Annotated in this window: 49 protein-coding genes (2 of these 49 only partly in view); 8 read left to right on the top strand and 41 right to left on the bottom strand. The window is 68.3% G+C overall.

Going from position 1 to position 57,671, the window contains the following annotated elements:
• Positions 1–258 carry the beginning of a TetR/AcrR family transcriptional regulator gene (locus JOE46_RS24615; RefSeq protein ID WP_209928736.1) on the bottom strand. The gene continues 333 nt to the left of window position 1, outside the view, so only the first 258 of its 591 coding nucleotides appear in the window; it begins with the start codon at positions 256–258; the stop codon falls past the left edge of the window.
• A 55-nt stretch (positions 259–313) separates the two neighbouring features.
• On the opposite strand from JOE46_RS24615, the gene JOE46_RS24610 reads away from it, so the two are divergent.
• The 3 genes from JOE46_RS24610 to JOE46_RS24600 all read left to right on the top strand — a co-directional run bounded on the left by JOE46_RS24610 (position 314) and on the right by JOE46_RS24600 (position 3,215).
• Positions 314–1,456: an acyl-CoA dehydrogenase family protein gene (locus JOE46_RS24610; protein ID WP_209928735.1), complete on the top strand. Its 1,143-nt coding sequence runs from the start codon at positions 314–316 to the stop codon at positions 1,454–1,456.
• Positions 1,457–1,603: 147 nt separating this feature from the next.
• Positions 1,604–1,984 (top strand): PAS domain S-box protein, encoded by a 381-nt coding sequence (locus JOE46_RS24605; RefSeq protein WP_209928734.1) that lies wholly within the window; start codon positions 1,604–1,606, stop codon positions 1,982–1,984.
• A 217-nt stretch (positions 1,985–2,201) separates the two neighbouring features.
• Positions 2,202–3,215, top strand: a complete 1,014-nt coding sequence (locus JOE46_RS24600) for a DMT family transporter (RefSeq protein WP_209928733.1) — start codon at positions 2,202–2,204, stop codon at positions 3,213–3,215.
• A 15-nt stretch (positions 3,216–3,230) separates the two neighbouring features.
• On the opposite strand, the gene truA is transcribed toward JOE46_RS24600, so the two are convergent.
• The 8 genes from truA to infA form a co-directional block, all read right to left on the bottom strand.
• The gene (gene truA, locus JOE46_RS24595; protein ID WP_097211082.1) at positions 3,231–4,100 is read right to left on the bottom strand and encodes a tRNA pseudouridine(38-40) synthase TruA; all 870 of its coding nucleotides are present in this window, start codon (positions 4,098–4,100) and stop codon (positions 3,231–3,233) included.
• 2 nt (positions 4,101–4,102) lie between these two features.
• Positions 4,103–4,648, bottom strand: coding sequence for a 50S ribosomal protein L17 (gene rplQ / locus JOE46_RS24590; RefSeq protein ID WP_077040854.1), 546 nt, complete (start codon positions 4,646–4,648; stop codon positions 4,103–4,105).
• Between the two features lie 33 nt (positions 4,649–4,681).
• Positions 4,682–5,746 carry a DNA-directed RNA polymerase subunit alpha gene (locus JOE46_RS24585; RefSeq protein ID WP_077040853.1) on the bottom strand — a complete coding sequence of 355 codons (1,065 nt, stop codon included), beginning with the start codon at positions 5,744–5,746 and terminating at the stop codon, positions 4,682–4,684.
• A 117-nt stretch (positions 5,747–5,863) separates the two neighbouring features.
• Positions 5,864–6,469 (bottom strand): 30S ribosomal protein S4, encoded by a 606-nt coding sequence (gene rpsD, locus JOE46_RS24580; RefSeq protein WP_077040852.1) that lies wholly within the window; start codon positions 6,467–6,469, stop codon positions 5,864–5,866.
• A 21-nt stretch (positions 6,470–6,490) separates the two neighbouring features.
• Positions 6,491–6,901 carry a 30S ribosomal protein S11 gene (rpsK, locus tag JOE46_RS24575; RefSeq protein ID WP_077040851.1) on the bottom strand — a complete coding sequence of 137 codons (411 nt, stop codon included), beginning with the start codon at positions 6,899–6,901 and terminating at the stop codon, positions 6,491–6,493.
• On the bottom strand, positions 6,901–7,275 hold the full coding sequence (rpsM, locus tag JOE46_RS24570; protein WP_027503171.1) for a 30S ribosomal protein S13: 375 nt from the start codon (positions 7,273–7,275) through the stop codon (positions 6,901–6,903). The genes rpsK and rpsM overlap by 1 nt, the downstream gene beginning before the upstream one ends.
• Before the next feature lie 227 nt (positions 7,276–7,502).
• On the bottom strand, positions 7,503–7,616 hold the full coding sequence (rpmJ, locus tag JOE46_RS24565) for a 50S ribosomal protein L36 (protein ID WP_025347279.1): 114 nt from the start codon (positions 7,614–7,616) through the stop codon (positions 7,503–7,505).
• Between the two features lie 81 nt (positions 7,617–7,697).
• Positions 7,698–7,919, bottom strand: a complete 222-nt coding sequence (infA, locus tag JOE46_RS24560; RefSeq protein WP_003418601.1) for a translation initiation factor IF-1 — start codon at positions 7,917–7,919, stop codon at positions 7,698–7,700.
• A gap of 189 nt (positions 7,920–8,108) precedes the next feature.
• On the opposite strand from infA, the gene dtd reads away from it, so the two are divergent.
• Positions 8,109–8,540 (top strand): D-aminoacyl-tRNA deacylase, encoded by a 432-nt coding sequence (dtd, locus tag JOE46_RS24555; protein WP_209928731.1) that lies wholly within the window; start codon positions 8,109–8,111, stop codon positions 8,538–8,540.
• Positions 8,541–8,558: 18 nt separating this feature from the next.
• On the opposite strand, the gene JOE46_RS24550 is transcribed toward dtd, so the two are convergent.
• The 29 genes from JOE46_RS24550 to rpsJ all read right to left on the bottom strand — a co-directional run bounded on the left by JOE46_RS24550 (position 8,559) and on the right by rpsJ (position 25,860).
• Positions 8,559–9,473, bottom strand: coding sequence for a TAXI family TRAP transporter solute-binding subunit (locus JOE46_RS24550; protein WP_097211080.1), 915 nt, complete (start codon positions 9,471–9,473; stop codon positions 8,559–8,561).
• The gene (locus tag JOE46_RS27035) at positions 9,470–9,976 is read right to left on the bottom strand and encodes a HAMP domain-containing sensor histidine kinase (protein WP_307861334.1); all 507 of its coding nucleotides are present in this window, start codon (positions 9,974–9,976) and stop codon (positions 9,470–9,472) included. Before JOE46_RS27035 ends, JOE46_RS24550 begins: the two co-directional genes overlap by 4 nt.
• Positions 9,969–10,937: a histidine kinase dimerization/phospho-acceptor domain-containing protein gene (locus tag JOE46_RS24545; RefSeq protein WP_307861333.1), complete on the bottom strand. Its 969-nt coding sequence runs from the start codon at positions 10,935–10,937 to the stop codon at positions 9,969–9,971. The genes JOE46_RS27035 and JOE46_RS24545 overlap by 8 nt, the downstream gene beginning before the upstream one ends.
• Positions 10,938–10,956: 19 nt before the next feature.
• Positions 10,957–11,622 (bottom strand): response regulator transcription factor, encoded by a 666-nt coding sequence (locus JOE46_RS24540; RefSeq protein ID WP_097211078.1) that lies wholly within the window; start codon positions 11,620–11,622, stop codon positions 10,957–10,959.
• A gap of 51 nt (positions 11,623–11,673) precedes the next feature.
• Positions 11,674–13,035, bottom strand: coding sequence for an MFS transporter (locus JOE46_RS24535; protein WP_209928730.1), 1,362 nt, complete (start codon positions 13,033–13,035; stop codon positions 11,674–11,676).
• Positions 13,036–13,231: 196 nt separating this feature from the next.
• On the bottom strand, positions 13,232–14,026 hold the full coding sequence (gene map, locus JOE46_RS24530) for a type I methionyl aminopeptidase (RefSeq protein WP_209928728.1): 795 nt from the start codon (positions 14,024–14,026) through the stop codon (positions 13,232–13,234).
• A 9-nt stretch (positions 14,027–14,035) separates the two neighbouring features.
• Positions 14,036–14,581, bottom strand: a complete 546-nt coding sequence (locus tag JOE46_RS24525; protein WP_027503168.1) for an adenylate kinase — start codon at positions 14,579–14,581, stop codon at positions 14,036–14,038.
• Positions 14,578–15,888, bottom strand: a complete 1,311-nt coding sequence (secY, locus tag JOE46_RS24520; RefSeq protein WP_097211075.1) for a preprotein translocase subunit SecY — start codon at positions 15,886–15,888, stop codon at positions 14,578–14,580. The genes JOE46_RS24525 and secY overlap by 4 nt, the downstream gene beginning before the upstream one ends.
• Before the next feature lie 182 nt (positions 15,889–16,070).
• The gene (gene rplO, locus JOE46_RS24515) at positions 16,071–16,514 is read right to left on the bottom strand and encodes a 50S ribosomal protein L15 (RefSeq protein ID WP_077040845.1); all 444 of its coding nucleotides are present in this window, start codon (positions 16,512–16,514) and stop codon (positions 16,071–16,073) included.
• Positions 16,515–16,516: 2 nt separating this feature from the next.
• Positions 16,517–16,696: a 50S ribosomal protein L30 gene (rpmD, locus tag JOE46_RS24510; protein ID WP_027503165.1), complete on the bottom strand. Its 180-nt coding sequence runs from the start codon at positions 16,694–16,696 to the stop codon at positions 16,517–16,519.
• Between the two features lies 1 nt (position 16,697).
• Positions 16,698–17,348 (bottom strand): 30S ribosomal protein S5, encoded by a 651-nt coding sequence (gene rpsE / locus JOE46_RS24505; RefSeq protein WP_097211074.1) that lies wholly within the window; start codon positions 17,346–17,348, stop codon positions 16,698–16,700.
• 31 nt (positions 17,349–17,379) lie between these two features.
• The gene (rplR, locus tag JOE46_RS24500; protein WP_077040843.1) at positions 17,380–17,787 is read right to left on the bottom strand and encodes a 50S ribosomal protein L18; all 408 of its coding nucleotides are present in this window, start codon (positions 17,785–17,787) and stop codon (positions 17,380–17,382) included.
• A 1-nt stretch (position 17,788) separates the two neighbouring features.
• Complete coding sequence (gene rplF / locus JOE46_RS24495) at positions 17,789–18,328, bottom strand: 50S ribosomal protein L6 (protein ID WP_097211073.1); 540 nt, start codon at positions 18,326–18,328, stop codon at positions 17,789–17,791.
• Positions 18,329–18,342: 14 nt separating this feature from the next.
• Positions 18,343–18,741: a 30S ribosomal protein S8 gene (gene rpsH / locus JOE46_RS24490; protein WP_050063876.1), complete on the bottom strand. Its 399-nt coding sequence runs from the start codon at positions 18,739–18,741 to the stop codon at positions 18,343–18,345.
• A 142-nt stretch (positions 18,742–18,883) separates the two neighbouring features.
• Complete coding sequence (locus JOE46_RS24485; RefSeq protein WP_005239644.1) at positions 18,884–19,069, bottom strand: type Z 30S ribosomal protein S14; 186 nt, start codon at positions 19,067–19,069, stop codon at positions 18,884–18,886.
• Between the two features lie 3 nt (positions 19,070–19,072).
• Complete coding sequence (gene rplE / locus JOE46_RS24480; RefSeq protein WP_077040842.1) at positions 19,073–19,639, bottom strand: 50S ribosomal protein L5; 567 nt, start codon at positions 19,637–19,639, stop codon at positions 19,073–19,075.
• A gap of 1 nt (position 19,640) precedes the next feature.
• Positions 19,641–19,955 carry a 50S ribosomal protein L24 gene (gene rplX, locus JOE46_RS24475; RefSeq protein WP_027503160.1) on the bottom strand — a complete coding sequence of 105 codons (315 nt, stop codon included), beginning with the start codon at positions 19,953–19,955 and terminating at the stop codon, positions 19,641–19,643.
• Entirely contained in the window at positions 19,955–20,323 is a 369-nt protein-coding gene (rplN, locus tag JOE46_RS24470) for a 50S ribosomal protein L14 (protein WP_027503159.1), read from the bottom strand. The genes rplX and rplN overlap by 1 nt, the downstream gene beginning before the upstream one ends.
• Before the next feature lie 250 nt (positions 20,324–20,573).
• Complete coding sequence (gene rpsQ / locus JOE46_RS24465; RefSeq protein ID WP_077040841.1) at positions 20,574–20,861, bottom strand: 30S ribosomal protein S17; 288 nt, start codon at positions 20,859–20,861, stop codon at positions 20,574–20,576.
• Positions 20,858–21,094 (bottom strand): 50S ribosomal protein L29, encoded by a 237-nt coding sequence (gene rpmC, locus JOE46_RS24460; protein WP_077040840.1) that lies wholly within the window; start codon positions 21,092–21,094, stop codon positions 20,858–20,860. The genes rpsQ and rpmC overlap by 4 nt, the downstream gene beginning before the upstream one ends.
• A complete protein-coding gene (rplP, locus tag JOE46_RS24455; RefSeq protein WP_027503156.1) occupies positions 21,094–21,510 on the bottom strand; it encodes a 50S ribosomal protein L16 in 417 nt (138 codons plus the stop codon). Before rplP ends, rpmC begins: the two co-directional genes overlap by 1 nt.
• Before the next feature lie 3 nt (positions 21,511–21,513).
• On the bottom strand, positions 21,514–22,323 hold the full coding sequence (gene rpsC / locus JOE46_RS24450; protein ID WP_097211072.1) for a 30S ribosomal protein S3: 810 nt from the start codon (positions 22,321–22,323) through the stop codon (positions 21,514–21,516).
• Positions 22,323–22,727: a 50S ribosomal protein L22 gene (gene rplV, locus JOE46_RS24445; RefSeq protein ID WP_027503154.1), complete on the bottom strand. Its 405-nt coding sequence runs from the start codon at positions 22,725–22,727 to the stop codon at positions 22,323–22,325. The genes rpsC and rplV overlap by 1 nt, the downstream gene beginning before the upstream one ends.
• Positions 22,724–23,005: a 30S ribosomal protein S19 gene (gene rpsS / locus JOE46_RS24440; protein WP_003940820.1), complete on the bottom strand. Its 282-nt coding sequence runs from the start codon at positions 23,003–23,005 to the stop codon at positions 22,724–22,726. The genes rplV and rpsS overlap by 4 nt, the downstream gene beginning before the upstream one ends.
• A gap of 13 nt (positions 23,006–23,018) precedes the next feature.
• Positions 23,019–23,858 carry a 50S ribosomal protein L2 gene (rplB, locus tag JOE46_RS24435; protein WP_077040838.1) on the bottom strand — a complete coding sequence of 280 codons (840 nt, stop codon included), beginning with the start codon at positions 23,856–23,858 and terminating at the stop codon, positions 23,019–23,021.
• A gap of 40 nt (positions 23,859–23,898) precedes the next feature.
• Positions 23,899–24,204: a 50S ribosomal protein L23 gene (rplW, locus tag JOE46_RS24430; protein WP_056818486.1), complete on the bottom strand. Its 306-nt coding sequence runs from the start codon at positions 24,202–24,204 to the stop codon at positions 23,899–23,901.
• Positions 24,201–24,881, bottom strand: coding sequence for a 50S ribosomal protein L4 (rplD, locus tag JOE46_RS24425; protein WP_077040837.1), 681 nt, complete (start codon positions 24,879–24,881; stop codon positions 24,201–24,203). The genes rplW and rplD overlap by 4 nt, the downstream gene beginning before the upstream one ends.
• Positions 24,878–25,534: a 50S ribosomal protein L3 gene (gene rplC / locus JOE46_RS24420; protein WP_097211071.1), complete on the bottom strand. Its 657-nt coding sequence runs from the start codon at positions 25,532–25,534 to the stop codon at positions 24,878–24,880. The genes rplD and rplC overlap by 4 nt, the downstream gene beginning before the upstream one ends.
• Before the next feature lie 20 nt (positions 25,535–25,554).
• Positions 25,555–25,860 (bottom strand): 30S ribosomal protein S10, encoded by a 306-nt coding sequence (rpsJ, locus tag JOE46_RS24415; RefSeq protein ID WP_003938093.1) that lies wholly within the window; start codon positions 25,858–25,860, stop codon positions 25,555–25,557.
• A gap of 480 nt (positions 25,861–26,340) precedes the next feature.
• Here rpsJ and JOE46_RS24410 point away from each other — a divergent pair, with 480 nt between their 5' ends.
• A complete protein-coding gene (locus tag JOE46_RS24410) occupies positions 26,341–26,817 on the top strand; it encodes a hotdog fold domain-containing protein (protein ID WP_097211110.1) in 477 nt (158 codons plus the stop codon).
• 19 nt (positions 26,818–26,836) lie between these two features.
• Here JOE46_RS24410 and JOE46_RS24405 read toward each other — a convergent pair whose 3' ends face one another.
• Positions 26,837–27,640 carry an oxygenase MpaB family protein gene (locus JOE46_RS24405; RefSeq protein ID WP_245221163.1) on the bottom strand — a complete coding sequence of 268 codons (804 nt, stop codon included), beginning with the start codon at positions 27,638–27,640 and terminating at the stop codon, positions 26,837–26,839.
• Between the two features lie 271 nt (positions 27,641–27,911).
• On the opposite strand from JOE46_RS24405, the gene JOE46_RS24400 reads away from it, so the two are divergent.
• The 3 genes from JOE46_RS24400 to JOE46_RS24390 are packed head-to-tail and all read left to right on the top strand — an operon-like array spanning position 27,912 to position 30,558.
• Positions 27,912–28,895, top strand: a complete 984-nt coding sequence (locus JOE46_RS24400) for an ATP-binding cassette domain-containing protein (protein WP_077040835.1) — start codon at positions 27,912–27,914, stop codon at positions 28,893–28,895.
• Entirely contained in the window at positions 28,892–29,707 is an 816-nt protein-coding gene (locus JOE46_RS24395; RefSeq protein WP_257017292.1) for an ABC transporter permease, read from the top strand. The genes JOE46_RS24400 and JOE46_RS24395 overlap by 4 nt, the downstream gene beginning before the upstream one ends.
• Positions 29,704–30,558, top strand: a complete 855-nt coding sequence (locus tag JOE46_RS24390; protein ID WP_097211070.1) for an ABC transporter permease — start codon at positions 29,704–29,706, stop codon at positions 30,556–30,558. Before JOE46_RS24395 ends, JOE46_RS24390 begins: the two co-directional genes overlap by 4 nt.
• Before the next feature lie 76 nt (positions 30,559–30,634).
• On the opposite strand, the gene JOE46_RS24385 is transcribed toward JOE46_RS24390, so the two are convergent.
• Both JOE46_RS24385 and JOE46_RS24380 read right to left on the bottom strand, forming a co-directional pair.
• Entirely contained in the window at positions 30,635–57,013 is a 26,379-nt protein-coding gene (locus tag JOE46_RS24385; RefSeq protein ID WP_209928727.1) for a non-ribosomal peptide synthase/polyketide synthase, read from the bottom strand.
• A gap of 212 nt (positions 57,014–57,225) precedes the next feature.
• Positions 57,226–57,671 carry the final stretch of a non-ribosomal peptide synthetase gene (locus JOE46_RS24380; protein ID WP_209928726.1) on the bottom strand. 9,085 nt of this gene lie beyond the right edge of the window, so 446 of the gene's 9,531 nt are visible here — the last part of the coding sequence; its start codon lies beyond the right edge, outside the window; the stop codon is at positions 57,226–57,228.

The raw sequence follows: 57,671 nt of genomic DNA, 5'->3' as shown, positions 1-57,671 counted from the left end.
GCCGACGACACCGTCGAGCCGGGACTCCACGCGCTCGGTGGCACCCCGAAAGAAGTGCACCGTCGCGGCGCGGACCAGCTGTTCCTTGCTGTCCGCGAGCGCGTACAGCGTCGACTTCGAACACCGCAACCTGCCCGCGATGTCGTCGAGCGTCAGGTGGGCGAAGCCCTCCTCCAGGAGCAGGTCGACGAGCTGATCAAGCAGCTGCGCTCGGCGCGCGGCGCCACGCACGGCCGGAGCACTGGAGCGGGTTGCCATACCGCTAACTGTACTGCAGTATCTTTTCTAGTACTACTCACCGGAGGAGACCGCCGTGCCCGTCGAACGCCTGCTGCCCAGCCAGGAAGCCCGCGACCTGATCGAACTGACCCGCGACGTCGCGGACAAGGTGCTGGCACCGAAGGTGAACGAGCACGAGAAGTCGGAGACCTTCCCCGAGGGCGTCTTCCCGGCCCTCGGCCAGGCCGGGCTGCTGAGCCTGCCGTATCCCGAGGAGTTCGGCGGCGGCAACCAGCCGTACGAGGTGTACCTGCAGGTGCTCGAGGAACTCGCCGCGCGTTGGGCCGCCGTCGCCGTGGCGACCAGCGTGCACAGCCTCTCCTGCTTCGCACTTGCCACCCACGGCACCGACGAGCAGAAGTCCCGGTGGCTCCCGGACATGCTGGGCGGCAACACCATCGGCGCATACAGCCTCTCCGAGCCGCAGGCCGGCTCCGACGCCGCCGCGCTGAGCTGCAAGGCGACGCCCGTCGAAGGCGGTTTCCGGATCAACGGATCCAAGGCCTGGATCACCAACGGCGGCCGGGCCGACTTCTACACCCTGTTCGCGCGCACCAGCGACGACGGTCCGCGCGGCATCTCCTGCCTGCTTGTGGACTCCGGCACCGAGGGTTTGAGCTTCGGCAAGCCCGAGGAGAAGATGGGGCTGCGCGCCGTCCCCACCACGTCCGCCCACTACGACGATGCCTTCGTCCCGCAGGAGCGACTGATCGGAGCGCAGGGACAGGGCCTGCCGATCGCCTTCAGCGCGCTCGACTCGGGCCGCCTCGGCATCGCCGCGGTCGCGGTGGGGCTCGCCCAGGGCGCGCTCGACGACGCCGTCGCATACGCCAAGGAACGCAAGGCCTTCGGCAAGCGGATCATCGACCACCAGGGTCTCGGATTCCTGCTCGCGGACATGGCCGCCGCGGTCGACTCGGCCCGCGCGACCTACCTGGACGCGGCGCGCAGGCGCGACGCCGGCGTGCCTTACTCGCGCAACGCCAGCGTGGCGAAACTGGTCGCCACCGACGCCGCGATGAAGGTCACGACCGATGCCGTCCAGGTGTTCGGCGGGTACGGCTACACCCAGGATTTCCCGGTGGAGCGGTACATGCGCGAGGCCAAGATCACCCAGATCTTCGAGGGCACCAATCAGATTCAGCGCCTCGTGATCGCCCGATCACTGGCTGGCTGACCGGAGCAGGACCACTTCGGTGCTCTGTACACGAAAACCCGATGTGTCGCCCATCACGTTGCACTTACACTTCCCCCGCTGTCACATTGGTTGAACGATCCACAAAGTTGGATCGAGTGCGTGCGCAGACCAGTCGGGAGGTCGCGGGTGTCTTCGAATTCCGTGAGTGCGATCAGTGGTGCCCACTATCGGTCACTCATCCACAACGTCAACATGCCGGTGATCGTGCACAAGAGCGACGATGACGTTGTCGACGTCAACCGGGCCTTCGCAGACCTCCTCGGGTATTCACTACCCGAGGCGCGCACCCTGGGCCCTCGCCAATTCGTCCATCCGAGCCTCATCGAAGAACACGATCGCGGACACACCCAGTTGATCAACGGCGAGCAGCTCGGCCTGTCAGCCGACGTCGATCTGGTGCGCAAGGACGGCGGCGTCATCCGGGTCAAGGTCAACAAATCGGTCGCCCGGCACAACGCCGAAACCGTGGTGATGACCGTGATCGAGGGCGTCGCGCAGCTGGGCTGACCGCCGCCTGTTCGCCCGGTTCCCACTATTTCCCGTGCCGCAATACGCCGGGACCTGTTGCGGGACAGGTCGATCGGCAACCGATCACGCTCGGTTGCCGCGCAGTGATGTGCCGGTCGAGGTCGCGCCTTCGCCTCCCGGTGCACCAGCGTTCGCGATCTGCGCCGCGTCGCGGTCGCTGCCCGACTGCGACAATTGTGCTGATCATCATTCACCCATGACAGGAGGCGCCGACGTGCACAGCAGCGCGGCCGTGGCCATCAGGACCGGTACCGCCCTGAGCGTGCTCTCCGCCTTCACCTTCGGGATGTCGGGCCCGTTCGCCAAGTCGCTGATGGGTGTCGGCTGGTCCCCCGGCGGCACGGTGCTCGCACGGATCGCCGGGGCCGCCGTCGTGATGCTGGTCATCGCCGCGATCGCCGACCCGTCCGGACTGCGCACCGCACACCGGCACGCCAAGACGATCGTGCTGTACGGCCTGATGGCGGTGGCGGGCGTCCAGGCCAGCTTCTTCCTGGCGCTGCAGTACCTCTCGGTCGGCGTCGCCCTGATGATCCAGTTCCTCGCGCCGCTACTGGTCATCGGCTGGGCGTGGGCGACCCGGGGCGAGCGCCCCGGCCCGGTGACCCTGCTCGGCACTGCTCTGGCGCTGGCGGGCGCGGTTGGCGTGCTCGACCTGTTCGGGTCCGTCGAGGTCAGCCTCGCGGGCGTCGCGTGGTCGACCATCTCGATGGTCTGCCTGGCCTGCTTCTTCGTCATCTCGGACCGGACCTCCGACACGTTCAGCCCGCTGGTGCTGACCGCGACCGGGATGAGCGTCGGCGCCGTCGCGATCGGCTGCGTCGGACTGATCGGAGTGCTGCCGCTGAGCGCGACGGCCGCGGACACCACGCTGGGGTCGGTCGAGTTGGCCTGGTTCGTCCCGCTCGCCCTGCTGATCCTCGTGAGCACCGTCGTCGCCTACCTGTCGGGCAGTGCCGCGGTCGCCCGGATCGGGCCGACGTTGACCTCGCTGATCCTGCTGACCGAGGTGCTGTTCGCCGTCATCGCCTCGTGGATCCTGCTCGGCGAATCGATGACGCCCGTCCAGATCATCGGTGGTGCGGGGATGCTCGGCGGCATCGCGCTCGCCCGGCTCGGCGGCGCCGGCGGCCGACGACCACCGTTGCCCGCGCCGCAGCCCGCCGAGTGTGCAGTTACCGACCTGCCCTCTCGGCCGATGCCTCGGTAGCTGCACACTCGGCGATCAGTCGCCGCAGCAGCCGCCCGGCACCGCCCGCACCTCACGGGTGACGGCGTTGCGCTCGGCGAGATCCTCGTCGGCCGGGTAGTCCACCCGCACCAGGCTCAGCCCGTGCGCGGGCGCGACCAGCACCGAACTCGACCGCTCGCGCTGCTCCAACAGCCCGACCGTCCACTCGACGCTGCGGCGGCCCTCACCCACCGCCAGCATCGCGCCGACCAGGCTGCGGACCATCGACCAGCAGAAGGCGTCCGCGCTGACGTGCGCGATGACGATGTCGCCGTCGCGCACCCAGTCGAAGCGCTGCAACTCGCGGACCGTCGTCGCGTTCTCCTTGCGCCTGCAGAACGCGGCGAAGTCGTGCAGACCCAGCAGCCCGGCCGACGCCCGGCTCATCGCGTCGAGGTCCAGGTCCTTCGGCACCGAGACGGTGTCGCGGGCCCGCAACGGCTCTACGCCGTACTTCGCGGTGCTGATGCGGTATTCGTAATGCCTGCGGATCGCCGAGAACCGGGCGTCGAATTCGGCTGGCACCGCGGTGACCGCCTTGATCCGGACGTCCGGCGGCAGGAACCGCGCGAATCGGCGAACCAGCCGGCTGGGGTCGTCCAACGGCGCCGCGAGGTCCATGTGCGCGACCTGCCCGGCCGCGTGCACGCCCGCGTCGGTCCGTCCGGCGACGGTCAGTTCGACCGGTTCGCGGAACACGGTCGACAGTGCCTGCTCGAGCACCCCACACACCGTCCGGAGCCCGGGCTGGCGCGCCCAGCCGGAGAAGTCGGTGCCGTCATAGGTCACATCGAGGCGATAGCGAACGAACCCGCCACCCCCGGAGGGGGCGACGGGTTCGTTGCGAGGTTCTGACGCGTTCAGCGTTAGTCCTTCTTGGCCTCGTCCGCGTCGGCGGCGGTGGCGGTCTCGTCCTCGAGAGCCTCCACGACTGCGTCCGCGTTCTCGACCTCGGCCTCGGTCGCCTCGGCCTCGACGGCCTCCACGACGTTCTCGGCCGGGGCCTCCTGCGAAGCCTTCACGCGACGCGCGCGATCGGCCTCGGAGGTGACGGTCTGCTCCTTGACGAGCTCGATGATCGCCATCGGAGCGTTGTCACCCTTGCGGGGGACGGTCTTGATGATGCGGGTGTAGCCGCCATCGCGCTCCGCGTAGAACGGACCGATCTCCGCGAACAGGGTGTGCACGACATCCTTGTTGCGGATGACCTTGAGCACCTCACGACGGTGAGCCAGCGTACCGGCCTTCGCGTGCGTGATGAGCTTCTCGGCGTAGGGCCGCACGGCCTTGGCCTTGGCCTCGGTGGTGGTGATGCGACCGTGCTCGAAGAGCGCGGTGGCCAGATTGGCGTAGATCGCCTTCTGGTGCGAAGCCGACCCGCCGAAGCGAGCACCCTTCTTGGGCTTGGGCATGATGAATCTCCTAGTAAGGAACCGGTGAGCTGACTACAGCTGTTCGGTCTCGGCGTAGTCCTGGTCGTTGCCCTCGGCGTCGCTGAAGGCTCCGGCGTCCGTGTCGCTCCAGGTTCCGGTGGCGGCGTCGTAGCCGGCAACGGTGGTCGGATCGAAGGAGGCCGGGCTGTCCTTGAGGGCAAGGCCGAGCGAATGCAGCTTGACCTTCACCTCGTCGATGGACTTCTGACCGAAGTTGCGGATGTCCAGCAGATCGGACTCGGTGCGACCAACCAGCTCGCCGACGGTGTGAACACCCTCGCGCTTGAGGCAGTTGTAGGAACGGACGGTGAGGTCCAGGTCCTCGATTGGCAGTCCGAAGGAAGCGATGTGATCGGCCTCGGCGGGCGAGGGTCCGATCTCGATGCCTTCTGCTTCGACGTTCAGCTCACGGGCCAGGCCGAAGAGCTCAACCAGGGTCTTGCCCGCCGAGGCGAGCGCGTCCCGAGCAGTGATGGAGTTCTTGGTCTCCACGTCCAGCACGAGCCGATCGAAGTCGGTGCGCTGCTCGACGCGGGTGGCCTCCACCTTGTAGGTGACCTTGAGCACCGGCGAGTAGATCGAGTCGACCGGGATGCGGCCGATCTCGGCGCCGGACGCCTTGTTCTGGACGGCGGGGACATAGCCGCGACCGCGCTCGACGACGAGCTCGATCTCCAGCTTGCCCTTGTCGTTCAGGGTGGCGATGTGCAGATCCGGGTTGTTCACCGTGACGCCGGCCGGGGGCACGATGTCGCCTGCAGTCACGGCACCGGGGCCCTGCTTGCGGACGTACATGGTGACCGGCTCGTCCTCTTCGGAGCTCACGACCAGGCCCTTGAGGTTCAGGATGATGTCGGTGACATCTTCCTTCACGCCGGGGACGGTGGTGAACTCGTGCAGGACGCCGTCGATACGGATGCTGGTGACAGCAGCGCCGGGGATCGACGACAGCAGGGTGCGGCGAAGCGAGTTGCCGAGGGTGTACCCGAAGCCGGGCTCAAGGGGCTCGATGACGAACTTCGAGCGGTTGTCAGCGATGACCTCTTCGGTCAGCGTGGGTCGCTGAGAAATGAGCATGTGGTTTTCCTCCTGTACGGACGTCCGCTATTTGACGCCCACGATGGATGGCGCCTCCGGCACCCGTGCGCCTTCCCCCAGCCGGGGCTGTCGGAAAGGCGCACGGGGCACAAGGCATTACTTCGAGTACAGCTCCACGATCAGCTGCTCCTGCAGCGGAACGTCGATCTGCGCGCGCTCGGGCACATTGTGGACCAGGACGCGGAGGCGACCCGGAACGACCTGCAGCCAGCCGGGAACCGGACGGTCGCCGACGGTCTCGCGGGCAACCTGGAACGGCAGCGTGCTCAGCGACTTCTCCTTGACATCGATGATGTCGTACTGAGAAACGCGGTAGCTCGGGATGTCGACCTTCTTGTTGTTCACGAGAAGGTGGCCGTGGCTGACGAGCTGGCGGGCCTGACGACGGGTACGGGCCAGGCCGGCGCGGTACACGACGTTGTCGAGACGGGTCTCGAGGATGCGCAGCAGGTTCTCGCCGGTCTTACCCGGGCGACGCACCGCTTCCTTGTAGTAGCGGACGAACTGCTTCTCCATGACGCCGTAGGTGAAGCGAGCCTTCTGCTTCTCCTGCAGCTGGAGCAGGTACTCGCTCTCCTTGATCCGCGCGCGGCCGTGCTGGCCCGGCGGGTAGGGGCGACGCTCGAACGCCTGGTCTCCTCCGACGAGGTCGACGCGCAGACGACGCGACTTGCGGGTGATGGGGCCGGTATAACGTGCCATTTTCTAAACCTTTCCTTCCCGCTAGACCCGACGCCGCTTGGGCGGACGGCAGCCGTTGTGCGGCTGAGGGGTGACATCGGAGATGGTGCCGACCTCGAGGCCAGCAGCCTGCAGCGAGCGGATCGCGGTCTCGCGTCCCGAGCCGGGGCCCTTGACGAAGACGTCGACCTTCTTCACGCCGTGCTCCTGCGCCTTGCGGGCAGCGCTCTCGGCGGCCAGCTGAGCGGCGAACGGGGTCGACTTACGCGAACCCTTGAAGCCCACATGGCCCGAGGACGCCCACGAGATGACGTTGCCGGCCGGGTCCGTGATGGACACGATGGTGTTGTTGAAGGTGCTCTTGATGTGAGCGGCGCCGTGCGGGACGTTCTTCTTGTCCCTGCGACGTGCCTTCTGGGTCTTCTTCGGACCGGTGCGTGACTTAGGGGGCATTACTTCGCCTTCTTCTTGCCGGCAATGGTGCGCTTGGGGCCCTTGCGGGTGCGCGCGTTGGTCTTGGTGCGCTGTCCACGCACGGGCAGACCACGACGGTGGCGCAGGCCCTGGTAGCAGCCGATCTCGATCTTGCGACGAATGTCCGCCTGAACCTCGCGGCGAAGGTCACCCTCGACCTTCAGCGACTCCTCGATGTACTCGCGGAGCTTGGTCAGATCCTCGTCACTGAGGTCCTTGCTGCGCAGATCCGGGTTGACACCGGTGGCCGCGAGGATCTCCTTGGAGCGGGTACGGCCGACGCCGTAGATGTAGGTCAGTGCGATCTCCATACGCTTTTCGCGAGGAAGATCAACACCTGCGAGACGTGCCATGTTGGCATTTCCTATCGGTGTGCGGAGGTCTGCTCCCAGTCCGTCCCCTGTGTCCTCTGATCGCTCAGAGCGTCTTTCAACTAACTCAGTGGGGCCCCGGCCTCCGTGCCGGGGGTGCACCCGGATGTGCTGCTCGGGCCGAAACCCGTTGGCCGTCATCCTGGCTGGTGCTGAGAGGTCTTCTTTTCAGTTGCGTCGGACAAGCCGATCGCAAGTCGTGCAGGTGGTTATCCCTGACGCTGCTTGTGACGCAGGTTGTCGCAGATGACCATGACCCGGCCGTTACGACGGATCACCTTGCACTTCTCGCAGATCTTCTTGACGCTGGGCTGAACCTTCACGTCTGTCTAATCTCCTGTGTGGTCGCCCACCGGTGGGTGGACATGGTTTCCCCAGGCCAGATGTGGCCCGGGAAGTGTGTGTTACTTGTACCGGTAGACGATGCGACCGCGAGAGAGGTCATAGGGCGACAGCTCTACGACGACACGGTCTTCCGGCAGGATGCGAATGTAGTGCTGACGCATCTTCCCGCTGATGTGCGCGAGGACCTTGTGGCCGTTCTCGAGCTCAATGCGGAACATTGCATTGGGCAGCGGTTCGACTACGCGTCCCTCGACCTCGATGGCCCCGTCTTTCTTAGCCATATCCTCCGCGATCCGTTGGTGGGCATCGTTCTCCGTTACGGTGATGCGCAAGCGGTAGAGAACCGGCGAGCCGCACAGACGCACGAAACGACCGGCACGCAGGGCGCACCGTTGATCTAGCTTACCGGAGTTCGCTCACCAGGCCAAATGCGGGTTCAATCCCCCCGAACCCCAGAAGGGACGTGAAGAGTGCGCGCGGTGGTGCAACGGGTCACCGAGGCGGCCGTCGAGGTCGACGGTCACACCGTCGCCAGCATCGCGCCGGACGGCCAGGGGCTGCTGGTCCTGCTCGGCGTCGGACACGGCGATGATCTCGCGGTCGCCGGCGCCCTCGCCGCGAAGGTGTGGAAGCTCCGCATCCTGGACGACGAGCGCTCGGCCTCCGACATCGGCGCGCCGATCCTGGTGGTCAGCCAGTTCACGCTGCTCGCGGACACCCGCAAGAGTCGGCGCCCGTCCTGGTCGGCCGCCGCGCCGCGCGCCGTGGCCGAGCCGCTGGTGGACGCGTTCGCCGACGCGCTGCGCGGGCTGGGCGCGGACGTCCAGACCGGACACTTCGGCGCGCACATGCGCGTCAGCTCGGTCAACGACGGCCCCGTCACACTGCTGCTCGAGGCCTGAGGAGGCTCGTTCGGCTCCTCACCCGTGCCAGCGACGGTAGGCCTCGGCCGCACCCGGGTGCAGCGGAACCCCAGCGGTGGTGATCAACGAGCGGCCGTCGAGGAACTGGGTGCCCGACGCCTCCGGGGGCACCAGATCGGCGGCCCGGTACAGCAGCAGGTCGACCACCTCGGCCGCGAGCACATCAGCCAGACCCTCCGCCGCCAGCAACAGGTTCGCGACTCCGACCGTGCCGACGGCGGGGCCGCCCGGGTACGCGTCCGCGGGGATCGTCACCGGGTCGTACACCTGCCCGAACCGGTCCCTCATAGGCGAAACCAGCTCGGACAGGTCTACCAGTCGCATGCGGGCGGGAATGTCCAACGCCGCGGTCGGCACCCCGCCCGCCCAGAGCAATGCGTCGATGGAGCCCGCCTCGAGCTCTTCGGTCGCCGCATCCAACGGCAGGTGGGTGACGGTGAGCTCCGAGGCGGGATCCAGCCCGGCCGCGATCATCAGGCGCTCGCCGGTCAGCGCGGCACCGGAACCCTCCGCACCCAGGTTCACCCGCATTCCCCGTAGGTCCCCCGCCGCCCCGACCGGGCTGTCCGCACGGACCACCAGCTGGAGATAGTTCTCGTACACCCGGCCGATGGCCACGGCGTCCACCGTCATCGGATCGACCGAGTCCGCGAGCGTGAGGGCCAGGTCCACCTCACCGCGGGCCAGCAGGTCGAGGTTCTCGCGGGATCCGCTGGTGACCACCGGCTCGATCCGCAGGTCGTCGGTTTCGGCGGCCGCCCGCGCCAGCAGTCCGGCGAAGGCGTGATACAGACCGCCGTACTCGCCGGACGCGATCCGCACTACCGCGGGACCCGATCGCGAGCCGCACCCGGCCGCGGCGGCCAGCGCTCCCGTGGCGGCCAGGGCGAGGAACCCGCGGCGGGTGATCACGACGCCGACCCGTCGCCAGACGCGTTGCCTGCGCGTCCCGGGTCCGTCGCGGGCAGCCGCACAGTGACGGCGAGCCCGTGCGGAGAGACCCTGGCGATCGTCATCGTGCCCCGGTTCGCCCGGGCAAGGGCCCGCGCGATGGGCAGGCCGAGCCCTGAGCCCCCGGCGGGCCCTCCGGCCGCACTCGTGCCCCGGAAGAACCGGGTGTCGAGGCGGTCGACCTCCGGGGCGGACACGCCGACCCCGTCGTCCGCGATCTCGATCCTCGTCCATCCCGGCTCCGTGGACACGGTGATCCGGGTGTGCGACCCTGCCCCCGCGTATCGGCACGCGTTGCTCAAGGGGACATCCAGGATCTGCGCCAGGACGTCGGGCGAGACCGCCGCCTCGTGTGACGGCCCGGGTTCGACCAGGGTGAGCTCCACCCCCGCCCGCGCAAACGCCTGATGCCAGGCGTCGACCCGTTCGTGGGCAACCGAAGCGGGATCGCAGCGTTCAGTCACCGTCGAGGCCGGGTCGGCAGGGGCGAACCCGGACGCGCTCGGCGACCGCGAGTGCCAGTAGACCGTCGAGAAGGGAGGTGAGCCGGTCGACCTCGGCGGCGGCGCCGCGGAAGGTGGCGGCCGCGCGGTCCGGGATCGAGGTCTCCAGCGAATCCAATCGGATCGTGAGGGCCGCCAGCGGATTACGCATCGCATGCGCGGTGTCCGCCACCAGCTGCCGCTGCGCCTCGGCCGAGTCGGCGACCGCCGCCGCCATCGCATCGAAGGACTCGGTCAGTTCGCGGACCTCCGGCGGCCCGCCGTAGCGACGCGCGATCGAGGCGGGCGCACCCTGCCCGTGCCGGGGGGCCGGCAGGGTCGCGGTCAGCGCGGCGACCCCGTCGGACAGTTCCCCGAGTGGTCGCAGCACCCACCGGCTCAATACCAGCGCCAGCGCCGTGAACACGGCCATCGCGACCACCGCTCCGGCCGTGATGACCGCCCACGCCCGCGCGATGTCCGTTCGCGCGCGTTCGGTGGACGCCTCGATCACCACCGCGCCGTCCACCTGGACGCCGGTGCCGACCGGCCGGGCCACCAGCATGGCGGGCGCGCTCCACGGCATCAGCCGCTCGGTCACGGCGGGCCGCTGGTTACGGCGGGCGGCCGCGACGGCGTCCCCGATGGCGGGATCGCTCCGCTCGATGCCGGCCTCGACCACCACGGCGCCCCGCGCGTCGACGACGAGCACTCCCTCGGAGTAGAGGTCCGAGTACCGCGCGACCTCGTCGGCAAGGGCTCTGGGGTCACCCGATCCCACCGCGTCGCCGGAGAGCAGGGCGAACCTGTCCGCATCACCGCTGCGCGCCAGCACGAGCTGTTGCGTGCGGTTGGTGGCGACGGTCAGCGTCAACGGCACCGCGAACGCCAGCACCGCGAGGGCGGCGAATCCCGTCAGCGCGGCGAGCAGCCGTCGGCGCATCGCGGGATCTCCCTTCCGGTCACGAACCCCACCGGTAGCCGAATCCTCTGATCGTCGTGATCAGTCCCGGCCGGTTCAGCTTCGATCGCAGACCGGTCATGTGCACGTCCAGCGACCGTGAGACGGCGACGAACGCGTCGCCCCAGATCCGATCCATCAACTGCTGCCTGCTCACCGCGGACCCCGGCCGCTCGACGAGCACCTCCACCAGTGCGAACTCCTTCTGGGTCAGCCCGATGTCCACCCCGTCCACCTCGACGACGCGAGCGCGCCGGTCCACCCGGACATCGCCGGTGACCACCACGTCTGCGGCGCGGGCCGGCGACGGCGCCTGCGCCGCGCGCCTGGTGACGGTGTCCAGCCGCGCCGTCAGCTCCGCGATGCGCGGCGGCTTGACCAGGTAGTCGTCGGCGCCACCGCGCAGACCGCGAACGATCGACCGCTCATCGCTGCGCGCGGTGAGGATGAGAACCGGGACCGAGCTCACCTCACGTAGCTGCCGCAGCACCTGCAGGCCGTCCGCATCGGGTAGGCCGAGATCGAGGATCACCGCGTCGAATCCGCGGTGCGCCACGAGCAGGTCCGAACCGCGCCGCATGCGCTCGGCGACGTGGCCGCGGGCCCCGAGGGCCTCGATCAAGGCCTCGCCGACCCCGTCGTCGTCCTCCACCACCGCTATCCGCACGCGCCGACCCTCCCCCCGCTCCGGAGAAGGGTCGGCGGGCGCAGCGCGCGGTCAGTTGTGGACGCCAACGATCTCCCTGTCCCGTGCATCGGCTCCGGCGGCGGCACCGGCCTCTGCCTCAATGGTGGACTGCGCCGATGTTTCCCGCATGAAGAAGTAGGTGATCAGTGAGATCGCCACGCAACCGGCGACGTACCAGAAGAACAGCGACTCGTGGCCGGCCTTCTTCAGTCCGAGCGCGATCAACTCGGCGGTGCCGCCGAAGATCGCCACGGTCAACGCGTACGGGAGCCCGACGCCGAGGGCCCGGATCTTCGTCGGGAACAGTTCGGCCTTCACGATCGAGTTGATGGAGGTGTAGCCGGTGATCAGTACCAGCGCGAGCATCATCAGACCGAAAGCGGCGAACGGGTTGGTGGTCTGTGCCAGCACCGTCATGATCGGCACCGTCAGCACCGTGCCGCCGACGCCGAAGAAAATCAGCAACTTGCGCCTGCCGATGCGATCCGACAGCGCACCAGCCAGCGGCTGCAGCACCACGAAGGCGAGCAGCGCGACGAAGTTGATCCACGCGACCGTCGTCTTCGAGATACCGGAGGTGTTGATCATGAACTTCTGCATGTAGGTGGTGTACGTGTAGAACGCGACGGTGCCGCCGATCGTCAGACCGACCACCAGCAGGCACTCACGCGGGTACTGCAGCAGGACCCGCAGCGAGCCGCGGGACTGCGCGGGCGTCTGCGCGTTTCGCGCGGTCTCCGCCCGGAACGACTCCGATTCGTCCATGCCACGACGAAGCAGCATCACCACCACCGCACCGGTGGCGCCGATCAGGAACGGGATCCGCCAGCCCCAGCTGTACATCTGCTCGGAGGTCAGCACCTGCTGCAGCACGATCTGCACGCCGAGGGCGGTCAGCTGGCCTGCCACGAGCGTCACGTACTGGAAGCTCGAATAGAACCCGCGCTTGCCGGGCGAGGCCACCTCCGACAGGTAAGTCGCGCTGGTGGCGTACTCACCACCCACGGAGAGGCCCTGCAGCAGGCGCGCGAGGAGCAGCAGCACGGGAGCCGCGATACCGATCGTGGCGAAGCCCGGAGTCAGCGCGATCATCAGCGACCCCGCCGCCATCACCGTGACCGACAGGGTGAGCGCGGACCGCCTGCCGAACTTGTCCGCGTAGCGACCGAGCGCCCAGCCGCCGAGCGGGCGCATCAGGAATCCGACGGCGAACACGGCCGCGGTTGACAGCAGCTGGGCGGTCGGCTCCCCCTCCGGGAAGAACGCCTTCGCGAAGTACACGCTGAACGCTGCGTAGACGTACCAGTCGTACCACTCGACCAGGTTGCCGATCGACCCACGCAGCACGTTGGCGACGACTCTCCGCTCACCGACGTTCTTTGTCGTGCTCATCAGATCTCCTTCCGGACGCCCCATTGCGCCGCTCGGAGATACTGTGGTCGCTGTCACACAGGGCGGGAAGGCCTGCGCGGCTTTCCTAACACTCCCTTAGGCAAGTCGCGCCCGAGCCCGGATCCGTTGCCCCGAAACCAGAACGGGCACCCACGGTCGGGAGTCGACCGCGGATGCCCGCTGGGATGGTGTGTGCCTACTCGGGACGGAGCGTCAAGATCCGCGGGCCGTCCTCGGTGACCGCGACGGTGTGCTCCCAGTGCGCGGCCCTTGATCCGTCGGTGGTCACGACGGTCCAGTCGTCGTCGAGCACCTCGGTCTCGTGGGTCCCCAGGGTCAGCATCGGCTCGATGGCCAATACGGAGCCGATGACGAGCTCGGGTCCCTTGCCGGGCGCCCCCTCGTTCGGCAGGAACGGATCCATGTGCATCTCACGGCCGATGGCGTGACCGCCGTACCCGTCGACGATGCCGTACTTGCGTCCGTGGGCCTTCGCGGCGGCCAGGGTGCCCAGCTCGATCGCATGCGAGACGTCGGTGAGGCGGTTGCCTGCGATCATGGCCGCGATTCCGGCCTCCATCGACAGCCTCGTCGCCTCGCTGAGCAGCTCGTCCGCCTCGATGATCGTGCCGACACCGAAGGTCCATGCGGAGTCGCCGTGCCAGCCGTCGAGGATCGCGCCGCAGTCGATGGACACCAGGTCGCCCTCGACCAGAACGTCCTCGGCCGACGGGATCCCGTGCACCACACGGTCGTTCACCGACGAGCAGATCGAACCGGTGAACCCGTGGTACCCGAGGAACGACGGGACGGCACCGGCGTCACGGATGGTCTGCTCGGCCAGCTGATCGAGCTCGAGGGTGCTCACGCCGGGTTTCGCCGCGTTGCGCACCGCGACGAGTGTCGCTCCGACGACGGCGCCTGCCGCCGCCATCGCGTCCAGCTCGCCCGCGGTGCGGAAGGGAACTACCTTCTTACGACGAAACCCCACGACTGCCTCTTACTTACCGAGCGCGGCGAGTGCGCGCGCGTTGACCTCGTCGACCTCGCCGACTGCGTCGACGGTGACGATCTGACCCGCGTAGTGGTCCAGCAGCGGCGCGGTCTCCTCGCGGTAGACACGCATCCGGTTCCGGATCACGTCTTCGGTGTCGTCCGCGCGACCACGGGCGAGCATCCGCTCCACCACGACATCGTCGTCGACCTCGAATGCGAGCACGCCGTCGAGCTTGGCGTTCAGCTCGCCGAGGATGCCCTCGAGCGCCTGCGCCTGATCGACCGTGCGGGGGAAACCGTCGAGCAGGAAACCGTTCACGGCGTCCGGCTCGGAGACCCGGGCGCGAACCATGTTGTTCGTGATCTCGCTGGGCACCAGGTCGCCCGCGTCGAGGTACTTCTTCGCCTCGAGCCCGAGCGCCGTCTGCTGCCCGATGTTGGCGCGGAACAGGTCGCCCGTGGAGATGTGCGGAACGCCGAGCTTTTCCGACAGGATGGCGGCCTGAGTGCCCTTACCGGCACCGGGAGGACCAAGGAGGACAAGTCTCACTTGAGGAACCCTTCGTAGTTGCGCTGCATGAGTTGACTCTCGATCTGCTTGACGGTGTCGAGGCCGACGCTGACGAGAATCAGCACCGCCGCACCACCGAAGATGCTGGCCCCGGCATTCCCCGAGAGGAAGAAGTTGGGCAGCGTCGCGATGAGACCGAGATAGATGGCGCCCGGCAGCGTGATGCGGCTGAGCACGTAGTTGAGGTAATCCGCCGTCGGGCGGCCCGGCCGGATGCCCGGGATGAAGCCACCGAACTTCTTCATCTCGTCCGCGCGCTCTTCGGGATTGAAGGTGATCGCGACGTAGAAGTAGGTGAAGAAGACGATGAGCAGGAAGTAGATGAGGATGTAGACCGGGTTGCTCGGGTTCACCAGGTACTTCTGGATGATCTCCTGCCACCAACTCGGATCGGTGGACGTGCTGGCACCGGTCAACTGGGCGATCAGGTTCGGCAGGTACAGCAGCGAGGACGCGAAGATCACCGGGATGACGCCGGCCTGGTTGACCTTCAACGGCAGGTACGTCGACGAGCCGCCGTACATCTTCCGGCCGACCATCCGCTTGGCGTACTGCACCGGGATACGCCGCTGGCCCTGCTCGACGAAGACGACGCCTGCGATGAGGGCGAGGGCCGCGACACAGACCATCGCGAAGACCAGACCGCCTCGGCTGTCGAGGACGGCCGTGCCCTGAGACGGCATGCGCGAGGCGATGCCCGAGAAGATCAGCAGCGACATGCCGTTGCCGACGCCGCGCTCGGTGATCAGCTCGCCGAACCACATCACCAGGGCCGAACCGGCCGTCATCACCAGGACGATGGTCACCAGGCCGAAGATGGACTGGTCGGCGATGATGTCTTCCTGGCAACCCTGCAGCAGCTGGCCGCGCGCTGCGAGCGCAACGATGCCGGTGGCCTGGAGGATGGCCAGCGCGATCGACAGGTACCGCGTGTACTGGGTCATCTTCGCCTGGCCCGACTGGCCCTCCTTGCGGAGTTCCTCGAACCTGGGGATGACCACCGTCAGCAGCTGCACGATGATGCTCGCCGTGATGTACGGCATGATGCCGATCGCGAACACCGTCAGCTGCAGCAACGCGCCACCGGAGAACAGGTTGATCAGCGAGTAGATGCCCGCCGAGTCACCACCGGAGATCTGATCGATACAGGTCTTGACGTTCGCGTAGTCGACACCGGGCGACGGCAGTGTCGCACCGAACCGGTACAACGCGATGATGCCGAGGGTGAAGAGGATCTTCCGCCTCAGGTCGGGAGTCCTGAGGGCCGAGACGAAGGCGGAAAGCAAAGATCCTCCTGGCACTGGCAGAACGCGAGCGGGATCGCTCACGAGGCGAAATGAACTTTAGAACACTAGCAGTGACACCCGTTCACTCAGCCCCGATAGACCATGTGAGTCAGGTTAGACGAATGGCCGCAGCACGTCCCTTCGGGATGCGCTGCGGCCATCGGTCTCGAACTACTGGTGGATCACAGCTCGGTGGTCGTCCCACCGGCAGCGGCGATCTTCTCCTTGGCGGCACCGGTGAACTTGTTCGCGGTGACCTGAACGGACACCGTGAGCTCTCCGTCGCCGAGGACCTTCACGAGCTGGTTCTTGCGAACCGCGCCTGCCTCGACGAGCTCGGCAACGCCGATGGTCCCACCATTGGGGAACAGCCGGGCGATATCGCCCACGTTGACGACCTGGTACTCGGTCCGGAACGGGTTCTTGAATCCCTTGAGCTTGGGCAGACGCATGTGCAGCGGCATCTGTCCACCCTCGAAGGCTGCGGGCACGTTCTTGCGGGCCTTGGTGCCCTTCGTGCCGCGACCTGCGGTCTTACCTCGCTTGCCGCCCTCGCCTCGACCGACGCGGATCTTGTCGGACTTGGCACCGGGGGCGGGGCGCAGGTGGTGCAACTTGATGGTCATGGTTAGACCTCCTCAACTGTGACGAGGTGGCGGACCACGTTGACCAGGCCACGGTTCTGCGCGTTGTCCTCGCGGACGACGGTCTGACGGATGCCCTTCAGACCGAGGGTGCGCAGGCTGTCGCGCTGGTTCTTCTTGGTACCGATCGAGCTCTTTACCTGGGTGACCTTAAGTTCAGCCATCTCAGACTCCCTGTCCCGCACGTGCACGCAGCATGCCGGCCGGGGCCACGTCCTCGATGGGCAGTCCGCGGCGAGCGGCCACCTCCTCGGGACGCTGGAGGCCCTTGAGGGCGGCGACGGTCGCGTGAACGACGTTGATTGCGTTGTCGCTACCGAGCGACTTCGACAGGATGTCGTGGATACCCGCGCACTCGAGCACGGCACGCACCGCGCCACCGGCGATGACACCGGTACCGGCGCTGGCCGGACGGAGCATGACCACACCGGCAGCCGCCTCACCCTGGATGGGGTGAGTGATGGTGCCACCGATCATCGGAACGCGGAAGAAGCTCTTGCGAGCCTCCTCGACACCCTTCTGGATGGCCGCGGGAACTTCCTTGGCCTTGCCGTAGCCGACGCCAACGAGCCCGTTGCCGTCGCCCACGATCACGAGGGCGGTGAAGCTGAAGCGACGACCACCCTTGACGACCTTCGACACGCGGTTGATGGTGACAACGCGCTCGATGTGGTCCGACTTCGGGGCCGCCTGGCCGCCACGACGATCGTCACGACCGCCGCCACGACGATCGCCGCCGCCGCGGTTGTCCCCGGTGTTGGGGCCATTCTGTCCGGCGGGTCCGCTGCCGCCGTCACGCCTCTGACGTCCCGGCATCAGACTGTCCTTCCATTCGTGAACTTCATCATCAGAACTTCAACCCGCCTTCGCGAGCAGCGTCCGCCAGGGCCGCGATGCGACCGTGGTAGCCGTGGCCACCGTGGTCGAAGACCACGGCCTCGACGCCGGCTGCCTTCGCGCGCTCGGCGATCAGCTGACCGACCTTCGCGCTCAGGGCCTTCTTGTCGCCCTCGGCCGCACGCAGGTCCGGCTCGATGGTCGACGCGGCGGCCAGGGTGCGGCCGGCCAGGTCGTCCACGAGCTGGACGTGGATGTGGCGCGAGGACCGGTTCACGACCAGGCGCGGACGCTCGGGCGTGCCCGAGACCTTCTTGCGCAGACGGAAGTGACGACGCGTCTTCGAGAGACGACGCGTGGTGGACGCATCCTTGCCCAGCGGAATCCGCTTGGCTTTCTGGTTTGCAGTCTGGCTCATATCACTTACCCGTCTTTCCGACCTTGCGGCGGATCTGCTCACCCTCGTAACGCACGCCCTTACCCTTGTACGGGTCCGGACGGCGAAGACGACGGATGTTGGCCGAGATCTGGCCGACCTTCTGCTTGTCGATACCCGAGACCGAGAACCGGGTGGGCGTCTCGACGACGAAGGTGATGCCCTCGGGGGCCTCGATCGGCACCGGGTGGCTGTAACCCAGCGCGAACTCGAGGTCCTTGCCCTTGAGCGCGACGCGGTAACCCACGCCGTGGATCTCCATCTTCGTGGTGTAGCCCTCGGTGACACCGGTGATCAGGTTGGCGACCAGGGTGCGCGAGAGGCCGTGCAGCGCGCGGCTGCGACGCTCGTCGTCCGGACGGGTGACCAGAAGGGCACCGTCCTCGCTCTTGGCAACGCTGATCGGCTCGGCGATCGTCAGCGCCAGGGTGCCCTTGGGGCCCTTGACCGAGACGTTCTGGCCTTCGATGGTGACGTCAACGCCCGCGGGGACGGTGACCGGAATCTTTCCAATACGCGACATTGTGGTGGCCTCCCTTACCAGACGTAGGCGAGGACTTCGCCGCCGACGCCCTGCTTGGCCGCCTGACGATCCGTGAGCAGGCCGGAGGACGTGGAGATGATCGCCACGCCGAGGCCGCCCAGGACCTTGGGCAGGTTGGTGGACTTCGCGTAAACCCGGAGGCCGGGCTTGGAAACGCGCCGGACACCCGCGAGGCTGCGCTCACGGCTGGGTCCGTACTTCAGGTCGACGATGAGGGTCTTGCCCACCTCGGCGTCCTCGGTACGGAAATCGGAGATGTAGCCCTCGCGCTTGAGGATCTCGGCGATGTTCGCCTTGATCTTCGAGTGGGGAAGCTTCACCTCGTCGTGGTACGCCGAGTTGGCGTTGCGCAGACGCGTCAAGAAGTCTGCGATTGGATCGGTCATGGTCATGGGGTTGACCTGTTCACCTTTCTCGCAGCGGTTCCCATGCAACACCGGGTCCGGCACTCGTGGAGCGCCTGCCGGTCGTGGGCCTACAGCGAAGGGGTTTTCCTTTGGACTGGCTCACGGATGCAAGCCAGAAGTGTTGTGGCTACCAGGAGCTCTTGTGAACGCCCGGAAGCTCGCCCGCGTGCGCCATCTCGCGAACGCAGATTCGGCACAGGCCGAACTTGCGGAACACCGAGTGGGGACGGCCGCACCGCTGGCAGCGGGTGTAGGCGCGCACCGCGAACTTGGGCTTCTTGTTGGCCTTGTTGACCAGTGCCTTCTTCGCCATGGCTCAGTTCTCCTTGAACGGGAAGCCGAGGTGCTTGAGCAGGGCACGGCCTTCTTCGTTGTTGGTCGCGGTCGTCACGACGGTGATGTCCATACCGCGCGGGCGATCGATCTTGTCCACATCGATCTCGTGGAACATCGACTGCTCGTTGAGACCGAAGGTGTAGTTGCCGTTGCCGTCGAACTGCTTGCCGGACAGGCCGCGGAAGTCCCTGATACGGGGCAGCGCGATGCTGACCAGGCGATCGAGGAACTCCCACATGCGGTCGCCACGGAGGGTGACGCGCGCGCCGATGGGCATGCCCTCACGCAGCTTGAACTGCGCGATGGACTTGCGAGCCTTGCGGATCTCGGGCTTCTGGCCGGTGATCAGTTCGAGGTCGTTGACCGCGCCGTTGATCAGCTTCGCGTCGCGGGCGGCGTCTCCGACACCCATGTTGACGACGACCTTGACCACGCCGGGGATCTGCATGACGTTCGCGTACTCGAACTCCGCGTTCAGCGCGTCCTTGATCTCGGCGCGGTAGCGGGTCTTCAGACGGGGAACGATCTTGTTCTCAGTGCTAGTCATCTCAGATGTCCTTCCCGTTCTTACGGGAGATCCGAACCCGCTTGCCGTTCTCATCGGTGCGGTAGCCCACGCGAGTGGCGTTACCGTCCGAGTCCACGACCTGCACGTTCGACACGTGGATCGGGGCTTCCTGCGTCACGATGCCGCCGGAGGAGGCGCCACGCTCGTTCGCGGAGACCGCGGTGTGCTTCTTGATCCGGTTCACGCCCTCGACGAGGACCTTCTCGGTCGCCGGGAAGGCCTGGATGACCTTGCCCTTGGCGCCCTTGTCCTTGCCGGCGATGACCAGAACGGTGTCACCCTTGTGCACCTTCATCACAGCACCTCCGGGGCGAGCGAAACGATCTTCATGAACTTCTTGTCGCGCAGCTCACGACCCACGGGTCCGAAGATGCGGGTGCCACGGGGATCGTGATCAGGCTTGATGAGAACGGCAGCGTTCTCATCGAACTTGATGTACGAGCCGTCCGGACGGCGGCGCTCCTTGGTGGTACGGACGATGACGGCCTTGACGACCTCGCCCTTCTTGATGTTTCCACCCGGGATGGCGTCCTTGACGGTGGCGACGATGATGTCGCCGATCCCGGCGTAGCGACGAGACGAACCGCCGAGAACGCGGATGCAGAGAATCTCCTTGGCACCCGTGTTGTCGGCGACGCGCAGTCGCGACTCCTGCTGAATCACTGATCTCTCCTAAGACCTGGATTTTCGTACGCACCGGATTACCGACCCGATGCGCGCGGTCTGTTACCCGGCCGTACCCACATGCGGGCATGCGGAGGCATAGGCAACCGCTCTAGTGTAGGGAACACGCCGAGGGAATCCAAATCGCGCGCTATCGGCGTCGATTGTGGTTGTGCACTCCCCCGCTGGTGGCACACACAAAACGGCCCGCCCCCAACCGGGGACGGGCCGTTTCGGTGTAGTGCTCTTCTTACTTGGCCTTCTCGAGCACCTCGACCAGACGCCAGCGCTTGGTCGCCGACAGCGGTCGGGTCTCCATGAGCTGGACGCGGTCGCCGATGCCGGCGATGCCGTTCTCGTCGTGCGCCTTCACCTTGGTGGTACGGCGGATGATCTTGCCGTACAGCGGGTGCTTCACACGATCCTCGAGCTCGACAACGATCGTCTTCTCCATCTTGTCGGAGACGACGTAGCCGATGCGGACCTTGCGGGTCCCACGCTCTTCAGTCACTGCGGTGTCCTTCTCGTTCTCACTCATGCCGCGTCTCCCGCACTCGGGGCGGCTGCGAGGCCGAGCTCACGCTCGCGCATGACGGTGTAGACGCGCGCGATCTCGTGGCGGACAACGCGCAGACGACGGTTGTTGTCCAACTGACCGGTCGCCATCTGGAAGCGAAGGTTGAACAGCTCTTCCTTCGACTCGCGGAGCCGGGTGACCAACTCTTCTTCGCTGAGCTCACGGAGCTCTGCGGCTGGGGTTCCAGTAGCCATCAGAACTGCTCCTCCCTCGTGACGATCCTGCACTTGCACGGGAGCTTGTGCATCGCGCGACGCAGGGCCTCGCGAGCAATCTCCTCGTTGGGGTAAGTCATCTCGAACATGACCCGACCGGGCTTGATGTTCGCGACCCACCACTCGGGCGAACCCTTACCGGAACCCATTCGGGTCTCGGCCGGCTTCTTCGTGAGCGGGCGATCCGGGAAGATGTTGATCCAGATCTTGCCGCCACGCTTGATGTGGCGCGTCATGGCGATACGAGCGGACTCGATCTGACGGTTGGTGATGTAGGCGGGCTCGAGAGCCTGGATGCCGTAGTCACCGAAGGTCACCTGGGTTCCGCCCTTGGCGGCACCCGAACGGCTCGGGTGGTGCTGCTTGCGGTGCTTGACCCGACGGGGGATCAACATGCGTCAGCCCTCCTGATTCGTCTCGGTCGAAGCCGGAGCTTCTGCGGTGGCGGTCGCAGCGCGGCCGGCCTCGGTGCTGGTCGCCGTGGTGCCCGAGGCACCGGAGCGACGCGGACGGCTCGGACGCTCGCGACGGGGGCGATCGCCGGCCGGGGCTGCAGCGCTGGCGAGGGCTTCACGCTTGCCGCCGACGATGTCGCCCTTGTAGATCCAGACCTTCACGCCGATGCGGCCGAAGGTGGTCTTGGCCTCGTAGAGCCCGTAGTCGATGTCCGCACGCAGCGTGTGCAGCGGAACCCGACCCTCGCGGTAGAACTCCGAGCGGGACATCTCGGCGCCGCCGAGACGGCCCGAGCACTGAACCCGGATGCCCTTGACGTTCGGCTGACGCATGGCCGACTGGATGGCCTTGCGCATGGCGCGACGGAAGGCAACACGGTTCGACAGCTGCTCCGCAACACCCTGGGCCACGAGCTGGGCCTCGGCCTCAGCGTTCTTGACCTCGAGGATGTTGAGCTGCACCTGCTTGCCGGTCAGCTTCTCCAGCTCGGCGCGGATGCGATCGGCCTCGGCGCCGCGGCGGCCGATGACGATGCCCGGACGCGCGGTGTGGATGTCGACGCGAACCCGGTCACGGGTGCGCTCGATCTCCACCTTCGCGATGCCGGCCCGCTCCATGCCGGTGGCGAGGAGCTTGCGGATGGCGACGTCTTCCTTGACGTACTCCGCGTACTGCTTGTCTGCGTACCAGCGAGACTTCCAGTCGGTGGTGATGCCGAGGCGGAAGCCGTGCGGGTTGATTTTCTGGCCCACTACTGAGCACTTCCCTTCCGGCGATTGCGGGTCGAGGTGCCGGCCTTGGGCAGGCTCTCCACGATCACGGTGATGTGGCTAGTGCGCTTGCGGATCCGGAACGCACGGCCCTGTGCACGCGGCTGGAACCGCTTGAGGGTCGCACCCTCGTCCACGAACGCCGTGGCGACGACAAGCGTGCTCGGGTCCAGGTCGAGGTTGTTCTCGGCGTTGGCCGCTGCGGAGGCGATCACCTTGGCGACCGGCTCGCTCGCTGCCTGCGGCGCGAACTTCAGGATCGACAGCGCGTCCTCGACGGAACGCCCGCGAACCAGATCCACAACGCGACGCGCCTTCATCGGCGTCACACGCACGTGGCGCGCGACGGCCTTGGCGGTCGGGTTGGCGGTTTCGGTGTTACTCATCGCCTCTTCGCCTTCCGATCATCCTTGATGTGACCCTTGAACGTGCGGGTCGGTGCAAACTCTCCGAGCTTGTGTCCGACCATCGAGTCGGAGACGAACACGGGGACGTGCTTACGGCCGTCGTGGACCGCAAACGTGTGTCCGATGAAGTCCGGGATGATCGTGGAACGACGGGACCAGGTCTTGATGACCTGCTTGGTTCCCTTCTCGTTCTGCACATCCACCTTCGCGAGGAGGTGGTCATCGACGAACGGGCCCTTCTTCAGGCTGCGTGGCATTCTGAACTCCCTCCTAGCGCTTGTTCTTGCCGGTACGGCGGCGGCGGACGATGAGCTTGTCGCTCGGCTTGTTGGGCTTGCGGGTACGGCCCTCAGGCTGTCCCCACGGGCTGACCGGGTGGCGACCACCGGAGGTCTTGCCCTCGCCACCACCATGCGGGTGGTCGACCGGGTTCATCACGACACCACGGACGGTCGGGCGCTTGCCCTTCCAGCGCATACGGCCGGCCTTGCCCCAGTTGATGTTCGACTGCTCGGCGTTGCCGACCTCGCCGACGGATGCGCGGCAGCGCACGTCGACGCGACGGATCTCACCGGACGGCATACGCAGGGTCGCGTAGGGGCCTTCCTTGCCCAGCAGCTGGATGCTGGCGCCTGCGGAGCGGGCCATCTTGGCGCCGCCGCCCGGACGCAGCTCCACCGCGTGGATGGTGGTACCGGTCGGGATGTTGCGCAGCGGCAGGTTGTTGCCCGGCTTGATGTCGGCTCCGACACCGGACTCGACCTTCGCGCCCTGCTTGAGGTCCTTCGGCGCGATGATGTAGCGCTTCTCGCCGTCGGCGTAGTGCAGCAGGGCGATGTTCGCCGTGCGGTTGGGGTCGTACTCGATGTGAGCGACCTTGGCCGGCACGCCGTCCTTGTCGTTGCGACGGAAATCGATCAGCCGGTAGGCGCGCTTGTGACCGCCACCCTTGTGACGGGTGGTGATACGACCGTGGGCGTTACGTCCACCGCGACCGTGCAGCGGGCGGATAAGCGACTTCTCGGGAGTCGACCGAGTGATCTCGGCGAAGTCCGAGACGCTCGAGCCACGACGGCCCGGGGTAGTCGGCTTGTACTTACGGATTGCCATGAGTCTTCTCGTCCTCTATGTCTCGTCAAGTCCCGCCCGCTTACGCGACCGGTCCTCCGAAGATCTCGATGGGCTTGCTGTCGGCGGAGAGGGTGACGAGCGCGCGCTTGGTGTCCTTGCGCTTGCCGTAACCGAACTTCGTCCGCTTGCGCTTGCCCTGACGGTTGGCGGTGTTGACACTCGTCACAGTGACGCCGAAGACCTTCTCGACGGCAATCTTGATCTGCGTCTTGTTCGAGTCCGGGTGCACCAGGAAGGTGTAGGTGCCTTCCTCGATCAGTCCGTAGGACTTCTCGGAGATGACCGGGGCCAGCAAGATGTCGCGGGGATCAGCGATGGTGCTCACTTGCTCTCCTCCTTGCTGTCTGCCTGGGCGGACTCGGCCGGCCCGTGGATGAACGCGTTGAGCGCCTCGACGCTGAACACAATGTCATCGCTGTTGAGCACGTCGTACGTGTTGAGCTGGTCGGGTGCGATGGGATGCACGCCTTCCAGGTTCTGCACGCTCTTCCATGCCGCGATGTCTGCACGCCCGACGACGAGCAGGAGCTTCTTGCGATCCGAGATCTCGCCGAGGAACGACTTCGCGCCCTTGGTGGACGGGGTCTGACCCGACACCAGTTCGGTGATCACGTGGATGCGCTCGTTGCGCGCCCGATCGGAGAGGGCACCGCGCAGGGCGGCTGCCTTCATCTTCTTGGGGGTCCGCTGGCTGTAGTCACGCGGCTGCGGGCCGTGGACGACGCCACCACCGGCGAACTGCGGGGCGCGGGTCGAGCCCTGACGGGCGCGGCCGGTGCCCTTCTGACGCCACGGCTTCTTGCCACCGCCGCGAACCTCGCCGCGGGTCTTGGTGGAGTGCGTGCCCTGACGTGCAGCGGCGAGCTGCGCGACGACGACCTGGTGCATCAGCGCGATGTTGGCCGTGACGTCGAAGATCTCAGCGGGGAGATCGACGGTGCCGTTGGTCTTGCCGCCGGCGGCCTTGACGTCGAGGGTCAGCTTGGTTGCGGTCTCGGTCATGCGGACGCACCACCCTTCACTGCGGTCTTGACGATCACGAGACCACCCTTGCGGCCCGGGATCGCACCCTTGATGAGAAGCAGACCGTTCTCGGCGTCCACCTTGTGGACCGAGAGGTTCTGCGTCGTGATGCGGTCGCTACCCATGCGGCCCGACATGCGCATGCCCTTGAACACGCGGCCGGGGGTGGCGCAGCCACCAATCGAACCCGGGCGACGGTGCACGGCCTGCGCGCCGTGGGAGGCGCCCTGGCCGGCGAAGCCGTGCCGCTTCATGGTTCCGGCGAAGCCCTTGCCCTTGCTGGTTCCGGTGACGTCGACGTAGGCGCCGTCCTCGAAGACCTCGGCGGTGAGCTCCTGGCCGACCTCGTACTCGGAGGCATCCGCAACGCGGAGCTCCACGACGTGGCGACGGGGGGTCACACCGGCCTTGGCGAACTGGCCGGACTCCGGCTTGTTGACCTTGCGCGGGTCGATCGCACCGAACGCGAGCTGCACGGCGCTGTAGCCGTCGCGCTCCTCGGTACGAATCTGGGTGACCACGTTCGGTCCGGCCTTCACGACGGTGACCGGGACGACCCGGTTGTTCTCGTCGAAGACCTGGGTCATGCCGAGCTTGGTGCCCAGGATTCCCTTGATCTTGTTCTCAGTCATTGTTTTTGTCTCCGCCGCGCTCACTGGATGTTGACATCAACGCTGGCCGGCAGATCGATGCGCATGAGCGCGTCGACTGTCTTGGGCGTCGGGTCGAGGATGTCAATCAGCCGCTTGTGGGTACGCATCTCGAAGTGCTCGCGCGAGTCCTTGTACTTGTGCGGCGAGCGGATGACGCAGTACACGTTCTTTTCAGTCGGCAACGGCACCGGTCCAACGACACGGGCCCCGGTACGGGTCACCGTCTCGACGATCTTGCGCGCTGACGCATCGATCGCCTCATGGTCGTAGGCCTTGAGCCTGATGCGGATCTTCTGTCCCGCCACGCTTGTGTCCTCTTCCTTGCCCGTTATGAATTAGGCCCTTGTAGACCCTGGGGGGCTACCTCGTTCGTGTAGACCCGTCATGGGCTACCTCGTTTGCACAGTTCCTGCCTTGCCCATGACTGTCCGAACGTTGGCGACCGGGCAAGTACCCGATCCGCTGCCGCTGTTCATCTGTCATGGTTCTCCGGTACACGCGGTCGGGCGTGTCGCCCTACCTCTCACACTCAAGGCACAATTGTCCCCTGAACATGAATACCGAATGCGCTCGCAAGTGAGCGCAGGTACTGCTTCCGTCCTGCATTGGCCTCGGCCCCGCACTGACTGCCGGAGCTTCGGTCATCTCTCGCCCGCCGCCAGACGCAGTGGAACACGACCGGGGTCTAGGCAACCCGAACAGTATGCCGCAGACCGGCCAGGAGTTCAAATCCGATCCGGGGCGACCGGACGCCAAGTAACTTACTCCAAAGTAAGATAGTGCTCATGACGACTCAGACACCCACCTACCGCGGCTGGCTCAAGCTCCCCCGAAACCGCATCGGCGGGGCGCTGTTCTCGCTGGGCATGTGCCTGCGGGTGCCCTACTTCGCGACAGTGCTCCCCCACGTCACCCGCCTCGAGCCGGGATGCTGCGAGGCGCGGGCACCCAAGTGGTGGGGCGTGCACAACCACATCGGCACCTTCCACGCCATCGCCGCGTGCAACCTCGCCGAGGCAGCGATGGGCATGCTCGCGGAGGCAACGGTGCCCACCTCCCACCGATGGATCCCGAAGTCGATGAACACCCGATACCTCGCCAAGGCCGACACCGGGCTGCGCGCCGTGGCGACGGTGCCGGACCTCCCGGACTTCACCGAGATCACCTCCGGCACGGACCTCGTGGTGTCCGTCGCGCTCTACGACAAGGCAGGCACCGAAGTCGTGCACGCGGACATCACCATCTGGGTGAGCCCGAAGTAGCCGCAGGCGGCTGCGCCGCTCAGGCCGCGAGAGAGCCCCGCGAGCGCAGCCGCCTACGCATGTCCCATAGATAGACGGACCTGGGCGCGTGCCGGATCGCCCTGGGGATGCGGGGGTAGACCCAGGAAGCGAGCGTCATCACCCGATCGAACCTGCGCTGGTCCCGCTCGTTCCATGGCAACTCGAACTGCTGCCGCAATCGCTCGGGCAGCAGCCCCGTCGTGAGCCACCGATACGCGGGCAGATTCGCGCGAATGAGAAACGGCGCCCGGACCGGGTGGAAGAGGTCCCTCGAGACGGCCCGGACCTTCGCGTCCACCTCGGCACCGTCGATCTGCTGCTTCCAGTACGCGGCGAATTCGGCACGATCGCGCGGCCAGAGTCCGTCCGGCACCTGCAGCGCGGTGCCCAGGATCGCGTACTCGCGGTACAGGGCGTCGGCATTGGCGTCGTCGAGCGTGCCGAAGACGCGTTCGTACAGGGTGACGGCGCTCTCGTAGAGGGTGGCGGCCACCCACAGCTGAAGCTGCGGATCAAAGGCGTTGTAGTCATCCGAGCGCACCTTGGCGTGCGCCTTGTTGACCATCCTGATGACGGCCGCGCGTTCCTCGTCGGTGCCGTAGACGACTGCATATATATAGGTCATCGTCGTCCGCAGCCTGTCGACTGCCCGATAGGCGAAATCACTGTGGTCCGCGACCCCGTGACCGACGCCACGATTCGCCACCTGGAGCAGGATCGCCCGCCCGCCCGCCGCGAGCATGATCCCCTCGCCCGCCAGATCCTGGATTGTCACTGCCGCCCGCCGAGTCATGATCGTCATGCAACCACACCGCCGCCCTGTTCACCAGACCTTCCAAAATGTAGATAAAAAGCGGTGGTCAACAGCAGTATACGAAATCGGAGAAGCGTCATTTCGACTCAATTTGCTGTTAACTTAGCGGCAGAACGCCCAGGTGAGCGACCGGCTGTACACCGGGGTGGACGAACTCGCCGCGACATCGAGTCAACGAGACGGGAAACCGGACCCCGACATGTGACGAATCCAGCGCTGTCGACCACCCGCGAAGTGGACGCATGACATACTCGCGTGCATGCCTTCACCCCACTCTGCCGTCCTGGTCGAGGGAATCACGAAGTCGTTCGGCGACGTGCATGCGTTGCGCGGCGTCAGCTTCGAGGTTCCCCGAGGGACCGTGCTCGGCATCCTGGGCCCGAACGGCGCAGGTAAGACCACCACGGTCAATGTGCTCTCGACGCTGCTGCGCCCCGATTCGGGCCGCGCGTTCGTTGCCGGCCATGACGTGGTCGAGCAGGCCGCCTCCGTGCGACGCAGCATCATGACGACCGGTCAGTACGCGGCGCTGGACGAATCACTCACCGCTCGAGAGAACCTCGTGCTCTTCGGGCGGCTCCTGGGCTTGACCAAGCAGTCCGCCAAGGCCCGCGCGGAGGAACTGCTCCGCCAGTTCGATCTGGGGTACGCCGCCGACCGCAAGGTGTCCGGATTCTCGGGCGGCATGCGGCGGCGCGTCGACATCGCCTGCGGGCTGGTCACCCGTCCCGAAGTGGTCTTCCTGGACGAGCCGTCCACCGGTCTCGACCCGCGCAGCCGTCAGGGCGTGTGGTCGCTGGTGTCCGACCTCAAGGCACAGGGCATCACCATCCTGCTGACGACGCAGTACCTCGAGGAGGCCGACGTCCTCAGCGACAACATCGTGGTCATCGACAAGGGCACCGTTATCGCCGAGGGCACCGCCGACCAGCTCAAGGAGCGCACCGGCGGCAGCTACTGCGAGGTCGTGCCCGTGCAGCTCGCGGATCTGCCGCGGGTCTTCAATGTGCTGATGAGCCTGGTCCCGCCCGAGTACATCACCGAGACCGGACACGACCGGCTCTCGATTCCCGCGCAGTACGGCGCGCAGACCCTGGCCGAGGTGCTGCGCCGGCTCGACATCGCGCGGATCCCGCTCGCCGACATCGCGCTGCGCCGACCGTCGCTCGATGACGTGTTCCTGGCACTGACAGGAACGAGGGCCGAGGACGAGGAACCCGAGCAAGCGAGCGTTGCGTCGTGACCGCCGTCGCCGCGAGCCCGGTCGTGATCGCACGCACCGGGCGGCACCGCAAGCCGCAGCTGTCCAGCATGCAGCAGTGGCTGGCGCTGTCCGGGCGCAACGTGCACACCATGTGGTCGCACGGCCAGATCTTCGTCGCGGTCCTTGCGCCCCTGATCTTCACGCTCGGCTTCTATCTGCCGCTGAAGTTCGTCATGAAGGTCCAGGGCATCGACTACGCACAGTTCGTGATGCCGATCATCGTGCTGCAGGCGATGGCGTTCACCGCGATCTCGGCCGCGGGCCGCGCCGCGACCGAAGCATCCAACGGGATGAACGCGCGTTTCCAGACCATGCCGATCTTCTCCGCCGTCCCGCTGGCCTCGCGGGTGACCGCGATGTTCATCCATGCGGTGATATCCCTCATCGCCGCCGTCACCTACGGCCACGTCATCGGGTTCGAATTCGTCGGCGGTACGACACTGGCCGTTGGCTTCTGTGCGTTGGCGCTCGCCGTCGGCATGACGCTCGCGATGGCGGGCGATGCCCTCGGCACCCTGACCAAGAGCCCGGAGATCACCAGCCAGTCGCTGACTCTCCCGCAGCTCATCCTCGGCATGTTCTCGAGCGGGTTCGTCCCGGAATCGCAGTTCCCCGAGTGGTCCCAGGGCTTCGTCAGGAACCAGCCGATCTCGCAGTTCTCCGTCTCGATGCGCTCGATGGCCGAGGGCGGCATCACCCTGCACCAACTGACGCCGTCGCTGCTGTGGATCGGTGGACTGCTGCTCGTCTCGGTCCCGCTGTCGATCTGGGCGAACGTGAGGCGAGGATGACCGACCTGCAGACCCGGGAGGCCGGCCCCCTCACTCACAGCTTCCCGGTCGTGACCGACCCGCCGTCCGAGACCTCCTGGCCCGCCCTCATCGAGCACAGCAAGCTGCAGGCGGGCAGGCTGCTCCGCGGCTGGCTCCGCGACCCCTTCACCATCCTGCAGGCGGTCATCTACCCCGCCGTCACCATGCTGATGTTCTGGGCCGTGCTGGGGATCTCGATCACCAAGGCGACCGGGGTGAACAGCATCTTCGGCACCGCCCCGATGATGACCCTGGTCGGCGCCATGTTCGGATGCATCGCCAGCGGCCTGTCATTGAAGCAGGAGTGGAAGAAGGGGCTGCTCGCACGCTTCTGGATCCTGCCGATGCACCGGGCGGCCGGATTGGTGAGCCGCCTGATCGCCGAGTCGATCCGCATCATGATCACGACGGTGCTGATCGTGCTGGTGGCGATCCCGCTCGGTTTCCGATTCACCCAGGGCCCCCTCGCCGCCGTCGCGATGCTGTTCGTCCCGCTGCTGCTAGGACTGGGGTTCGCGACACTTGTCACCATGCTGTCGGTGATGGCGGCCAAGGCGCCGCTGGTGGAGCTCCTCTCGCTGCTGTGCACCCTGTTGATGTTCTTCAATTCCGGGTTCGTGCCGACCGCGGCCTACCCGGTGTGGCTGCAGACGTTTGTCGAGAACCAGCCCATGTCGTGCGCGATCGACGCGATGAAGGGCCTGACACTTGGCGGCCCGGTCGCGGAGCCGCTGATCAAAACGGTGTTGTGGTCGGTCGGGGCCATCCTGGTGTTCACCTACCCCGCCATCAAGGGCTACCAGAGGGCCGCACACAACCCCGCCTCCTGATCCCGGCCCCAACACCATCTCCGCCGTACTAAGAAGGCCCCGCCCTCACGGGCGGGGCCTTTCTCGTTTCCTGTCGCTACTCGACCGGGCCGGCCAGCAGTTCCCGGAGGACCGGCGCCATCTCCTCGAGCGCGGCGGGGCTCATCATCGCCCAGTGCGTGCTGTGCACGGACCGGTGCCGGACCGTGCCCGAGACCGCCTGGCCCCATGACCGCGCCGCGATGGTGTCGTCCTGGCGTCCCTGCGCCGCGGTGAACAGCACCAGGTCGCCGTCGAAGCGGCCGGGGACGTAGCGCCGCATCAGTTCCGCCGAGTTCGTGGCCGAAGCGACCATCTGTCGCAGCCACTCCTCGGACACCGCGGACAGCGGGCCCCCGGTGGATGCCCGGATCAGGTCCAGCACCTCGTCGATGCCGGCCTCCGACGGATCGAGGTCGGCCGTCGCCGCGATACCGAAGCCGCCGAGGATCTCCTCCGCCGTCACCGCCGCGCCCTCACCGAGTGCGTCGGCCGCGTCGCCCGCGAAGCTGTCGAGCATGATCAGCCGCTCGACCGACTCCCCCGCCGCCTGGAGCTCGACGGCCATGGCGTGCGCGATGACGCCGCCGAGCGACCAGCCCAGCAGCCGGTACGGCCCGCTCGGCTGAACGGCCCGGATCTCCGTCACGTAGCGGTGCGCGATCTCCTCGATCGAGTCCGGCAGCGTGGCGTCGCCGGACGCGGCGGGCGACTGCAGACCGTAGACCGGCGTCTCACCGTCCAGCACCGGGGCCAGGGCGGTGTACGCCCACGACAGCCCAAGCACCGGGTGCACGGCGAAGACCGGCGACCGCTCACCCGCGGCGCGGATCGGGAGCAGGACGTCGAACATGTCCGCCCCGGTCCCGCTCGCGCCCTCCGCGCCGGACTCCGCGTCGATCGCGGCCGCGATGCCCTCGGCCGTCGGGTCGAGGAACACGGCCCGCAGCGGCACCGTGACCCCGAGCACCTCGGTCAGCCTGGACATCACCCGGGTCGCGGTCAGCGAGTTTCCGCCCAGATCGAAGAAGGACGCGTCCACCGACACCTTCTCGATCTCGAGGACCTCCGCGAGCACCTCTGCCACGGCGGCCTCGGTGGCCGTGCTCGGGGCCCGGTACTCGCCGGTGTCCTCGAACTCCGGCACCGGAAGCAGCTTGCGGTCCAGCTTGCCGCTGGGGTTGAGCGGGAACTCGTCGAGTCCGACGACCGCGTTCGGCACCATGTACACCGGCAGCACCGTCGCCACGTACCGCTTCAGTTCGTCCGGGTCCACCGTGGCGCCGTCCTGCGGGACCACATACGCGACCAGGTGGTCGCCGCGGTCGTCGGACTGCACCAGGACGGCTGTCTGCCGAACCCCGTCGAAGCCCCGCACCGCCGACTCGATCTCCTCGAGCTCGATGCGCTGGCCGCGCAGCTTGACCTGGAAGTCGGTGCGCCCGATGTACTCGAGGACCCCGTCCGCCCGTCGCCGGACCAGGTCGCCGGTGCGGTACATCCGGTCGCCCTCGGCGCCGAAGGGGTTCGCCACGAAACGGTCCGAGGTGATGCCGGGCCGGGTCAGGTACCCCCGCGCCAGCTGCGGGCCTGCCAGGTACAGCTCGCCCGCCACCCCGGCCGGGGTGGGCCGCAGCCCCGCGTCCAGCACGTGCACCCGGACGTTCCACTGCGGCAAGCCGATCGGCGTCGTGACCGTGTCCTCCGGACGCGCCTCCCAGTTGGTCACCGAGACCGCCGCCTCGGTGGGCCCGTACATGTTGTGCAGGCCCGCGTCGGTCAGCTCACGCCATCGTGCCGCCGTCTCGGGCGGCAACGCCTCGCCGATCACGAAGGCCCGCTTGAGCGTTCGCAGCGACGGCGCGTCGACGACCGCGACGAACACGCCGAGTGGCGACGGCACGAAGGTAGCCGTGGTGATCCCGTGCCCGGCGATCAGCCCGGCCAGGTACTCCATGTCCTTGTGTCCGTCGGGCTTGGCGATCACCAGGCGGGCACCGTTCTGCAGGGCCCAGAAGAACTCCCATACCGAGACGTCGAACGTCATCGCGATCTGCTGCAGCACCACGTCGTCGGCACCCAGTCCGTACTCGGACTGCTTCCACACCAGCTGGTTCACGATCGCCCGGTGCGTCAGGACGACACCCTTCGGCTTTCCGGTCGATCCCGACGTGAACATCACGTACGCCGTGTTGTCCAGATGCAGCGGCGCACGCCGGTCCGCGTCGGTCACCGGGGCATCGTCGTAGGCCGAGGTGTCGAGCTGGTCGATCTCGAGCACCTCGAAACGCGGGTCGACGTCGATCCGGTCGCGCCGTGTGCTCAGCACGCACACCGGGTCGGCCGTCTCCAGCACGTAGGTGGTTCGCTCGGCCGGATGATCGGGGTCGATCGGAACGTAGGCACCGCCGGCCTTGACGATCGCGTACATGCCGATCATCAGGTCGAGCGAACGCCGGATTCCCAGGCCCACCATCGACTCCGGGCCCACGCCCAGCTCGATCAGGTACCGCGCCAACCGGTTGGCCCGCGCGTCGAATTCCGCGTAGGTCAGTTCCTCGCCCTCGAAGACCAGCGCCACCGCATCCGGGGTGCGCGTCACCTGGGCATCGAAGAGGTCGGCAAGGGTCGCGGCCGGGATCTCGTGATCGGTCGCGTTCCAGCGATCGAGTTCGGCGTACTCCGCATCGGAGAGCACGTCGAGATCCCCGACCTTCGCGTCCGGGTTCCGCTCGATCGCCGAGAGGATCCGATCGACCCGGTCCAGGATCGACTCGACCTCGTCGGGCGCGAACAGGTCGGTCAGGAACTTCGCGTCCAACTGCAGGCGATCACCTGCCTCGATGTACAGCGACAGCGGGAAGGTGTTCGCGTCCACACCGCCGACGCCGAGCAGGCGCATCCCGTCGATGTCCGCGTCGCCGGTCGCGCTCGCGGCGTCGACCGGGTAGGACTCGAACACGGTGATGGTGTCGAACACGGAACCGGTGCCGGAGCGCTGCTGGATCGTCTGCAGGCCCACATGGTGGTGTTCGAGCAGGTCCGACTGCTCGCCCTGCAGCCGGAGCAACAGCTCGGTCACCGTCTCCGCCCGGTCCACGCTGACGTGCACCGGCAGCGTGTTGATGAACATGCCGACCATCGATTCCACGCCGGTCAGCGCGGGCGGGCGCCCGGAGACCGTGGCACCGAACACGACGTCGTCGCGGCCGATCAGGCGCGAGAGCACCAGGCCCCATGCCATCTGCACGACGGTGTTGAGCGTGACGCCGAGCTCACGTGCGAGTCCCGACAGCGCCCCGGTGCGCTCGGCCGACAGGTGCAGGCTGACCTCGCCGGGGAGCGAGGACTGCTCGCGTCCGCGGTCCGCGGGCGCGAGCAACGTCGGCTCCTCGGCACCGAGCATGGAGCCCGCCCACTGCTCCAGCGAGGCCTCGGCGTCGCGGGTTGACAGCCATTCGAGGAAGTCCCGGTAGGACCGGACCGGCGGCAGCACCGATCCGTCGCCGCGCGCCGCGTACAGCACGATCAGGTCCTTGAGGAGCAGCGGCATGGACCAGCCGTCGACCAGGATGTGGTGGCTGGTCATGGCCAGCGAGTACGTGCCGTCCGCACGCCCAACGAGACTGAACCGGACCAGCGGGGGCTCGGACATGTCGAACCGGCGCTGCCGGTCCTCGTCCAGGACCCGCTGCCGCTCCTCGTCACCGCGGTGACCGAGATCCACCTCGCGGAACTGAACCGGCGCGCCGTCCACGATCACCTGGACGGCATTGCCCGCGTCGTCGTGCCGGAACCCGGCCCGCAGGTTCGGGTGCCGGTCGACCAGTGCCTGAGCGGCCGCGCGCAGGCGGCCGGCGTCGACGAGTCCGCCGAGTTCGATCACCACCTGCGAGGTGTAGACGTCGAGCGAGGTGGAGGTCTGCGCCAGCATCGAGTGGAAGAGCATGCCCTCCTGCAACGGCGTCAACGACCAGACGTCCGCGAGGGTCGGGTACTCCGCCTCGAACCGCTCGATCTCGTTCTGTGACAACGACACCAACGGCAGATCCGAGGGTGTGAACTGCGCCGACCCGGTCGCCGCGGCCCACCGGCCGATGGCCTCGAGGGCCCGGGACCAGAGTTCGGACAGCTCGCGCACCTCGGACTCGTCGATCAGGCCAGGGGGGAACGCGAAGGTGGCGCTCAGCCGTGCGCCCGTCACCGAGGCGTTGATGTCGACGACCGCGGCCGCGGGCAGGTCCGCGTCCGGAGCCGCCGACACCGAGAGCTCGCCCTTCGGCGCGGGCAGCCACCCGATCGGTGCGGAGCCCGTTGGCTCCTCGCCGCCGAGCTGGCCGAGGTAGTTGAAACCGATCTGCGGCAACGGCTGAGCGGCCAGCTCGGCCGCGGTCCGCTCGTTCAGGTACCGCAACAACCCGTACCCGATGCCCTTGTTCGGCACGGCCAACAGCTGCTCCTTGACCGCCTTGACGGCCGAGCCGACGGCGGGTCCGCCTGCAAGGGCCTCGTCGAGGTCGATCTCGGGCAGGTCGAGTCGGAGCGGGAACATGCTGGTGAACCAGCCGACGGTCCTGGTCAGGTCGGCACCGGGAACGGTGTCTTCCTCGCGACCGTGGCCCTCGAGCTTGATCAGCGTCGAGGACTCGTCGACGCCGCGATCACGCCGCCACGCCGAGACGGCGAGCGCCAGCGCGGCGAGCAGGCCGTCGTTGACGCCGCCCCGGACGGCCGCGGGCACCGCGGTCAGCAGGGCGTCGGTGGCCTGCTCGGACAGCACGACCTTGACCTCGGCGATGGACGCGAACAGATCGACCGCGGGGTCGAGCGGGCGCGATGCGAGCAACGGGTCCACCCCGCCCTGCACCGTTCGCCAGTACGCCATCTCGGCTTCCCTGGCCGGGCTGTTCGCCTCCTCGGCCAGTCCGTGTGCCCAGCGGCGCATGGACGTCCCGACGGGCGGGAGCTCCGGAGTGGCGCCCGTGGTGACGGACTGCCAGGCGGCCACCAGATCGGCGACCAGGATGCGCCAGGACACACCGTCGACGACGAGGTGGTGGGCGACGATGAGCAGTCGTCCCGACCCGTCGGCATCGGGCTCGGGATCGAACCAGACGAACCGGACCACCGAACCGGTGGCGAGGTCGAGCTCCGCGGCGGCGTCCTCGAAGGCGGGTGCCGCGAGTGCGTCGAACTCGGCGCTGCCGGGCAGGGCGCCCGCGCCGAACTCGACCCGGGCGACCATCGCGTCCACGTCGACCGAACCCGCGTCGCCGATCGACAGGATCGGCTCCGCGCCGGTCTGCGGGATCGACGACCTCAGCATGTCGTGCTGGTCGAAGACCGCACGCAGGGTCGCCACCAGCCCGGCCCTGTCGATGCCCTCGGGCAGCGCCAGGAAGGCGGGCATGAGCATCCGGTTGTGGCCGCCGGGCCGCTCGGTCATCCACCGCATGATCGGGGTGAGCGGCATCTCGCCTACTCCCCCGCCCTCGAGTTCGGCGAGCACCGTCGCGCCACCGGACTCGGACATCAGCGTGGCGACCTGAGCCAGTCCGGCAACGGTCTTGCGCTCGAACACATCCCGCGCCTTGAGCACGACACCGGCGGCCTTGGCCCTGGTCACCAGCTGGATCGAGACAATGCTGTCGCCGCCGAGCGCGAAGAAGGAATCCGTGACGCTGACCCGCTCGACGCCGAGCACCTCGGCGAACAGGCCGGCCAGGATCTCCTCTACCGGGTTCGTGGGAGCCACGAACGATTCGAGCGAGGAACCGAAGTCGGGCTCGGGCAGCGCCTTGCGGTCCACCTTGCCGTTGACGGTCAGCGGGATCGCATCGAGGACCACGATCGCCGACGGCACCATGTGCGCGAGCAGCGAGCGCCCGACGAACTCGGTCAGTGCGGCCACGTCGACCGTCGCGGACGCGACCGGGACGACGTACGCCACCAGCACCGTGGCGCCCGACGGTCCCTGCCTGCCGACGGTGACCGCGAAGTCCACCGACTCGTGTGCGGACAGCGCCGCGTCGATCTCGCCGAGCTCGATGCGGAAGCCGCGCACCTTGACCTGGAAGTCGCTGCGTCCGACGTACTCGATCTCGAGCCTCGACCGGTCGCCCGCCTCGGATCGATCCACCCAGCGCACCATGTCGCCGGTGCGGTACATCCGGGATCCGGCCTCGCCGAACGGGTTCGCCACGAAGCGGTCCGCGGTCAGCGCGCGGCGGTCGTGATAGCCGCGTGCCATCTGCGCCCCCGCGAGATAGAGCTCACCCGCGACCCCGACCGGCACCGGACGCATCCGGCGGTCGAGCACCGTCGCGGACATGCCGCGGATCGGCCCACCGATGGTGAGGATCTCGCCCGGGGTCAGTGCCCCGCTGATCGTCGCCATGATGATCGTCTCGGTCGGGCCGTAGCCGTTGTAGAAGCTGCGGCCGGGCGCCCAGATGTCCACCAGGTTGTCCGGCACCGCCTCGCCACCGGCAACCAGGTGCTGCAGGCAGTCCAGGCCCTCCGGCGAGACGGACGCGAGCGCGCCAGGGGTGATGAACGCGTGGGTGACGCCTGCCGAGGAGATGATGTCCGCGAGCTCGGTGCCGCCGTACACGCCGGGAGGCACGATCACCATGGCCGCGCCCGCGCCGACGGCGAGCAACAGCTCGAGCATCGATGCGTCGAAGCTCGGCGACGAGAAGTGCAGGGCGCGCGACCGGGCGGTGACGCCATAGCGCTCGCGCTGCTCCGCGGCGAAGTTCGCCAGGCCCTGGTGGCTGACCACGACGCCCTTGGGCAGTCCAGTGGAGCCGGAGGTGTAGATCACGTAGGCCGCGTGCCGCTCTCGAACCGGCGCACGGCGATCCGCGTCGGTGACCGGATCGGTCGACCCCAGATCCACGGCCGCCGCGAACTCGGGGTCGTCCAGGACGAGCCACGAGACGGTGGTCGGCAGGTCCGCCAGGTGCTCGGCATCGGTGATGCCGACGAGGGCGGACGAATCGGTGGTCATGTGCTCGATCCGGTCCGACGGGTACGCCGGGTCCATCGGCACGAAGGCACCGCCGGACTTCGCGATCGCCCACAACGCAATCTGCGATTCAACGGACCGCGGCAGCGCCAGCGCCACGAACGACTCGGGGCCGACGCCGCGGTCGATCAGTACCCGCGCGAGCGCATTCGAGCGATCGTCGAGTTCGCCGTACGACACGGTCCGGTCGCCCGAGACCAACGCCGGGGCATCCCGGTCGGTCGCGGCGGCGGCCAGCAAGTCGGGCAGCATGCGGGTGGCAGGCTCCGCGGCCGGGCCGGACACCGGCGACAGCGCAGCGCGCTCGTCCGGATCGGTGACCTCGACGTCGCCGACCGGGGTCGACGGCGCCGAGACGACGGTGCCGAGCACCCGCAGGAAGCGCTCGGACAGGGTCCGGACCGCGTCCTCGTCCACCAGTTCGGTGGCGTGGATGAACTTCAGGTGCAGCGCGCTGTCCAGGCTGGCCGTCATCGCGACCGGGTAGTGCGCGGCATCGATGCCGTCCATGCCGAGCACCCGCATCCCGGCGATGTCGGTCTGCGAGGTCGCACCCGCCATGTCGACGGGGAACGACTCGAACACCGCGAGGGTGTCGAACATCGCGGCTTCGCCTGCGGCGCGCTGGATCTCGGCCAGGCCGACGTAGTGATGGTCGAGCAGGTCGGCCTGCTCGGCCTGCACCCGGGTGAGCAGCTGCGCCACCGACTCCGACGGGTCCAGGTGCACGCGCAGCGGCACGGTGTTGATGAACAGGCCGATCATCGACTCCACGCCGGGGATCTCCGGCGGCCGGCCCGAGACGGTGGCACCGAAGACGGTGTCCTCGCGGCCGGTCAGCGACCCGAGCAGGATCGCCCAGGACACCTGCACGAAGGTGTTCGGCGTGACGCCGAGTTCGCGTGCGCGGGCGACGAGTTCCGCGGTCTCCGCAGCACCCAACTGCGTGAGGTACTGACCGGAGGTGCTGTCCTGCTGACGACCCCGGTCGCCGGAGATGAGCAGCGTCGGCCCCTCGACACCACCGAGCGAGTCCTCCCACGCCTGCAGCGAGCGCACGTGATCACGCTCGGCCAGCCACGCCAGGAAATCGCGGTAGGAGCGTGCCTGCGGCAGCAACGAGGCGTCGCCGTCCGCTGCGTACAGCACCAGCAGTTCCTTGAGCACCAACGGGGTGGACCAACCGTCGATCGCGATGTGGTGGTTCATCACCACCAGCTCGTACTCGCCCTCCCCGAGGGTGATCAGCGTCAACCGCATCAGCGGCGGCGCGCCGAGGTCGAACTTGGCCAGTCGGTCGTGCTCGACGATCCGGGCCCGCTCGGCACCCCGGTCGGCCTCGTCCATGCCGGACAGGTCGACGGTGACGAACGGGATCTCGGTGCCCTCGAGCACCACCTGCGCCGCGATGCCCGTGTCATCGGTGACGAAGGCGGTCCGGAAGCTGGGGTGCCGATCGATCAGGGCCTGAGCGGCCCGGCGCATCCGGTCGGCGTCGACGACGCCACCGAGCCGCAGACACAGCTGTGCCGTGTAGACGTCGACGGCGGACTCTGCCAGCGCCGCATGGAAGTACATGCCGTACTGCAGCGGTGAGAGGGACCAGATGTCCGACATCGTCGGGAATCGCGCCTCGTAGCGCTCGATCTGCGACTGGGTCAGCGAGACCAGCGGAAGGTCGGAGGGGGTGAACCCGCCCGCGCCCGGGCTGCTCGCATGGCTCGCGATCGCGTCGAGCGCATCGGTCCACAGCTCCGCCAGCTCGTCGACGTCCGCGGCCGACAGCACGCCGGTCGCGAAGTCGAACACCGTCGAGAGTGTCTCGACGCCTTCGGAGTTCGACACGACAGCGTTGATGTCGAGCGCGGCGACCGGCATGTCCGGGTCGAGTGCCGACCCGAGAACGCCGCCGTCGCCGACCGGCACCCAGCCCATGTCGCGCATCTCGTCGGTGACCTCGAACGCGCCGGTCCTGCCGAGGTAGTTGAACCCGATCTGCGGGGCGGCGAAACCGCTCAGCTCCTGGGCCGTGTCGGCGTTCAGGTACCGCAGCAGTCCGTATCCGATGCCCCGGTCCGGGACGGCGAGGAGCTGTTCCTTGACCGACTTGATCGCCTGGCCCGCGGCCGGGCCGCCCGCGAAGGCGTCGTCGAGGTCCACACCCGACACGTCGATCCGCACCGGGAACAGCGAGGTGAACCAGCCGACGGTGCGGGACAGGTCCGCGCCCTCGACGGCCTCTTCCTCGCGGCCGTGTCCCTCCAGGCCGAGCAGGGTCGCCGACGCGGCGACGCCGCGCCGCTCACGCCAGCGCGCCACGGCGAGGGCAAGGGCGGCGAGCAGTCCGTCGTTGACACCGCCGCCGAACGCCCGCGGTACCGCGGTGAGCAGCCCCTCGGTGGTCTCGGCGGATACCTCGACCCGGACCCCCGCGGTCGCCGACACCACGTCGAGAGCGGGATCGACCGGACGCGACCCGAGCGTCGGGTCGGCCCCCTCGAGCACGCTGCGCCAGTATCCGAGCTCCTCGGTGCGCCGCTCGGACACCGCGGCCTCGGCGAGTCCGTGGGCCCACCGTCGGAGCGAGGTACCGACCTCGGGCAGCTCGGGCTCCGCACCCGACTGCACCTGACCCCACGCAGAGGCAAAGTCCGGCAACAGGATCCGCCAGGACACACCGTCGACGGCCAGGTGGTGGATCACCATCAGCAGGCGACCGTTGGTGTCACCGGCCCCGGCGGACGGGTCGAACCAGACGAACTGGGCCACGATCCCCGCCGTGGGATCGAGCCGGTCTGCGGCCGCCTCGAACTCGCCACGGACCAGCGCGGCGAACTCCTCGGTGCCGGGCCGCGATGCGAACTCGACGCGATGGATCAGCCGTGCCGACGGGACCGACCCGGCCTCGGTGACGGTGAGCCCGGAGCCGTCGTCGTTCCAGCGCAGACGCAGCGCGTCGTGCCGGTCGAGGACGGACTGGATCGTCGATTCCACGGTGGCACGGTCGATTCCGTGCGGCAATGTCACGAAGCTCGACTGTGAGTACCGGCGCAGCAGTCCGCCACGCTCGGCGGTGGCCCGCATGATCGGCGTGAGCGGCATCTCGCCGACGCCGCCGCCCGGCAGCTCCGCCAGGGTGATGGCAGCCGCGGCGGCCTCGCCCGCGACCGCGGCGAGTGCGGCGACCGTGCGGTGCTCGAAGACCTGCCGGGCGGTGAAGGCCAGGCCTGCGGCCTTCGCCCTGGTGACCAGCTGGATCGACATGATGCTGTCACCGCCGAGGGCGAAGAACGACTCCTCGACGCTGACCCGCTCCAACCCGAGCACCTCCGCGAACACCGCGGCGATCGTCTGCTCCGCGGGGGTGCGGGGCGCGACGTAGGTGTCGGCGACGGATGTGAACTCCGGTGCGGGCAGCGCCCGCCGGTCCAGCTTGCCGTTGCTGGTCACGGGCATCGCCTCGAGCACGATGAGGGCGTCCGGCACCATGTAGCCGGGCAACGCCTTGGCCACCTCGGCCCGCACGTCGCCGGTGTCGACGGTGACGCCCGTCGCGGCCACCAGGTAGGCAACCAGGCGCTGACCCCGTTCGGTGTCCGCCGCGATCACCACCGCCTGGTCCACCGACGGGTGGTCCAGCAGGGCCGACTCGATCTCGCCGAGCTCGATCCGCTGACCCCTGATCTTGACCTGGAAGTCGGTGCGTCCCAGGTACTCCAGCTGCCCGTCGCGACGCCAGCGCCCGAGGTCACCGGTCCGGTACATGACGGAGCCGGGTGCACCGAAGGGATTCGGCACGAATCGCTCCGCGGTCAGCCCCGACCGGGCGTGGTAGCCGCGGGCAACCTGACCGCCCGCGAGATAGAGCTCTCCCCTTGCGCCAGGGACCACCGGGTTCAGGCGCGAGTCGAGCACATAGGCCTGGCTGTTCCACACCGGGATGCCGATCGGCATGGTGCCGGTCTCGGTGCCGTCCGCCCAGTAGTGCACCGAGGTCAGTGTGGTCTCGGTCGGCCCGTAGGCGTTGTTGATCCCGAGCGACGCGCTTGCCAGCGTGCGGGCCGCGAGCTCGGGACTCAGGGCCTCGCCCGCCAACTGGAGCGAGCGCACCGACTGCGGGAACGCCAGCTCGGGGCTGGACAGGAAGGCCGCCAGCATCGACGGCACGAACCCGAGAGTGGTGACGTTCCACCGACGGGAGACGTCGATGAGGTACTCGGCGTCGCGGTGCCCGTCCGGCTTCGCGATCACCAGGTGACCGCCGGAGATGAAGGGCACGAACAGCTCCCACACCGACGGGTCGAACACGATCGGCGTCTTCTGCAGCACAACGTCCGAGGCCGTCATCTCGTACTCGCCGATGAACCAGCTGAGCTGGTTGACGATCGCGGCATGACTGACGGCCACGCCCTTGGGCACACCGGTGGAGCCGGAGGTGAAGATCACGTACGCGGGATTGCCGCGGCGTAGCGGACGCAACCGCTGGGCATCGGTGATCGGGGCGGCATCGAGATGACCGGTCGGAGCCGAGTCGATCTCCACGACCGGAACACCCGCGGGCAGCTCGACCCCGTCCCACGACGTGGTGAGGACGGCGACGGGCTGCGCGATCGAGAGCACCAGCTCCAGTCGTTCGGCCGGCTGATCGGGGTCGACCGGCACGTAGGCGCCGCCCGCCTTCATCACGGCGTACATCCCGACCATCATCTCGAGGGACCGGCGGGCCGCGAGGACGACCAGCGTCTCGGGTCCGACACCCTCGGAGATCAGGTGCCGGGCCAGACGATTCACGCGGGCGTCGAACTCGGCAAAGCTGAGGGTGGTGTCCTCGAAGGTCATCGCGGGCGCATCGGGCGTCCGCGCGACCGAACGGTCGATCAGCTCCACCAGGGTGGTCGGCTCCACCGGAACCGCGGTCTGGTTGAACTCGGTCAGCACGCGCTCACGCTCGTCCGGCTCGAGCAGGTCGATGTCCCCGACGACGACCTCGGGGTCGCCGACGGCCGTGGTCAGGATCCGGACGAACCGCTGCGCCATCCGCTCCACGCTCTCGCGGTCGAACAGCGAGGTCGCGAATCCGAACACGCCAGCGAACCCGGTGTTCCCGGCCTCGTCGGACTGCTCGGAGAAGGAGAGCTCCAGGTCGTACTTCGCCTGGCCCAGGTCGGTGGACAGGCCGCTGACCGTCAGGCCGGGCAGCTCGAAGACCGGGGTGTCGACGTTCTCGAAGCCGAACGACACCTGCACCAGCGGGGCGTGTGCGGTCGACCGTTCCGGGTCGAGGATCTCGACGAGCCGCTCGAACGGCAGATCGGCGTGCGAGAAGGCCTGCAGATCGCCCTCGCGGACCGTCTCGAGAACCGACCGGAAGGTGTCGGCCGACTCCATCTGCGTCCGCAACACGAGGGTGTTGACGAACATGCCGACGATCGGGTCGAGTGCCTCCTCGCCACGCCCGGCGACGGCGGTGCCGACCGCGATGTCACCGGTGCCGCTCATGTGCATCAACAGCACCGCGTAGGCGGCCTGCATCACCATGAACGAGGTGGTGCCCGTCGTCCGCGCGAGCGCATCGATCTGAGTCGACAGCTGCGACGGGACCTCGAAGTCCACCCGCTCGCCCAGCATCGACTGCATGGCGGGCCGGGGGCGGTCGGTGGGCAGCTCCAGCAGGTCCGGCAGGCCGGACAGGGCATCACGCCAGTGGTCGACCTGCTTGGCGATCACCGACTCCGGGTCCGATTCCGCGCCGAGGACCTCGCGCTGCCAGAGCGCGTAGTCGGCGTACTGCACCGGAAGCGGTTCCCAGTGCGGCGCCTCGCCCTGTGCGCGTGCCACGTAGGCACTCATCACGTCCCGGGCGAGCGGCGCCATCGAGGAGCCGTCCGCGCTGATGTGGTGCACCACGACCAACAGCACATGCTGGTCGGCTGCCAGTTCGAACAGGGCCGCGCGCACCGGCATCGAATCCGTGACATCGAAGCCCCGGCCGGCGAAGTCCGCCGCCCTGGCCATCAGCTCCGGCTCCGTGACGGCGATCCGGTCGAGCTCGATCGACGCCGCGGCCACCTCGATCACGCGCTGTTCCGGTCCGTCCGGGCCGGAGGGGTAGATCGTCCGCAGCGACTCGTGCCTGGCCAGCACGTCGAACATGGCCTGCTGCAATGCCTCCACGTTCAGCACACCGGACAACCTGACCCCGAGCGGGATGTTGTACGCGGCCGAGGCGGTGTCGAACTGGTTGAGGAACCAGATCCGCTTCTGTGCCATCGACAGCGGGATCCGGCCGGTCCGCGGACGCGCGACCAGCGCGGGGCGGTTGACGTCCCTGCCGGACATCGATGCCGCGGCCACCGCCAGCGACTCCACCGTTGGGGCGTCGAACAGCTCCCGCACGCCCATCGAGATGCCGAGCGCGGCGTTCACCCGTGCCACCACCCGGGTGGCCACCAGTGAGTTGCCGCCGATGTCGAAGAAGTCCTGATCCGCCGAGACCCGGTCCACGCCGAGGACGTCGGCGAAGACCCCCGCGATCACCTCTTCCACCGGGTTGCGCGGGGCGCGGTACTCAGCGGCCGACTCGAAGACCGGCTCGGGCAGTGCCCTGCGATCCAGCTTTCCGTTGGGCGTCAGCGGGATCGAATCGAGCTCGACGAAGGCCGAGGGCACCATGTGCGCGGGCATCTCGACGCCCGCGTACTCGGCGAGGACCGACCTGTCGATGCTCCGACCGGTGCCTGCGAGCACGTACGCCACGAGCACCGTGTTGCCCGAGGCGGTCTTGTGGCCGATCGTCGCCGCGAACTCGACGCTCTCGTGCCGGGTGAGAACCGCGTCGATCTCGCCGAGCTCGATGCGGAAGCCGCGCACCTTGAGCTGGAAGTCACTGCGGCCCACGTATTCGATCGCCAATGCGGCGGTGTCATCCCCCGTCGCTCCGTCGGTCTCGATCCAGCGCACCACGTCGCCGGTCCGGTACATCCGGGACCCGTCCTCCGCGAACGGGTTCGCGACGAAGCGGTCCGCCGTCAGCGCGAACCGCTGGTGATAACCGCGGCCGAGCGCGGGGCCCGCGAAGTACAGCTCGCCCGGCACCCCTACCGGGACCGGGTGCAGGCGACCGTCGAGCACCATCGCGTCGGCACCGCGGACGGGACCGCCGATGTTGATCGATCCGCCCGGCACCATCGGCCGGCTCATGGTGATCACCATCGACGTCTCGGTGGGACCGTAGACGTCGAACAGTCGCCTGCCGGGCGCCCACCTGGCGACCAGCTCGGCCTGCACGGCCTCGCCGCCGACCGCGACGTCGGTGAGCTCGTCGAGCCCGACCGGGTCGACGGTCGCCAGTGCGGCCGTCGTGACGAAGGCGTGGGTCACCCGCTCCTCACGCAGGAAGTCACCCAGCTCCTGGCCGCCGTAGATGCTCGGCGGCGCGATCACCATCGTGGCGCCCGAGCCGATCGCGAGCAGCAGTTCCAGCACCGCACCGTCGAAGCTCGGCGACGCGAAGTGCAGGGTCCGCGAGTCACGGGTCACCGAGTAGTGCTCTCGCTGCGCCGCAGCGAAGTTCGCGAGGCCGGTGTGCGTGACGAGCACGCCCTTGGGCTTACCGGTGGAGCCCGAGGTGTAGACCATGTAGGCCCCGGACTCGACCTTCAGCGGCCGAACCCGATCGGTGTCGGTGATCGACTCGGACGACTGTTCGTCGACCGAGGCGGAGAACTCGACGTCGTCGAGCGCCAACCAGGTCACCGAGCCGGGCACGGAGTCGATGCTGGCCAGGTCGGTGAGTCCGACCCGAACGCCGGAATCCGCGGCCAGGTACTCGATCCGCTCCTGCGGGTACGACAGGTCGAGCGGCACGAAGGCGGCACCGGTCTTGGCGATCGCCCAGACCGCGAGCACCGATCCGGCGGACCGGGACAGCGCCACCGCGACGAAGTCCTCGGCGCCGACGCCTGCTCCGATGAGCCTGCGCGCCAGCCTGTTCGAGAGTTCGTCGAGCTCGCTGTACGTCATCGCGAGGTCACCGAACTCCACCGCGTGCGCATCGGGGTTCAGCGCGACGGCCGCGGCCAGCAACTCCGGCAGGGTGGCCGGCGCGATGCTCGGGGTTCCTGACACCGGCGCGAGTCGTGCCCGCTCGCGCGAATCGAGCAGGCTCAGGTCGCCGACCGCCTGCGCCGGAGCCGCGACGACGGCCTCCAGTACCCGAAGGAAGCGAGTGGCGAAGTCCCGGACCGTCGACTCGTCGAACAGATCTGAGGCGTAGGTGAACTCGGCGGTCAGCCCGCCGCCACCCGCGGGGTCGCTCTCCATCATCATCAACTGCAGGTCGAACTTCGCGACCTGCAGGCCGCTCTCCAACGCGCTCACCGTGAGCCCCGGCAATTCCAGCGCGGCCTGCTCGAGGTTCTGGAATCCGAGGATCACCTGGGCGAACGGCGAATGCGCCCGCGAACGGGTGGGGTTGAGCGCCTCGACCAGCTGCTCGAACGGCACGTCGGCGTTGCCGAAGGCACCGAGGTCGGTCTCCCTGACCTGCGCGAGGAGCTCGGCGAAGGAAGCATCCGCATCGATGGCCGTACGCAGCACCAGCGTGTTGACGAACATGCCGACGAGATCGTCGAGCTGACGTTCGCCGCGTCCCGCGACGGGCGTCGCGATGGCGACGTCATCGGTGTTGCCGAGTCGAGACAGGAACACCACGAGCGCCGCGTGCACGGCCATGAACAGGGTGGCCCCGTGTTCGCGGGCGAGCGCGTCCAGGCGTGCACGCAGCTCGGGGTCGACGGCGAAGGAGACGCTGCCCGCCCGGAAGGACTGCTGCGAGGGCCGCGGGCGGTCCCCCGGGAGTTCGAGGACCTCGGGGATCCCCGCGAGTGCCGTTGTCCAGTACTCGATCTGCTGCGCCGCCAACGACTTCGGATCGTCGGGGGTGCCGAGGACCTCGCGCTGCCAGATGCTGAAGTCCGCGTACTGGACCTCGAGCGGGGTCCACCGCGGCGCCTCGCCCGCGGTGCGCGCGAGGTAGGCGGTGACCAGGTCCCTGGCCAGCGGCGCGGTCGAGGCGCCGTCGGACGAGATGTGATGGATCGACATCGCCAGTACGTGCTCGGCGACATCCGTGTCGGCGATCTGGACGATCTTGACCCGCAACGGGATCCCGGTCGTCACGTCGAAGCCCTTGGAGAAGAACGCGACCAGCTCGGCCGCGAGGCCGGACTCGGAGACGGTCGCGGTGCTCACGTCCAGGTCGACATCGGCCGCGGGCACGATCAGCTGGTGGGGACCGTCGTCGGTATTCGGGAACAACGTCCGCAGGGACTCGTGGCGTTCGAGGACGTCACCGAGCGCGGCGCGGAGGATGTCGGTGTCGAGTGCGCCGGTGAGCCTGATCGCCATCGGGATGTTGTAGACCGGCGAGGAGGTGTCGTACTGGTTCAGGAACCACATACGAGACTGAGCCAGCGACAACGGGATCCGGCCAGGGCGCGGTCGGGCCGACAGTTCGCTGCGCGCCTCGGCGCGGCCTTCCCCGAGTTCGATCCGGGCGGCCAGTTCGGACACCGTCGGCGCCTCGAAGAGGTCGCGCAGACGGAGCGCCGCCCCGGTCCCCGCGTTGACCCGGGCCACGACCTTGGTCGCGACGAGCGAGTCGCCGCCGAGGGCGAAGAAGCTGTCGGTCGCGGACACCCGGGGCACCGACAGCAGCTCGCCGTACACGGCCGCGACGATCTCCTCGACGACATTCGCGGGCGCCCGGTAGGACTCCTCCGCGGAGCCGAAATCGGGATCCGGCAGCGCCTTCCGATCGACCTTTCCGCTGGGGGTCAGCGCGAACTCGTCGAGGACCACGACCGCCGAGGGCACCATGTAGTCGGGCAGGGCACGTCGGGCCACCTCGGTGACCGCGTCTTCGAGTCCGTCCGCGGTGTCGGCGGGGACCACGTAGGCGACCAAGCGGTCGATCCCGGTCTCGGTGGTCTTGACCACCACGGCGACCTGGCCCACCCGCGGGTCGGCCAGCAGCGCCATCTCGATCTCGCCGAGCTCGACCCGCAGACCACGGATCTTCACCTGGAAGTCGGTGCGGCCGACGTACTCGAGTTCGCCGTCGGTGTTCCAGTACACGACGTCGCCGGACTGGTACATCCGCTCGCCGCCGCCCCGGAACGGGTTCGCCACGAACCGGGCCGCGGTGAGCGCGAACCGGCTTCCGTAGCCGCGGGCGAGCACCAGCGGACCACCGATGTACAGCTCGCCGGGCACCCCGGGCGGCACCAGGCGCAGGTGCTGGTCGAGCACATACAGCTCATAGTTCGGCAGCGCGGGTCCGATCGGGACCCGGCCGTCGGGATAGCCGGTGGTCACCGAGCTCAACCGGTGATCGGTGATCATGTCGGTGGCCTCGGTCGGCCCGTAGTTGTTGTGCAGCCGGGTGCCCGCCGCCTCGAGGTGCGCGAGCCTGGCCGGGTTGAACGACTCGCCGCCCAGGTGCAACGACCGCAGCGCGGGCAGCACCGACTGGTCCGTGTCCGCGTCGAGCAGCGTGGCGAAGGCGCTCGGCGCCAGGTTCGCGTTGACCACCGAGCCGCCACCGATGATCTCGAGGATCTCGACCGGGTCGAAGGGGTCCCCCGCCAGGTGCAGCACGCCACCGTCGGACAGTGTGACCCACACGTTCTTCTGCGTCTGGTCGAAGACCGGCGAGTTCGCGACCAGCGCACCGTCACCCGGCTCGAGGCGGATCTCACCGCGGTACCACTCGGCGGTGTTGAGGACGCCGGCCATCGGCACCAGGGTCGGCTTCGGCCTGCCGGTCGATCCCGAGGTGGTGATCACGTAGGCGAGGCGGTGACCGGCACCGGGTTCGGTCCAACGGTTCGGTGGGGCCGTCTCCTGCCTGCTCGCGAGCCGGGCCTCGGTGTCCGCATCGCCCAGCCGCACGAGCGCTCCGGAGTAGGCGAGCTCCTCGCTCCACCCGTCCGCGAGCACCACGGCCCCGACCTCGCAGTCCTCGAGAACGGCTGCGATCCGGTCCGCGGGCGCCTTCGTGTCGACCGGCAGGTAGGCCGCGCCGACCTTCCACGCGGCGAGCATGCCGACCACCCAGTCCACCGAACGCGGGACGACCAGGGCCACCACGTCATCGATGCCGACGCCCGCGGCGATCAGCTCATGCGCCAACCTGTTGGCGCGACGGTCGAGCTCGCCGCGCGTGACGCTCGTGCCCGATGCCACCACGGCGATCGCGGACGCGTCCTCGGCGACCCGTGCGTCGATGCGTTCGAGCAACGTCTCGGGGGTGCGGGCGAGTTCCGTGCGGTTGTACGAGTCGAGCAGCTGCAGCTCGTCGTCGGTGATCAGGCGCAGCGAACCGACGTTCGCCTCCGGACGCGCCACGAACTCGCGCAGCACCCGGATCGTGCGGTCGAGATGACCCGCGACGGTCGCCTCGTCGAAGGCCTCGTGCTGGAACTCGGCGGCGAGGTGCAGACGGCCGTCGACGGGAGCGGCCACGATCGAGAGCGGGAAATGGCTCGCGGCCGCGGATTCCACACCCATCAACCGCATCCCGGCGATGTCGACGTCGCCGCCAACACCGGAGGTGTCCACCGGATAGGACTCGTAGATCACGGCGGTGTCGAACAGCGCGGCGTCACCCGCGGCCCGGTGGATGTCGGTCAGCCCCACGAAGTGGTGGTCGAGCAGCCCCGCCTGCTCCGTCTGCAGGCGTACGAGCAGCTCGCGCACCGGCTCGTGCGGAACGAGCTGCACGGCAACGGGAATGGTGTTGATGAACAATCCGGCCATCGACTCCACGCCGGACAGGTCCGACGGCCGACCGGACACGGTGGCACCGAACACGACGGTGCCGCGACCGCTGAGCATGCCGAGCACGACGCCCCATGCCGTCTGCACCAGCGTGTTCAGCGTGACGCCCAGCTCCGCCGCGAGCGCCTCGGCACCCGCGGTCTCCTCGGCGGAGAGCGAACCCTCCACCTTGCCCGGCACCGCAGCGTGGTTGACGCCCTGCACCGCAGGCGCCAGCAGGGTCGGATCATCCGCTCCGGCGAGCGCGTCGCGCCAGGTCTCCAGCGACTGCGCGCGGTCCTGTCCGGCGAGCCAGTGCAGGTAGTCCTTGTAGTCCCGGGCCCGCGGCAGCGCCGAATCGTCGCCGTCCATGGCGTAGAGCGCCATCAGCTCGCGGATGACCAGCGGGGTCGACCAGCCGTCCAGGATCACGTGGTGGTTGGTGAACACGAGCTGCCAGCGATCGGCCGCCAACGCGAGCAGGGTCAGCCGGACCAGCGGCGGCGTCGCCATATCGAAGCCCGTCGCGCGGTCCGCATCGAGGATCCGCTGCCGCTCGGCCGCCCTCGACTCCTCGTCGAGGCCGCTGAGATCGTGCAGGGTGAGCGGGGCCCGGGTGTCGCCGACGACGACCTGGACCGATCCCACGGCCTCGTCGACCAGGAACACCGAGCGCAGGTTCGGGTTCCTGACCAGGAGCCGGTCGGCGGCGCGCCGCAGCCGATCTGCATCGACCGATCCGGTCAGGTCGAGCACGAACTGCGCGGTGTAGACGTCCACCACGTCCGGCATGCCCTCGATGAGCAGTGCGTGGAAGAGCAGGCCGTGCTGCAGCGGGGACAGGGACCACAGGTCCTCGACGCTCGGGTACCGCGACTCGAACAGTTCGATCTGGTCCTGCGACAGGGACACCAGTGGCAGGTCGGACGGGGTCAGACCGCCGGCCGCCTCCGTGCGCGCGTGCGCGCTGATCGCGGTCATCGCGGCGCGCCAGAATCCGGCGAACTCCTCGACCTCCGCCTCGCTGAGCACACCGGTCGCGAACGACAGGGTCGCCGACAGGCCGCCGCCCGGCAGCACCGACGCGTTGATCTCCAACGCGGACTCGGGCGCCATGGCCGGATCGGCCGCGCCGCCGAGCGCGCCGCCGTCGGTGACCGGGATCCAGCCGAGGCCACGGATCTCGTCGGTGAGCTCCCCGGTCCCGAACCGGCCGAGGTAGTTGAAGCTGATCTGGGGAACCGCCCCGGAGCTCAGCTCCGCGCCGGTCTCCGGGTTGAGGTACCGCAGCAGGCCGTACCCGATGCCGTTGTCCGGCACCGCCAGCAGCTGCTCCTTGACGGCCTTGACCGCAGATCCTGCCGCTGCCCCGCCCGCGAGCGCGTCATCGAGGTCGGCCCCACCGAGGTCGAGCCGAACGGGGTACACGCTGGTGAACCAGCCGACGGTCCGCGAGAGATCCGCGCCCGGCACGACCTGGTCCTCACGGCCGTGTCCCTCCAGGGTGATCAGGGTCGAGGACTCCGCCGCTCCGCGTCCGCCGCGGGCTCGCCGCCACGCGGCGACGGCGACGGCGAGGGCCGCGAGCAGTCCGTCCTGGGCGCCGCCCCGGAATCGGGCGGGCACCCCGGTGAGCAGCCCGTCGGTCACATCGGCAGGCAACTCGAGAGAGACCTGTCCCCTGGTCGCCACGGTGTCGAGCCGCGCGTCGAGCGGCCGCGATCCGATCGGCGCCTCCGGCGTCGCCAGAACCTCACGCCAGTAACCGAGTTCGGTCACCCGGGAGTCCGAACGTGCCTCGTCCGCGAGGGCGTGCGCCCACCGACGCATCGAGGTGACCTCGGGCTCGAAGCTCGGCGTACCGCCTGCGACGATCTGGCCCCAGGCCGAGGCGAGGGCGGGCACCAGCAGGCGCCAGGACACGCCGTCCACCACGAGGTGGTGCAGTACCAGGAGCAGGCGTCCGTTCGCCTCGCCGAGCTGCGATGCCGGATCGAACCAGACGACCTGCACCATCGCACCGGCGGCGGGGTCGAGTCGGTCCGCGGCCGCGTCCAGTGCCGCGGCCGCAATTCGCTCGAATCCCGCACTGCCGGGGGCATTCTCGGAATCGAACTCGATCCGGTCGATCACCGAGTTCGCGTCGACCGAGCCGAGCTCACGGGCGCGCAGCACGGGCGCGTCCCCGTCAGCGGAGGCCAGCACCGACCGAAGCATCGGATACTGGTCGAGCACCGCCTGCACCGTCGCAGCCAGGGTGCCGCGGTCGAGTCCGAGCGGCGCCGTCAGCAACACCGCCTGGGAGAACCGTGACCCCGCGCCGTTCTCCAGCGCCCAGCGCGCCACCGGCAGCAGCGGCATGTCGCCGACACCGCCGCCGGGAAGCTCCTCCAGCACCGCGACGCCCGCCTCGGCGACCGTCGTGGCGACCAGGGCAAGACCGGTCACGGTCTTGCGCTCGAAGACGTCCCTTGCCTTGATCAGCACGCCCGCGGCCTTCGCCCTGGCCACCAACTGGATCGAGACGATGCTGTCACCGCCCAGCGCGAAGAACGAGTCGGCGACGCTGACCCGGTCGACGCCGAGCACCTCGGCGAACAGGCCGGCCAGGAGTTCCTCCATCGCATTCGACGGAGCGACATACGATTCCGCGGCCGAGCCGAAGTCCGGTTCCGGCAACGCCTTCCGGTCCACCTTGCCGTTGATCGTCACGGGCAGCGCGTCGATCACCACGATCGCCGACGGCACCATGTGCGGGGCCAGCGAACGGGACACGAACTCGGTCAGCTCGCGGTCCGCGAGCGCGGCACCGGGCACCGGCACGACGTAGGACACCAGCACGGTGGCACCGGCCGGTCCCTCCCTGCCGATCGTGTATGCGGTGTCGACGGACTCGTGCGCCGCCAGTGCGCCGTCGATCTCACCGAGCTCGATCCTGAAGCCGCGCACCTTGAGCTGGAAGTCGCTGCGCCCCACGTACTCGATCTCGAGCCGGGACCGGTCACCCGAGACCGACCGGTCGACCCAGCGGACGAGGTCACCGGTGCGGTACATCCGGGCGCCAGGCGCTCCGGACACGTCGGCCACGAACCGGGACGCGGTCAGGTCGAAGCGGCCGTGATAGCCGCGGGCCAGCGCCGGGCCCGCGAGATAGAGCTCACCCGTCACACCGAAGGGGACGGGGCGCAGTCGCCCGTCGAGGACCACAGCGGACACCCCGCGGATCGGGCCACCGATGGTGACGGGCGCGCCCGCGACCATCGGTTCCGAGATGGTCGCGATCATGGTGGTCTCGGTGGGGCCGTACAGGTTCCGGAAGGGATAGGTGGGCGCCCACTTGGCCACCAGTTCAGGACTGACCGCCTCACCCGCGACCGAGATCGACTCCAGGTCGACCAGGCCGGTGGGATCGACGGTGTTCAACGCGGCGGGTCCCGTGTAGCCGTGCGTGACCCGCTGCTCGAGCATCACCTCGCGCAGCTCGTCGCCGCCGTAGATGCCCGGTGCCACGATGACGGCGGCCGCGCCCGCGACCGAGGCCATCAGCAGTTCCCACACCGCGCCGTCGAAGCTCGGCGACGCGAAGTGCAGCACCCTGGACGTGGCCTGCACGCCGAACTTCTGCTGGTGCTCGGCGACGATGTTGACCAGGCCGGTGTGCGTGACCGCGACGCCCTTGGGGAGGCCGGTGGAGCCGGAGGTGTAGACCATGAACGCCGGGTTGTCCACGTGCGCGGCCGTGGTGCGATCGGCGTCGAGGATCGGATCCGTACGCTCGGCGTTCCAGTCCGCGAGGAAGCCCGGGTCGTCCATCGCCAGCCAGCGCACACCGGACGGCAGTCCGGCGAGCGCCCCGGTCGTGGTCAGGCCGAGCGTCGCCCCCGAGTCCGAGGCCATGTGCTCGATCCGGTCGGCGGGGTAGGCGGGATCGATCGGCACGAACGCCGCGCCGGTCTTCGCGACCGCCCACACCGCGACCGCCGACTCGATCGACCGCGCGAGGGAGAGCGCCACGAAGGTCTCGGGGTCGGCCCCGTGCGAGATCAGCACCCGGGCAAGGGCGCTGGACCGGTCGTCGAGCTCCCCGTAGGACACCACGCGGTCGCCGGAGACCAGGGCCGGGGCACCGCGTTCCGCGGCTCCGGAGGTCAGCAGCTCCGCCAGCGAGACCGGGGCCGCGGAATCCGCGCCACGCACGGGCGTGAGGGCCCTGCGCTCGTCCGGGCTGGTGATCTCCACGTTGCCGACCGGAACCGACGGATCGGCGGTGACCGCCTCGAGCAGGCGCACGAACCGCTCCCCGAGGGTGCGCACGCTGGTTTCGTCGAACAGGTCGGTCGCGTAGACCAGGGTGCCGGTCATCCCCGAGTGATCGGCCTTCTCGCCCACCGAGAGCTGCAGGTCGAACTTCGCGAAGGTCACGCCCGGGTCGACCTCGCCGACCACGAGGTCGGGCAGTTCCAGGACCGCGGCCTCGGTGTTCTCCAGCGCGATGACCACCTGGAAGATCGGCGAGTGCGCGGTCGACCGCTCGGGCGCGAGGAGCTCCACCAGGCGTTCGAACGGTACGTCCGCGTGCGCGAGCGCACCGATGTCCGATTCCCTTGTGCTGCGCAGCATCTCGACGAACGACTTGGCCGGGTCGACCACGGTCCGCAGCGCGAGGGTGTTGACGAACATGCCGACGAGGTCGTCGAGTTCACGCTCGCCACGACCCGCGGTTGGGGTACCGAGGACGATGTCGTCCGTGCCGGACAGCTTGGAGAGGAGCACGGCGAACGCGGCGTGCACGGCGGTGAACAGGGTCGCCTCGTGCTCGCGCGCCAGCTCGAGCAACCGGCCGTGCAGATCCTGACCGATCTCGAACTCGACCCGGGCGCCCTCCATGGAGATGACCGCGGGACGCGGGCGATCGGTCGGCAGCGGCAGCACCTCCGGGATCCCGGCGAGCTCGTCGACCCAGTAGCCGACCTGCCGCGCCAGCAGCGACTCCGGGTCGTCCTCGACACCGAGCAGCTCGCGCTGCCACATCGCGAAATCCGCGTACTGGACCTCGAGCGGCGCCCAGTCCGGGCCATGACCGCTCGCCCAGCTCGAGTACGCGATGACGACATCCCTCGCCAGCGGCGCCATCGACGCGCCGTCCGAGGAGATGTGATGCACCAGGAACAGCAGGACGTGCTCGTTCTCGGTCAACCGGAACAGGCGCGGCCGGACCGGGATCTCGACGGTCACGTCGAAGCCCCGCGACGCGAGGTCCGCGAGCGTCGTCATCAGGTCGGCCTCGTCACGGACATGGACCGGGGTCAGATCGATGTCGAGTCCGTCGGCGGGCAGCACCACCTGGTGCGGACCGTCCCCGTCGTCCGGGAACACGGTGCGCAGCGACTCGTGCCGCTCGAGCACACTCGCCACCGCGGCCGCCAAGGCCTCGGTGTCGAGCGACCCGGTCAGCCGGATACCGAGCGGGAGGTTGTAGGCGGGCGACGAGGTGTCGAACTGGTTGATGAACCACATCCGAGACTGAGCCAGCGACAACGGGATCCGCTCGGGTCGCGGCTGCGCCACGAGTTCCGGCCGATGACGACCGGTCCCCGCCCCCGCGGCCGCGAGGGCGGCCAGCCCGGCCACCGTCGGTGCGTCGAACACCTCGCGCAGATTCACGTCCGAGCCGAGTGCCGCGTTGGCCCGCGCAACCACCCGGGCCGCCGACAGCGAGTTGCCGCCGATCTCGAAGAACGAATCGTCGGCGCCGACCCGCTCGATGCCGAGGATCTCGCCGAAGATCTGCGCCACCACGATCTCGGCCGGGGTCGACGGCTCCCGGTAATGATCGGAATGCGACTCGAACTGCGGGCGCGGCAGCGCCTTCCGGTCGATCTTTCCGCTCGTGTTGAGCGGCATCTCGTCGAGCACGAGCAGCAGGTCGGGAACCATGTACGCAGGCAGGGTCCGGCCCACGTCGGCAAGCACCTGATCGGTGTCGATCGTCGCGCCCGCGACCGCGGTCACGTACGCCACGAGTCGCTGCACCCGGTTGTCGTCGTGCACGACGACAATGGACTGCAGGACATCGGCATTCGCGACCAGTGCGGATTCGATCTCACCGAGCTCGATCCGCAGACCTCGGATCTTGACCTGGAAGTCACTGCGCCCCAGGAACACCAGTTCGCCGTCGCTGCGCTCGCGCACCAGGTCGCCGGTCCGGTACAGCCGGGCGCCGCCGGAGCCGAACGGGCTCGCGACGAATCGTGATGCGGTCAGGGCGGTCATGCCGCCGTAGCCGCGGCCGACCGCGTTGCCACCGATGTAGAGCTCACCCGTGATACCAGCGGGCACCGGCCGCAGACGGCCGTCGAGGACGTGGTAATCCACTCCCTCCCAGGCGGTACCGATCGGGATCTGGCCCTGTTCGACGTCAGGGGCGGAGAGGTCCAGCTCGTAGATCGACGTGACGTCGGAGGCCTCGGTCGGACCGTAGCTGTTGATCATCCGCGTCTGCGTGCCGATCAACCCGTTGTACGCGGCGGGCCGGATCTGCTCACCGCCCAGGATCACGGCGCCCAGGTTGGTCAGCACGCCCTCGGTGTCGAGGTCGGCCAGCACCTCGAAGGCGCTCGGCGCCATGTTGGCGATCTGGACGTCCCCGGTACCGATCTGACGCAGGATCGGCTGCGGGTCGAAGCCGTCCTCGGACAGGTGCAGCGTGCCGCCGTACGCGAGCGCGACCCAGATGTTCTTCTGGGTCAGGTCGAACAGCGGCGAGTTCGCCATCAGGACGCCGGTGCCTGCACCGAAGTCCAGCATGCGGCGGTAGGCCTGGAAGGTGTTGGAGACGCCGCGCATCGGCACCAGCGTCGGCTTCGGACGGCCGGTCGATCCCGACGTCGAGATGACATAGGCCAGTCGCAGGCCCGCGTCGTCGTCCGTCCACGGATCCCGATCCGGATCCGTCGCCTCGTGCGCCTCCAGGCGCGCCACGGTGTCGGGATCGTCGAGGACCGTCACCCCGAAGGGAGCGTCCGCCAGCGCGGGCCACCCGCTCAGTGCGACCACGGCCCTTGCCCCGCTCGCCTCGATGAGCCCCTCGGTCCGCTCGAGCGCCCACGCGGGGTCGAGCGGCGAGTAGGCGGCGCCGAGCTTCCACGCCGCGAGCATGCCGACGATCCACTCGAGTGAACGGGGAACGATCAGGGAGACCACATCGTCGGGTCGCACCCCACAGGAGGCGAGTTCCCGCGCCAACTGGTTGGCCCTGCGGTTCAGCTCACCGCGGGTGGTCGGGCGGCCGTCCTCGACGACGGCGATCGCCTCGGGATCGCGCTCGACCCACTCCTGCCACAGGGCGACGGCCGAGACCAACGGCCATCCGTCGGCGGGCGCCTCGGCGGCCACCTCGGGAAGGTCGAGGGTGGAGGCGTCGGCGTGGATCCTGTCGAGCACGCCACCGATGCCGCCCTCGGCGGCAACGATCGTCGGAACCAGACCGGTGAGGACCACGGACACGATGGCATCGGCATCCATCCCGCGATCGGACAGTGCCCCCGCCAGCAGCTGCAGACGCTCATCGAGCTCCCGATACGTCACCGACATACCGTCGACCGACACTACGATCGTGTCCGGGCGGTCCGAGGCGAGAGCGGCGATCGATCGAGTCAGATCCGCAGCAGACAACAGTTCCTCCGAAGCATTCGAGCTAGTTCGTTCGTTTACGCATCACAGAACAGCGAGCCGTCCGATGCGACGAATCACCGCAGCTAAACATACGGGACCGACACAACGAGGCTCGCTGCTGTGGATCAGTGACCGGTCACAAGGCGAACCATCGGATCCTTCGAATGTCGTGCCGCCGCTGCCGCGGCGTCGGCGACCAGCCGGTCGACCACGTCGGCGAAGCCGTCGCCCGCACCGCTGCCGCCCGCGGCGAGCAGGATGGTCGGCACCAGGCTGGTCAGGGCCGTCGTGACGATGGCCTCGACCGCCATGCCGCGGTCCGCGAGCGACGCGGTGAGCAGCTTCAGGCGCTCGTCCATCTGCCCGTAGGTGACGCTGATCCCGTCGTGCTCGAGAGCGATCTCGGCGGGCACCACCTCGGCCACCGCGGCGACCAGCACCGGCAGGTCGTCGACGGTGGGCCCCACGATGCTCGGCGACTCGTCCACGGGCGCGCTCCAGATGTCGATGTCGCCGACGATCACCTCGGCGTCATCGGCCACGGCCGTCACGATCCGCAGGAAGCGATCGG

The organism is Rhodococcus sp. PvR099 (assembly GCF_017833315.1).
GTDB lineage: Bacteria > Actinomycetota > Actinomycetes > Mycobacteriales > Mycobacteriaceae > Rhodococcus_G > Rhodococcus_G oryzae.
The sequence above is the reverse complement of the archived record's forward strand: the minus strand, read 5'-3'. Positions and strand labels throughout refer to the sequence as shown.

Excerpts from the sequence above, each read along its gene's own strand:
- rplV (WP_027503154.1), bottom strand. The coding sequence starts at position 22,727 with ATGAGTAACACCGAAACCGCCAACCCGACCGCCAAGGCCGTCGCGCGC.
- JOE46_RS24400 (WP_077040835.1), top strand. The coding sequence starts at position 27,912 with ATGCCTTCACCCCACTCTGCCGTCCTGGTCGAGGGAATCACGAAGTCG.
- rpmC (WP_077040840.1), bottom strand. The coding sequence starts at position 21,094 with ATGGCTACTGGAACCCCAGCCGCAGAGCTCCGTGAGCTCAGCGAAGAA.
- rpsK (WP_077040851.1), bottom strand. The coding sequence starts at position 6,901 with ATGCCCCCTAAGTCACGCACCGGTCCGAAGAAGACCCAGAAGGCACGT.
- rplD (WP_077040837.1), bottom strand. The coding sequence starts at position 24,881 with ATGACCGAGACCGCAACCAAGCTGACCCTCGACGTCAAGGCCGCCGGC.
- rplO (WP_077040845.1), bottom strand. The coding sequence starts at position 16,514 with ATGACCATCAAGTTGCACCACCTGCGCCCCGCCCCCGGTGCCAAGTCC.
- JOE46_RS24585 (WP_077040853.1), bottom strand. The coding sequence starts at position 5,746 with ATGCTCATTTCTCAGCGACCCACGCTGACCGAAGAGGTCATCGCTGAC.
- rpsM (WP_027503171.1), bottom strand. The coding sequence starts at position 7,275 with ATGGCACGTCTCGCAGGTGTTGATCTTCCTCGCGAAAAGCGTATGGAG.
- JOE46_RS24410 (WP_097211110.1), top strand. The coding sequence starts at position 26,341 with ATGACGACTCAGACACCCACCTACCGCGGCTGGCTCAAGCTCCCCCGA.
- rplE (WP_077040842.1), bottom strand. The coding sequence starts at position 19,639 with ATGACTAGCACTGAGAACAAGATCGTTCCCCGTCTGAAGACCCGCTAC.
- JOE46_RS24485 (WP_005239644.1), bottom strand. The coding sequence starts at position 19,069 with ATGGCGAAGAAGGCACTGGTCAACAAGGCCAACAAGAAGCCCAAGTTC.
- infA (WP_003418601.1), bottom strand. The coding sequence starts at position 7,919 with ATGGCTAAGAAAGACGGGGCCATCGAGGTCGAGGGACGCGTAGTCGAA.
- rpsQ (WP_077040841.1), bottom strand. The coding sequence starts at position 20,861 with ATGAGTGAGAACGAGAAGGACACCGCAGTGACTGAAGAGCGTGGGACC.
- rpsE (WP_097211074.1), bottom strand. The coding sequence starts at position 17,348 with ATGCCGGGACGTCAGAGGCGTGACGGCGGCAGCGGACCCGCCGGACAG.
- rplC (WP_097211071.1), bottom strand. The coding sequence starts at position 25,534 with ATGACTGAGAACAAGATCAAGGGAATCCTGGGCACCAAGCTCGGCATG.
- JOE46_RS24600 (WP_209928733.1), top strand. The coding sequence starts at position 2,202 with ATGACAGGAGGCGCCGACGTGCACAGCAGCGCGGCCGTGGCCATCAGG.
- rplR (WP_077040843.1), bottom strand. The coding sequence starts at position 17,787 with ATGAGCCAGACTGCAAACCAGAAAGCCAAGCGGATTCCGCTGGGCAAG.
- JOE46_RS24390 (WP_097211070.1), top strand. The coding sequence starts at position 29,704 with ATGACCGACCTGCAGACCCGGGAGGCCGGCCCCCTCACTCACAGCTTC.
- rplP (WP_027503156.1), bottom strand. The coding sequence starts at position 21,510 with ATGTTGATCCCCCGTCGGGTCAAGCACCGCAAGCAGCACCACCCGAGC.
- rplB (WP_077040838.1), bottom strand. The coding sequence starts at position 23,858 with ATGGCAATCCGTAAGTACAAGCCGACTACCCCGGGCCGTCGTGGCTCG.
- rplX (WP_027503160.1), bottom strand. The coding sequence starts at position 19,955 with ATGAAGGTGCACAAGGGTGACACCGTTCTGGTCATCGCCGGCAAGGAC.
- rplQ (WP_077040854.1), bottom strand. The coding sequence starts at position 4,648 with ATGCCCAAGCCCAAGAAGGGTGCTCGCTTCGGCGGGTCGGCTTCGCAC.
- rpsD (WP_077040852.1), bottom strand. The coding sequence starts at position 6,469 with ATGGCACGTTATACCGGCCCCATCACCCGCAAGTCGCGTCGTCTGCGC.
- rplF (WP_097211073.1), bottom strand. The coding sequence starts at position 18,328 with ATGTCGCGTATTGGAAAGATTCCGGTCACCGTCCCCGCGGGCGTTGAC.
- rpmD (WP_027503165.1), bottom strand. The coding sequence starts at position 16,696 with ATGGCTGAACTTAAGGTCACCCAGGTAAAGAGCTCGATCGGTACCAAG.
- rpsS (WP_003940820.1), bottom strand. The coding sequence starts at position 23,005 with ATGCCACGCAGCCTGAAGAAGGGCCCGTTCGTCGATGACCACCTCCTC.
- JOE46_RS24545 (WP_307861333.1), bottom strand. The coding sequence starts at position 10,937 with ATGCGCCGACGGCTGCTCGCCGCGCTGACGGGATTCGCCGCCCTCGCG.
- rpsH (WP_050063876.1), bottom strand. The coding sequence starts at position 18,741 with ATGACCATGACCGATCCAATCGCAGACTTCTTGACGCGTCTGCGCAAC.
- JOE46_RS24535 (WP_209928730.1), bottom strand. The coding sequence starts at position 13,035 with ATGAGCACGACAAAGAACGTCGGTGAGCGGAGAGTCGTCGCCAACGTG.
- JOE46_RS24405 (WP_245221163.1), bottom strand. The coding sequence starts at position 27,640 with ATGACGATCATGACTCGGCGGGCGGCAGTGACAATCCAGGATCTGGCG.